The sequence below is a fragment of the Staphylococcus simulans genome, from assembly GCF_002994445.1.
Taxonomy (GTDB): Bacteria; Bacillota; Bacilli; order Staphylococcales; family Staphylococcaceae; genus Staphylococcus; species Staphylococcus simulans_B.
The window spans coordinates 173,015-218,838 of record NZ_MRZJ01000005.1 but is presented as its reverse complement, the minus strand read 5'-3'; the positions used below and the strand labels follow the sequence as shown (position 1 = coordinate 218,838).

At 38.1% G+C, this 45,824-nt stretch carries 36 protein-coding genes and 2 other annotated features (1 of these 38 cut by a window edge); of the genes, 16 read left to right on the top strand and 20 right to left on the bottom strand.

The window, feature by feature from the left end:
* The 8 genes from C7N65_RS08730 to C7N65_RS08695 form a co-directional block, all read right to left on the bottom strand.
* Positions 1 to 3,198: Ig-like domain-containing protein (locus C7N65_RS08730; protein WP_199790670.1), on the bottom strand; the 3,198-nt coding region annotated here is incomplete at its 3' end.
* A 128-nt stretch (positions 3,199 to 3,326) separates the two neighbouring features.
* The gene (locus C7N65_RS08725) at positions 3,327 to 3,908 is read right to left on the bottom strand and encodes a YSIRK-type signal peptide-containing protein (RefSeq protein ID WP_105994088.1); all 582 of its coding nucleotides are present in this window, start codon (positions 3,906 to 3,908) and stop codon (positions 3,327 to 3,329) included.
* A 306-nt stretch (positions 3,909 to 4,214) separates the two neighbouring features.
* Positions 4,215 to 4,718 carry a hypothetical protein gene (locus C7N65_RS08720; RefSeq protein ID WP_105994087.1) on the bottom strand — a complete coding sequence of 168 codons (504 nt, stop codon included), beginning with the start codon at positions 4,716 to 4,718 and terminating at the stop codon, positions 4,215 to 4,217.
* Positions 4,719 to 5,137: 419 nt separating this feature from the next.
* The gene (locus C7N65_RS08715) at positions 5,138 to 5,473 is read right to left on the bottom strand and encodes an SdpI family protein (RefSeq protein ID WP_105994086.1); all 336 of its coding nucleotides are present in this window, start codon (positions 5,471 to 5,473) and stop codon (positions 5,138 to 5,140) included.
* A 277-nt stretch (positions 5,474 to 5,750) separates the two neighbouring features.
* Positions 5,751 to 6,848 carry a redox-regulated ATPase YchF gene (ychF, locus tag C7N65_RS08710; RefSeq protein ID WP_105994085.1) on the bottom strand — a complete coding sequence of 366 codons (1,098 nt, stop codon included), beginning with the start codon at positions 6,846 to 6,848 and terminating at the stop codon, positions 5,751 to 5,753.
* Complete coding sequence (locus C7N65_RS08705; RefSeq protein WP_105994084.1) at positions 6,848 to 7,060, bottom strand: DUF951 domain-containing protein; 213 nt, start codon at positions 7,058 to 7,060, stop codon at positions 6,848 to 6,850. Before C7N65_RS08705 ends, ychF begins: the two co-directional genes overlap by 1 nt.
* A 29-nt stretch (positions 7,061 to 7,089) precedes the next feature.
* Positions 7,090 to 8,022: a mechanosensitive ion channel family protein gene (locus tag C7N65_RS08700; protein ID WP_105994083.1), complete on the bottom strand. Its 933-nt coding sequence runs from the start codon at positions 8,020 to 8,022 to the stop codon at positions 7,090 to 7,092.
* Positions 8,023 to 8,039: 17 nt separating this feature from the next.
* On the bottom strand, positions 8,040 to 8,852 hold the full coding sequence (locus tag C7N65_RS08695) for a ParB/RepB/Spo0J family partition protein (RefSeq protein WP_105994082.1): 813 nt from the start codon (positions 8,850 to 8,852) through the stop codon (positions 8,040 to 8,042).
* Positions 8,853 to 9,190: 338 nt separating this feature from the next.
* Positions 9,191 to 9,545: a binding site (T-box leader), on the top strand.
* A 118-nt stretch (positions 9,546 to 9,663) separates the two neighbouring features.
* Here C7N65_RS08695 and C7N65_RS08685 point away from each other — a divergent pair.
* The 4 genes from C7N65_RS08685 (at position 9,664) to C7N65_RS08670 (ending at position 15,759) form a co-directional block, all read left to right on the top strand.
* Complete coding sequence (locus C7N65_RS08685; protein WP_105994080.1) at positions 9,664 to 10,836, top strand: trans-sulfuration enzyme family protein; 1,173 nt, start codon at positions 9,664 to 9,666, stop codon at positions 10,834 to 10,836.
* On the top strand, positions 10,790 to 12,631 hold the full coding sequence (locus tag C7N65_RS08680) for a bifunctional homocysteine S-methyltransferase/methylenetetrahydrofolate reductase (RefSeq protein WP_105994079.1): 1,842 nt from the start codon (positions 10,790 to 10,792) through the stop codon (positions 12,629 to 12,631). Before C7N65_RS08685 ends, C7N65_RS08680 begins: the two co-directional genes overlap by 47 nt.
* Positions 12,628 to 14,871 (top strand): 5-methyltetrahydropteroyltriglutamate--homocysteine S-methyltransferase, encoded by a 2,244-nt coding sequence (metE, locus tag C7N65_RS08675; protein WP_105994078.1) that lies wholly within the window; start codon positions 12,628 to 12,630, stop codon positions 14,869 to 14,871. Before C7N65_RS08680 ends, metE begins: the two co-directional genes overlap by 4 nt.
* A gap of 138 nt (positions 14,872 to 15,009) precedes the next feature.
* Positions 15,010 to 15,759 (top strand): cyclase family protein, encoded by a 750-nt coding sequence (locus C7N65_RS08670; protein WP_105994077.1) that lies wholly within the window; start codon positions 15,010 to 15,012, stop codon positions 15,757 to 15,759.
* 426 nt (positions 15,760 to 16,185) lie between these two features.
* Here C7N65_RS08670 and C7N65_RS08665 read toward each other — a convergent pair whose 3' ends face one another.
* The 3 genes from C7N65_RS08665 to C7N65_RS08655 all read right to left on the bottom strand — a co-directional run bounded on the left by C7N65_RS08665 (position 16,186) and on the right by C7N65_RS08655 (position 19,393).
* The gene (locus C7N65_RS08665) at positions 16,186 to 17,346 is read right to left on the bottom strand and encodes an aminotransferase class I/II-fold pyridoxal phosphate-dependent enzyme (RefSeq protein WP_105994076.1); all 1,161 of its coding nucleotides are present in this window, start codon (positions 17,344 to 17,346) and stop codon (positions 16,186 to 16,188) included.
* A 183-nt stretch (positions 17,347 to 17,529) separates the two neighbouring features.
* Positions 17,530 to 18,483: a hypothetical protein gene (locus C7N65_RS08660; RefSeq protein WP_105994075.1), complete on the bottom strand. Its 954-nt coding sequence runs from the start codon at positions 18,481 to 18,483 to the stop codon at positions 17,530 to 17,532.
* Between the two features lie 13 nt (positions 18,484 to 18,496).
* Positions 18,497 to 19,393: a hypothetical protein gene (locus C7N65_RS08655; RefSeq protein ID WP_105994074.1), complete on the bottom strand. Its 897-nt coding sequence runs from the start codon at positions 19,391 to 19,393 to the stop codon at positions 18,497 to 18,499.
* A 219-nt stretch (positions 19,394 to 19,612) separates the two neighbouring features.
* Here C7N65_RS08655 and C7N65_RS08650 point away from each other — a divergent pair, with 219 nt between their 5' ends.
* From C7N65_RS08650 to C7N65_RS08640, 3 genes are all read left to right on the top strand, one after another.
* Positions 19,613 to 20,218, top strand: coding sequence for a TetR/AcrR family transcriptional regulator (locus C7N65_RS08650; RefSeq protein ID WP_105994073.1), 606 nt, complete (start codon positions 19,613 to 19,615; stop codon positions 20,216 to 20,218).
* A 254-nt stretch (positions 20,219 to 20,472) separates the two neighbouring features.
* Positions 20,473 to 21,174: an ABC transporter ATP-binding protein gene (locus C7N65_RS08645; protein ID WP_105994072.1), complete on the top strand. Its 702-nt coding sequence runs from the start codon at positions 20,473 to 20,475 to the stop codon at positions 21,172 to 21,174.
* 12 nt (positions 21,175 to 21,186) lie between these two features.
* Positions 21,187 to 23,961 carry an FtsX-like permease family protein gene (locus C7N65_RS08640; RefSeq protein ID WP_105994071.1) on the top strand — a complete coding sequence of 925 codons (2,775 nt, stop codon included), beginning with the start codon at positions 21,187 to 21,189 and terminating at the stop codon, positions 23,959 to 23,961.
* Between the two features lie 142 nt (positions 23,962 to 24,103).
* Here the strand turns inward: C7N65_RS08640 and noc are convergent, their stop codons facing one another.
* The 6 genes from noc to rpmH form a co-directional block, all read right to left on the bottom strand.
* A complete protein-coding gene (noc, locus tag C7N65_RS08635; protein ID WP_105994070.1) occupies positions 24,104 to 24,946 on the bottom strand; it encodes a nucleoid occlusion protein in 843 nt (280 codons plus the stop codon).
* A gap of 46 nt (positions 24,947 to 24,992) precedes the next feature.
* Positions 24,993 to 25,715: a 16S rRNA (guanine(527)-N(7))-methyltransferase RsmG gene (rsmG, locus tag C7N65_RS08630; RefSeq protein WP_105994069.1), complete on the bottom strand. Its 723-nt coding sequence runs from the start codon at positions 25,713 to 25,715 to the stop codon at positions 24,993 to 24,995.
* A complete protein-coding gene (gene mnmG, locus C7N65_RS08625) occupies positions 25,716 to 27,590 on the bottom strand; it encodes a tRNA uridine-5-carboxymethylaminomethyl(34) synthesis enzyme MnmG (protein WP_105994068.1) in 1,875 nt (624 codons plus the stop codon).
* Positions 27,591 to 27,606: 16 nt separating this feature from the next.
* A complete protein-coding gene (mnmE, locus tag C7N65_RS08620; RefSeq protein ID WP_199790673.1) occupies positions 27,607 to 28,986 on the bottom strand; it encodes a tRNA uridine-5-carboxymethylaminomethyl(34) synthesis GTPase MnmE in 1,380 nt (459 codons plus the stop codon).
* Between the two features lie 132 nt (positions 28,987 to 29,118).
* Positions 29,119 to 29,472 (bottom strand): ribonuclease P protein component, encoded by a 354-nt coding sequence (gene rnpA / locus C7N65_RS08615; protein WP_162912182.1) that lies wholly within the window; start codon positions 29,470 to 29,472, stop codon positions 29,119 to 29,121.
* A 147-nt stretch (positions 29,473 to 29,619) separates the two neighbouring features.
* Complete coding sequence (rpmH, locus tag C7N65_RS08610; RefSeq protein ID WP_000240855.1) at positions 29,620 to 29,757, bottom strand: 50S ribosomal protein L34; 138 nt, start codon at positions 29,755 to 29,757, stop codon at positions 29,620 to 29,622.
* 641 nt (positions 29,758 to 30,398) lie between these two features.
* Here rpmH and dnaA point away from each other — a divergent pair.
* The 6 genes from dnaA (at position 30,399) to gyrA (ending at position 39,527) form a co-directional block, all read left to right on the top strand.
* On the top strand, positions 30,399 to 31,763 hold the full coding sequence (gene dnaA, locus C7N65_RS08605; RefSeq protein WP_199790669.1) for a chromosomal replication initiator protein DnaA: 1,365 nt from the start codon (positions 30,399 to 30,401) through the stop codon (positions 31,761 to 31,763).
* Between the two features lie 256 nt (positions 31,764 to 32,019).
* Positions 32,020 to 33,156, top strand: a complete 1,137-nt coding sequence (dnaN, locus tag C7N65_RS08600; protein ID WP_105994065.1) for a DNA polymerase III subunit beta — start codon at positions 32,020 to 32,022, stop codon at positions 33,154 to 33,156.
* A 366-nt stretch (positions 33,157 to 33,522) separates the two neighbouring features.
* Positions 33,523 to 33,732, top strand: a complete 210-nt coding sequence (gene yaaA, locus C7N65_RS08595; RefSeq protein WP_199790672.1) for a S4 domain-containing protein YaaA — start codon at positions 33,523 to 33,525, stop codon at positions 33,730 to 33,732.
* Entirely contained in the window at positions 33,729 to 34,841 is a 1,113-nt protein-coding gene (recF, locus tag C7N65_RS08590) for a DNA replication/repair protein RecF (RefSeq protein ID WP_105994064.1), read from the top strand. Before yaaA ends, recF begins: the two co-directional genes overlap by 4 nt.
* Positions 34,842 to 34,853: 12 nt before the next feature.
* Positions 34,854 to 36,782 carry a DNA topoisomerase (ATP-hydrolyzing) subunit B gene (gyrB, locus tag C7N65_RS08585; protein WP_234019069.1) on the top strand — a complete coding sequence of 643 codons (1,929 nt, stop codon included), beginning with the start codon at positions 34,854 to 34,856 and terminating at the stop codon, positions 36,780 to 36,782.
* 60 nt (positions 36,783 to 36,842) lie between these two features.
* A complete protein-coding gene (gene gyrA / locus C7N65_RS08580; RefSeq protein WP_105994062.1) occupies positions 36,843 to 39,527 on the top strand; it encodes a DNA gyrase subunit A in 2,685 nt (894 codons plus the stop codon).
* 85 nt (positions 39,528 to 39,612) lie between these two features.
* Here the strand turns inward: gyrA and C7N65_RS08575 are convergent, their stop codons facing one another.
* Positions 39,613 to 40,437: an NAD(P)H-hydrate dehydratase gene (locus C7N65_RS08575; protein ID WP_105994096.1), complete on the bottom strand. Its 825-nt coding sequence runs from the start codon at positions 40,435 to 40,437 to the stop codon at positions 39,613 to 39,615.
* Positions 40,438 to 40,907: 470 nt separating this feature from the next.
* Here C7N65_RS08575 and hutH point away from each other — a divergent pair, with 470 nt between their 5' ends.
* Both hutH and serS read left to right on the top strand, forming a co-directional pair.
* Positions 40,908 to 42,422 carry a histidine ammonia-lyase gene (gene hutH / locus C7N65_RS08570; protein WP_105994061.1) on the top strand — a complete coding sequence of 505 codons (1,515 nt, stop codon included), beginning with the start codon at positions 40,908 to 40,910 and terminating at the stop codon, positions 42,420 to 42,422.
* Positions 42,423 to 42,504: 82 nt separating this feature from the next.
* Positions 42,505 to 42,714, top strand: a binding site (T-box leader).
* Between the two features lie 100 nt (positions 42,715 to 42,814).
* A complete protein-coding gene (gene serS, locus C7N65_RS08565; RefSeq protein WP_105994060.1) occupies positions 42,815 to 44,101 on the top strand; it encodes a serine--tRNA ligase in 1,287 nt (428 codons plus the stop codon).
* Positions 44,102 to 44,357: 256 nt separating this feature from the next.
* Here serS and C7N65_RS08560 read toward each other — a convergent pair whose 3' ends face one another.
* Both C7N65_RS08560 and C7N65_RS08555 read right to left on the bottom strand, forming a co-directional pair.
* On the bottom strand, positions 44,358 to 44,597 hold the full coding sequence (locus C7N65_RS08560; protein WP_105994059.1) for a hypothetical protein: 240 nt from the start codon (positions 44,595 to 44,597) through the stop codon (positions 44,358 to 44,360).
* A gap of 130 nt (positions 44,598 to 44,727) precedes the next feature.
* Positions 44,728 to 44,925: a hypothetical protein gene (locus C7N65_RS08555; RefSeq protein ID WP_105994058.1), complete on the bottom strand. Its 198-nt coding sequence runs from the start codon at positions 44,923 to 44,925 to the stop codon at positions 44,728 to 44,730.
* 217 nt (positions 44,926 to 45,142) lie between these two features.
* On the opposite strand from C7N65_RS08555, the gene C7N65_RS08550 reads away from it, so the two are divergent.
* Positions 45,143 to 45,824, top strand: the 5' portion of a protein-coding gene (locus tag C7N65_RS08550) for a DUF2232 domain-containing protein (RefSeq protein WP_199790671.1). 245 nt of this gene lie beyond the right edge of the window; 682 of the gene's 927 nt are visible here — the first part of the coding sequence; it begins with the start codon at positions 45,143 to 45,145; its stop codon lies beyond the right edge, outside the window.

Here is a 45,824-nt window from a genome sequence, read left to right as displayed (position 1 = left end):
CGCTGTTCCCGAAACTGCTTTTGTGCCTGCCTCTACTTTGTTAATTACAGGTGTCTGTGGCGCCGTTGTATCCACTACTGTTTGGGTTGCCTCTGTTGAATGATTTCCTGCTTTATCTGTTGAAATGGCTTTAATTGGAGCTTGATATGCGAATGGCTCACTGAATTCAGCTGTCCAACTACCTTGTGCATCTGTCACAACTTCTTTAGTTGTTCCATCTGCTAGTGTTAACTTCACAGTACTTGATGGTTCTGCTGTTCCTGTTACAGTATTTGTGCCTGCTTCTACTTTATTGATGACAGGTGTTTGTGGCGCTGTTGTATCTTCAACTACTTGTGTCGCTTCTTGTGATGCATTTCCAGCCTTATCAGTTGATACTGCTTTAATCGGTGCTTGATATACAAATGGCGTACTGAATTCTGCTGTCCAGTTTCCTTGTGCATCTGTCACAACTTCTTTTGTAGTTCCATCTGCCAATGTTAATTTCACTGTACTTGATGGTTCTGCTGTTCCTGTTACAGTATTTGTGCCTGCTTCTACTTTATTGATGACAGGTGTTTGCGGCGCTGTTGTATCTTCAACTACTTGTGTCGCTTCTTGTGATGCATTTCCAGCCTTATCAGTTGATACTGCTTTAATCGGTGCTTGATATACAAATGGCGTACTGAATTCTGCTGTCCAGTTACCTTGTGCATCTGTCACAACTTCTTTTGTAGTTCCATCTGCTAATGTTAACTTCACGGTACTTGATGGTTCTGCTGTTCCTGATACTGTGCTAGTGCCTGCTTCTACTTTATTAATAGTCGGCACTGTTGGGGTTGTTGTATCTAACGCCTTCACAGATACTGTTTCTGATACTGTACCGTGTTTTCCAGTAGCAAACACTTGTGTAACATCGTTATGTTCTACTGATGTTCCTTGTGGCAATTGTGTTGTCCACTGCCCATTTTCAGGTACCTCTACTTCTGCTTTTTGACCATTTTTAAATGTAACAGTTATCGTACTTCCCGCTTCTCCGGTACCGCTGATACTTGTGCTTCCAGCTTCAATCGGATTAACTACAGGTGTATCTACTCTATATGCTTCAACAAGCGGATTTAATATATTCATCAATTCTGCTTTAATATTCGGATCTGCATATTCTACGCCCTGGAATACTTTGAATAATTGACTGCGGTAATCTCTTTCTGGGTGTGCTTGAATAGCAGCAGCAACTTGTGCCACATCAGATTGGATTGCTTCGTCATAGCGGCGGTTGGCATCAGTTTGTGTTTCACCCTCGACAATGAAACCTTTATCTGTAAGTGTGTATGTCACTGTTTCTTGATCAGCAAGCGGCACTGTAACATTTTCTTTCGTTTCATTTCTAACTAAGACACGACGTGCAGCTGGTTCACGGTGATGCACAATTACTTTATCTCCATAGTCTAAATCAAATGTTTGTGTTTCAGATGATAGTCTTTGATTACCAATATAGGATTTATCTAATACGTTTGTACCGTCTGCTTTTTGAATAGTCATGTGTGCATACTCATCTGTAAAGTAAACATGCGGTTGTCCTGCATTTTGTTTGAATTCAATTTGTTTTGTGTCAGGGTTGTAGTTCGCTGACGCAAATTCAAAATTAGATAAACCTCTTAACGAAATAGTTTGCGTTACACTGTCTTGCACATCATCATTTTTAGGATAGTTTAAAACTGCTTGGTTTTCTCCGCTTTCTTTTACTACAATATATTCACTTTCAGGTAAAGCATATGTTGTAGATAATGGCGCTACGATTTTATATACACCAGCACGTACTTGAGGGAAGACTGCCTTGCCGTCTACAACTTCTGCACTCGCAACCTCTTGAGTACCTTCCATCAAGCTTACTTTGACATTGTCTGGTAAGGTTTGACCGTTAAGGTTCAGACTTACTTCTGCATCTGCACGCACACTAGTATCAGCTAAATCTGAAGATTTTACGAGTTCGTATGGTGTAGATAATCCTAGTTTTTGAGTTAAACGCTGTTGCTCTTCTGGATTGTTTATTAACAGTGATAAAGGATAAGTGTACGTGTTATTGTACGTATCTAATTGGTCTTTTTGTGTTTGCGGCAGATTGATTTTATATAAGTCAAAATATGCTGTACCGTTAATACCGTTATCAGCTAACCAATAAGTGTTGATCCATCTTGGTACATCTTGCGCAAAAGGTTTGCTCGCATTTGCCATATCCGCTTCTTCTTGTCGAATCCCTTTCCACAAATCAGTAAAGCCTTCAATTCCTGTTAAACGTACCATTTTCGTCATGAAATCAAGTCGTCCTCTAAAGCCTCCGTTCGCATAGCTTAAATCACCAGTGACTAATCTATCATTAAAGCCTTTTTGAACACCTTCTTGGTTACCTTCATACAGCCAACCATCATTAACACCCATAACTTCTGTTTGGTATTGGTTTGCTAGGATATTATTTTCTACTTCAATTAAATCCATTTTAGGATCATAAGTCATTGCGCCATCATAACCGTGACCCACTTCGTGAAGACCTAACCAGCCTTTTTCAAGGTAGCCAGACATTGAAGTGTTGTTAGAGCCCATGTTATTTGTAGAATAATAAGCTAATCCTGGGCCATGCGCATCCGCAATCGTAAAGTACTTTTGTCCTACGTTGTAATGTACAGAATTAATATCATCATTTAATCCGACCCATTTGTCATAGTGATTAATCACATCTTCGTAATAGCCGATCATGTCATCTAAGTCCGTAAAGCCCCATCTTCCAGGATTTTGACCCAGATTTGCGATTCTTTCACGGTCTTCTCTAGGAACTAAGAATGCAATTTTATCTCCATCTACATATCCGTAACTTGTATCACGCGCAGCCCAATCACTATCGAACGCTGCTTTGTCGCCGTTTTTGCGATAAGTAGGCAACGTCACACCTGCATTGTCTTGAACATAATATTCAACTACAGGTTGTTGATTCAATCCAGTAGGAATACGTACAAATGCGGCACTATCAATACCTGTAGAGATATTAGTCCAGCTGCCGTCACGCGAAACAGTTTTATTTCGAACTTGTAATCTATCATTCGTCATTAAATCTACACGCAAATCAGCTTCATTGCTGCCTTGTGCTTGGCGGATATAAAATTCTTTTCCAGCTGGTACAATCAATCCTAAGCTTTCTCGCGCTTGATAAATACCGCGCTGCATTTTAGCTGTTTTCGCAACATCTGATTTTGGATATACTGGAATCGATTTCGAATAAACTTGTTCCGTTACACCTTCTACATTGTCTACAGGATGTGCATTAGCAGCTGGTGCCGGTGCACTTGTATTTGTTATAGGTGGGCAGGATTTGAAGCAGTCATAGCACGTGTTGCTGTTTCAGGAGCTGGTGCTGTTTCTGTTTGAGGTGCTGTATTGTTAGTTTCCTCAGTTTTTGGTGCTGCATCTGTATTTGTTGAAACTTCTGGCGCTGTCGTTGTTTCATTTGCTGTTGGTGCCGCTGTTTCTGTCTTAACAGTATCAGTTGAAGCTTGAGGCTGAGGTGCTGAAACAGGTTCAGGTTTCGTATCGACTTGGCTTGTTTGATTATCAGTTGAAGGTTGTTGAATCGTTGAATCTGCTGTTTTCGTGGAATCGCTTACAGATTCTGTTGGTGCAGTGGATGCAGTACTTGCTTGTGTATTAAGTGGTTGTTCAGCACTTGCAGTGCTGTTGGGAGCTTGCGGCTGGTTGGTATCATTAACTGTGGATGTGTCAGAGGCAGGTGCTTCTGCAGCTTGTGCTTGCTGATCTAAAGAGACATAAACTAACGTCCCGAATAAAACAGAAGCAATCCCTGCGCTGAATTTTCTAATGTGGTACTTATTTCTTAATTTTTTGTCAAAAAACAAATCATTTCGGTGCTTTTTAGGCATCTAACATTTCACTTCTTTCCTTTGTAATTCTATAACACAATTCTATCATTATCTTTTTGGAAATTGTGAAAAACTTATTAATTTACACAACTTTCATAAAAAACTTTTATGACTTGTTCGACATTTTTGAAGACACAATCTATCGTTATTTCAGTGCATTACTCAATAATTTAAATAGCCTATCCGTGGATCAACGCCTTTACACACAGTTAATCCTGCATTCATAATGAGTTCTTAAACCTAAAAAAGAACGATGTAACCTTGTCGCAATACTGTTACATCGTTCTATTAAATTCCATTATTTAATTATAAAAACCAACTGATAAGATTAATAATAAGTTTTCCAACAACCAGTATGATGGTTGTTTTCCTTTTATTTTCACCTAAAAAGTAGAATGCAGCCGCAAAAACTCCTATATCTATTAACGGGGTAATATACTTAATAACATCTAACGGTAGTCCTATCAAATCGCTGAAAATCAGTGCAAAAACATTCGCAATGGTAAATCCAAGCAGCAACGACATATATAAACTTTTATTTTGATATGTATTACCGAGTTTAAAAACAAAAGCTAACAGTTTTAACAAAAAATACGTGACAAAGAAAGTAACTAGGCTAGATATAACTATTAAAATAACAATCAATAAGTTGATTTGTACATCTGACATATCCACACTGTCTTGAATACTGCCTAATTTTTGTGTAATGATGTGATCATTTGCAGAAATGACATAAAACACTAATATCGCTGATATGACATAAGGAAGCAATGCAAGCAAATCTAGTAGTTGTGATTTAATTCTATTCATTCAAATCCTCCGGTTCTATTTAAATCTCAATGGTTGAATCATTTAATCTAGACCTTTCAAAAAATTGTTATGTACCTCTTGCTTTTATAAGCAAACACCACTCACCACTTTTATAATATCACTCTTGAAATTAATGTTTTATATATTCCTTAAATAGTAACTATTAATTCTCATATGTCAGAAATGTGTATATACAAAAACACTTAGGTATCCCTAAGTGTTAGAGTTTAACTCGCTTTAAAGAATATTTATCAGCTATTAAATTTGAAATTTGTCAAAACATGCAGATATAGCCAAAGTATCATTCTCAGCATCTGAGAATTCTAACCGTATAGCAAACCTGTCTATTTTAAGACCCCCTTCTGCCGAGGGTGGTCTTAAATTACATACAAAAGTTTACCGCTTCATACCTTCTTTATTCAATCCAACTTGTTGTTAACATTGATATACAATACCACTAACAATCCTAATAATATAAAAGACTGAAGCAGCACTGAGATCATCATAACCTTATCATTATTTAAAAATAAGAAGGCAATATCAGCTAACAACCAAAAGAATGAGACCAACGCAGCGTACTTAAACATATTTATAGACTGCAAACTGAATTCTTTTTGAGCCAGCATCCAATTTTCTTTATTTTTCTTAGACTTTTTTGTTCGAAATCCCCAAAAAGGATTTATATCATCCGGCGGTATTTGTTGAAATAGCTTTCCTAATATTAAAAGAAAAATACTGCTTGGAAACAACACCATAATTAAAACGTCCTCTCTATATGTCAGTTCATTAGATGTTACACATTATATCTACTTCATATATACCATATTCCTTTAATCAAAGTACTTATTTCAAAGAAAATAAATTAAAATAATATTTTCTATCAATATCCATTCATTAGTACTGTATGAATTGTATACGTATAAAAATACTATCGCTTTACAGTGATAAAAGTGTGCACAAAAAAACACGCCCTCAACTCAGCATAATAATATGCCTTGTTAAATGCGTGTTTTTAGTTAGTTGTTTACTTAATTAAACGTTGAATCTGAAGTGTACAACGTCACCATCTTGCATGATGTAGTCTTTACCTTCTAAGCGCATTTTACCTGCTTCTTTAGCACCTTGTTCACCTTTGTTATCTACAAAGTCTTGGTAGCTAGTAACTTCGGCACGGATGAACCCGCGTTCAAAGTCAGTATGGATGATACCCGCACATTGTGGTGCAGTCATGCCTGTTTTGAATGTCCAAGCACGTACTTCTTGCACACCTGCAGTAAAGTATGTCGCAAGTCCTAATAAGTCGTATGTGCTGCGGATTAAACGATCTAAACCTGGTTCTTCAATACCTAAGTCTTCTAAGAACATTTCTTTATCTTCATCGTCTAATGTCGCGATTTCTTCTTCGATTTTCGCACTGATTACGATAACTTCTGAGCCTTCGTTATCAGCATATTCTTTAATTGTTTTAACTTTTTCGTTATCCGCTTCATTCACTTCATCTTCGCCAACATTCGCAATATAAATCATTGGTTTTGAAGTTAAGAGCTGTGCTTGTTTAACGTATTTTGCATCTTCTTCATTGAATTCTAAACTTCGGATCGGATCTCCTGCTTCTAATGCTTCTTTAATACGTTCTAAAATACGTACTTCGTTAACTGCGTCTTTGTCTTTTTGACGTGCCATTTTTTCAAGTCTCGGCAAACGTTTGTCGACTGATTCTAAATCCGCAAGTACTAATTCCATATTGATAACTTCGATATCATCTAATGGATCTACACGTCCAGATACGTGTGTCACGTTATCATCATCGAATGCACGCACGACTTGGCAGATTGCATCTACTTCACGAATGTGAGATAAGAATTTATTTCCTAATCCTTCACCTTTAGAGGCACCTTTAACAATCCCTGCGATGTCTGTGAATTCGAAAGTTGTAGGAATTACTTTTTTCGGATTAACGATGTCTGATAGTGCATCTAAACGTGAATCCGGTACTTCTACAATCCCAACGTTAGGATCAATCGTAGCGAATGGGTAGTTCGCCGCAAGTGCACCCGCTTTTGTTATTGCATTAAATAGTGTAGACTTCCCGACGTTTGGTAAGCCTACGATACCAGCTGTTAAAGCCATTAGTCATTCTCCTTCTTTTTCGTATCATTTGATACAAGTATTTTCTTTAATTTCTTATTAAACTCTGTACGAGGCATCATAATACTTCGATTGCAATGTTCGCATTTAATTCTAATATCTGCACCCATACGAATAATTTTAAATCGATTAGCGCCGCAAGCATGCGCCTTTTTCATCTCTACAATATCATTCAGACCATACTGAGCCACCATTTACAATCCTCCATCATTATGAATTCTTATCATTGAGGTTTCTGTCCATCAAACTGCATCATAATCGGAACAGGTGATTTAATTCCCTCTTGATTCAAGAAATTAGCAACCTCTTTACGCAAGATACGTGATCCTGGTACTGCATTATTCGGCGTTGTTTCAGCCGCAATTTTCAAGATGTATGCATTGCCTGTTAAATCCTCAATACCGAGAATTTCAGGTTTTGAGACGAAGACATAGTAGCTTGAATGTAATGTATCCAAGAACTCCTTAAGTTTGCTTTCTACCTTATCGACATCTTCATCCATTGCAATCGGCACTTCTATTAATGCCTTGCCGTTACTGATTGAGAAGTTGGTAATCTCTGACATCACGCTGTTTGGTAAAACTACTAATTCACCTGTATAAGCATGAATGCGTGTTGAACGCAGACCAATGGACTGAACTGTCCCTTCAGTAATAGGAGTCCCGTTCAAGTTAATTTTAACATAATCACCCACATCAAATTGGTTCTCGAAAATAATAAAGAAGCCAGTAATGATATCTTTTACAATTGTCTGTGCACCAAAGCCGATAGCTAAACCGACTACACCAGCTCCGGCTAAGAGACCTGTGACACTGATACCGAATTTTCCTAGTATCGTTGTCAGCACAATAAACCATACAACATAACGTACTACGTTTTTTAATAAGGCTGTCAGTGTGACAGAACGTTTTCTGCCATGCGGATTGCGGTTTTGCAGTTTAAAGAACTGATCAATTGATTTATTAACAAGGTTGATGATGATAATCGCAACTACAACGTAGATTACAATCATAATCAGCTTGTTCAAGATGTCAGCATAGGTGTCTGGTTTTGTCAGGGGTTCAATAAGTGAATTGAACACACCTCGTAATGTATTCCAAAAGGTATTCAAATGGTCGTCCTCCTGTCCTTTAACAACAAATATATATTTTACCATGAATACAACATAATTTCTTATGATTCACTATTTAATTGTTGTATTAAACGCATGAATTCCTCCTCTGACTTAAACTCAAAGGTAATTTGTCCTTTATTCTTTTTCGTAGTAATCGCGACTTTTGTGCCATAGTGTTCTTGAAGCAGTCGTTCTTGTCTTTGAATCATGCGCGGTTTCTTTTGACTGGCTGCTTGTGTTGTCTGCTTTGTATCAGATGTCATTTCAGACAAATATTGTTCTAGATAACGGACACTCCAAGATGATTTCATTGCTTGTTCAGCAACTTGTTTCATCAATGCCTCGTCTTTTAAAATCAATAAAGTTCTGCCGTGTGCACCTGATAACCGACCGTCTTCTACCCATTTTGCGATAGAATCAGGCAAGTTCAGCAATCGCAGCATATTGGCAATATAGGGGCGTGATTTGCCTAGACGCTGTGCGACGTCTTTTTGTGTCAAATGCAGATCATCCATCAGTTTACGGTAGCTTTTCGCTTCTTCTATTGCATTCAAATCTTCACGCTGCAAGTTCTCTATAATCGCCAGTTCCATCATCTCAGCATCTGTCATTGTTTTAACGATGGCTGGAATTTCAGTCTTCCCAGCTTTTTTAGAGGCTCTGAAACGCCGCTCTCCTACAACAATATGATAGCCTTGTACGGTTTTGCGCAAGATGATGGGCTGCAAAACACCGTGTTCACGAATTGAAGCCGCAAGATCATCTAGTTTCAAATCATCAAAATGTTTTCTAGGCTGATACGGATTCGGCCGTATTTTATCTAAAGCTACATTTTCAACCTTGTGTTCTTGCTCATTACTCGAGTCATGCACGTTTCAGTCACCTCGCTTTGTTTTAAATTGAACATTATTAGTCCAAATCCTTATTTTTGTTCCTCTCTTATTGTATGAAAAATAGCGCACGCAATAAAGCAATTTTTCTTGCGAATTCCAAAAACTAGCCCAAAGTATGAGGGTTAAAAATAAAAATTTTCAAAAAATTTTAAATTCCTTTATCCCTTGATACTCTAGGGGTTAACTCGGTTTTTATTTTCAGTATAAACCTACTATTCTGAAAATTCTGTTGACAAACGATTCAGAACCAATATACAATGTGGTCATCAACAAAAAACAAAACATTTTTCACCAAGAATGACAATTGAATATCGTTTCTAAACACGATAATAAGGAAAGTAGAACTTACACTGCTGGCACAGAGAGCTTCCGTCCGCTGAAAGGAGGCACAGAAAGAAAGTTTGAAAATGGCCTTGGAGTGGTGGTGTCGATATGAGGCATCAACGGGGGCGCCCGTTACAGCGCTACAGTATTAACATTTTTGCATAATGGCGTACTGGAATGACGCATAACGTTATTTAAAAAAATCTTGCAGCGACTGCTGACATATAGATAACGTACCACGGACTTCAGTATCGGCCATGAACAGATTTAGCGTACTGGAAGAGGTTGCTTTAGCAATAAAGCAGCGAATTAAGGTGGTACCGCGAAGCTCAAGCTTTCGTCCTTTACATCCGAATCTTTTTTCGGGTTTAAAGGACGGAAGCTTTTTTTCGTGGTCAGCTTCCCTCCTTAGTTCCAGACCTTCCGCAGCCAAAAGCAATCTCAATAACTAAAGGAGTGTATTTCAATGTCACTATCACCAGAAACAAATTTAATTAAGTACCATCAATTCCCGAATATTGCAGCAGCCAACCCGCCACTTTACGACTCATCGACTTTCCCGACAGCATTGATTGGTTCAGAGGTCCCTTACGATTACGCAAGATCAGGTCATCCGAACAGAGCATTGTTAGAAGAAAAGCTTGCAGCCTTAGAAGATGCCGAGTACGGAATCGCATACAACTCAGGAATCGGCGCAATTTCAGCAGTTTTCTTCTTACTGAAAGCCGGAGACCACTTAATTATTCCTAACGATGTATACGGCGGAACATATCGCCTATGCGAACATGTATTGCCAGGATTTAATATCGAGGTCACAGCTGTTGATACAACTAATCCATTAGAAGTGGAGCAAGCGATTCAAGACAATACGAAATTGATTCACCTTGAAACACCTTCTAACCCATTGTTTAAAGTGACAGATATCCAAGCGATTACAGAAATAGCGAAAGCACATGACGTACTCGTTTCAGTGGATAACACTTTCTTAACACCGTTATCGCAAAAGCCGCTGCATTTAGGTGCAGACATCGTCATCCACAGTGCAACGAAATTCTTAAGCGGCCACAGTGATTTAATCGCCGGTGCAGTAGTTACAAATAATGCGGAAGTTGCGGAATCATTGAGATTCTTGCAAAACACTTTAGGAAGCGGATTATCAGCTCAAGATAGTTGGACATTAACGAAACATCTTAAAACGCTTTATGTCCGCTGGAATCAATCAGTGAAAAACACTGAAAAAATCGTTGAATTCTTAAGAACACGCCCTGAAATTACTGACGTGTATTACCCAGGAAATGATGACATTAACCAACGCCAAGCTGAAAACGGCGGTGCAGTACTCGGCTTTAGATTAAGCGACCCTGATAAAGTGCCGACATTCGCTAAAGCCTTGAAAATTCCACAAATCGCAGTCAGCTTAGGCGGCATTCAAACCATCGTATCTCATCCAGCCACAATGTCGCATGCTTCTGTTCCAGAAGATGTGCGCAACGAACGCGGAATAACGTTCGATCTATTGAGACTGAGTGTGGGCTTAGAAGACCCAGACGAGTTGATAGCAGATTTTGAAGCAGCATTGGAGGAAGCATACTATGAGCCGATTTCTACAAACTTTGAGCAACAACGTATTAGTAGCTGACGGTGCAATAGGAACGATTCTCTACTCAGAAGGGATCGATACTTGTCCTGAAGCATATAACCTGACACACCCTAAGAAAATAGAACAAATTCATCGATCTTACATTGAAGCTGGTGCAGATGTGATTCAAACCAATACTTATGGTGCTAACTTCGAAAAACTTCAAGTTTTCGGATTGGAACACCAAGTGAAAGATATCATTCGTGCCGGCGTAAGAATAGCAAAGCAAGCAGCCAATGAAGACACTTTTATATTAGGAACTGTTGGAGGTTTTAAAGGTGTGAAACAAAATGAATTGTCGCTTTCGACAATCCTTTATCACACTGATATTCAAATTGAAACATTGATAGACGAGGGTGTCGACGCACTCCTCTTTGAAACTTACTATGATTTAAACGAACTCTTGCAAGTGATCAGAGCGACGAAGAAAAAGTATAACATTCCTGTTATCGCACAATTAACCGCTTCTAGCACCAACTACTTGCAAGACGGAACTGAAATTAACGAAGCATTAAAACAAGTGGAAGCTGAAGGTGCAGATGTCATCGGCTTAAACTGCCACCATGGCCCGCACCACATGCAGCAATCTTTCACACATATCGAGATTCCGCAGCACGCGATTCTCTCATGTTATCCGAATGCCAGCCTTCTTGATTTTGAAGACTCAGCCATTCATTACAGCGATAACGCCGCATACTTTGGAAAAATTGCGGAAACCTTAGTGAAAGAAGGCGTCCACTTAATCGGCGGGTGCTGCGGTACCACACCTGAACATATCCGCTTCATCAAACAAGCGGTGGAAGGTTTGAAGCCGGCTTTAGAAAAGAAAGTCATCCCGATCAGAAGAAAAAGCAATTATCCTTCTATCCCGGTGCAAAAAGACAATCTGACAACTAAAGTCAAAGCAGGCCCGACAGTTATTGTAGAACTTGATACACCGAAACACTTAGACACAACCAAATTCTTTGCCAATGTCAAAAAGTTAGACAAAGCGAAAATCGATGCGATTACTTTAGCAGACAACTCGCTAGCAACCGTACGTGTCAGCAACATCGCAGCTGCCAGTATCATTAAGCAGAATTACAATATTGAACCGCTCGTGCACATTACCTGCAGAGACAGAAATTTAATCGGTTTACAATCTCACTTGCTCGGCCTATCACTGCTCGGCATCAATGAGATACTCGCGATTACAGGTGACCCATCTAAAGTGGGGCATCTGCCAGGTGCATCGAATGTTTATGATGTAAATTCTAAAGGCTTAGCTGAACTTGCTGTACGTTTCAACGACGGCCTTAACATTGACGGCGGCGCATTGAAAACAAAAACCAACTTCAATATTGCCGGTGCATTCAATCCGAATGTCCGCAAGATGGAAGCAGCAATCAAACGGTTAGATAAGAAAGTCGACAGCGGTATGAATTACTTTATTACACAGCCTGTTTACACGGTCGAGCGTATTAAAGAAATCGCTGAAAAGACTGCACATCTCGATACACCGTTCTTTATCGGTATCATGCCGATCACAAGTTATCGAAACGCACAATTCTTACACAATGAAGTACCTGGCATTTCATTGCCAGATGAAGTATTAGAACAGTTTGAAGCGGTCAAAGACGATAAACAAAAAACCAAAGAATTAAGCTTGCGCATCTGCCGCAAACTTATTGATGAAGTGATACAACACTTTAACGGTCTTTATCTGATTACACCATTCGAACAAGTAGATTATTCACTCGAACTCTCAACTTATTTTAAAACTCAAACTGAAAAAAACCAGGAGGCAATAATATGACAATTAAAACAGCTAATATCGGATTCCCACGTTTAGGACGCAAAAGAGAATGGAAAAAAGCAATCGAAAGTTACTGGGCAGGTAAAACAAACTATGATGAATTAACAACAACTTTAAACGACTTGCACAAAGAAAACTTATTATTACAAAAACACTATAACATCGACAGTGTACCAGTTGGAGATTTCTCATTATATGACCACGTTTTAGACGTATCATTATTATTCAACATCATTCCAGAACGTTTCCAAGGCCAAGAAGTTAATGATGATTTATTATTCGATATCGCACGCGGTACTAAAGAAAACGTAGCAAGTGCTTTAATCAAATGGTTCAACACTAACTACCACTACATCGTACCTGAATGGGACAACGTAGAACCTAAATTAAACCGCAATGTCTTATTAGAACGTTTCGAATTTGCAAAACAATTAAATGTGAATGCACACCCAGTGATCTTAGGTCCTGTGACATTCGTTCAATTATCACGCGGCGGAGAACAATCATTTGAAGAAAAAATCGAAGCATTGCTTCCATTATACAAAGAAGTATTGCAATCACTTGTAGATGCAGGTGCTGAGTACATCCAAATCGATGAACCTGTATTAGTTACAGATAACGCAAAAGAATTACAAGACGTTACACGTCATGTCTATGACTACTTCGAAAAAGCTGGATTAGCTGACAAATTAGTCATACAAACTTACTTCGAACATGTTGATTTAGACTTCGTTAACACTTTACCTGTTAAAGGTTTCGGTTTAGACTTTGTTCATGACCGCGGCGAAAACTTAAAACAAATCAAAGAAGGCAAATTATCTAAAGATAAAGCTTTATATGCAGGTATTATCGACGGCCGCAACGTATGGGCTGCAGATATCGAAGCGAAAAAAGAATTAATCGAAACATTAGAAAACTATACAGATGAGTTAGTCATCCAACCTTCTTCTTCATTATTACACGTACCTGTTTCATTAGATGATGAAGAATTAGATGAATCTATCGAAGAAGGCTTAAGCTTTGCGACTGAAAAATTAGACGAATTAGACGCTTTAAAACGTGTTATCAACGATAACGACAGTGAAAAATACGATCAATTAAAAGCAGCTTACGAACGCTTCCAAAACCAAGCATTCAAAAACCTTGAATATGACTTTGACAGCGTACGTACACATCGTGAATCAGCATTCCCTGAACGTAAAAAAGTTCAAGATGCACGCTTAAAATTACCAGAATTACCAACAACAACAATCGGATCATTCCCGCAAACTAAAGAAGTTCGTAAAAAACGTGCAGACTGGAAAAACCACCGCATCAGCGATGAAGAATATAACCAATTCTTACGCGATGAAATCGCACGCTGGATTAAAATCCAAGAAGATATCGGCTTAGACGTATTCGTTCATGGTGAATTCGAACGTAACGACATGGTTGAGTTCTTCGGCGAAAGATTACAAGGCTTCTTAGTTACTAAATACGGTTGGGTTCAATCATATGGTTCTCGTGCGGTTAAACCACCAGTTATCTATGGAGACGTTAAATGGACTAAACCAATCACAGTGGAAGAAACAGCTTATGCTCAAAGCTTAACTGACCACCCTGTAAAAGGTATGTTGACTGGTCCAGTTACAATCTTAAACTGGTCATTCGAACGTGTAGACATTCCGCGTCATGAAGTTCAAGATCAAATCGCTTTAGCAATCAACGAAGAAGTATTGGCACTTGAAGATGCTGGTATTAAAATTATCCAAGTAGACGAACCAGCATTACGTGAAGGTTTACCATTACGCTCTGAGTTCCATGAAGAGTACTTAAGCCAAGCATTGCATTCATTCCGCTTAGCTACATCTTCAGTGGCGGATGCGACACAAATTCATACGCATATGTGCTATTCTCAATTCGGCGAAATCATCCATACAATCCACGACTTGGATGCAGATGTTATCTCAATCGAAACATCACGCAGCCATGGTGCTTTAATCAAAGACTTCGAGGATGTAACGTATGATTTAGGTATCGGATTAGGTGTATATGATATTCACAGTCCGCGTATCCCGACTGAAGAAGAAATCACAGTTGCGATTAACCGTGGTTTACAAGAAATCGACCGTTCATTATTCTGGGTTAACCCAGACTGCGGCTTGAAAACACGTAATGAAGATCAAGTAAAAGAAGCATTAACAGTTTTAGTTTCAGCAGTTAAAAAATTAAGAAATAAAGAAGGACAAGAAACAGCGTAATACAAGTTTCAACTTTATAGGCAAAGGCTTGCTAGTGGGAGAGCAGTCTCAAGTACCACTAGTCAGCCATCCTATAAAATAACCGCCATACATTTCAAAAAGCACCAAAAACAAATCAGTCAGTAAGAGGTGTTCAAGATGAGTTATCCTTTATGGGATCAGCTGAAAAGTTTGAAAGAAAATGAATGGGTGGATTTAACACATACATTCGATTCAGACAGTCCACATTTCAGCGCATTAGAAGCAGCATACATTGATACGATCAGTACAGTTAAAGAAAATGGTTATTTTGTACAAAGATGGAGTGTTGCCACACAATATGGTACACACATTGATGCCCCCATCCACTTTGTAGAAAACAGAAGATATTTGCATGAATTAGATTTAAAAGAATTAGTATTGCCATTAATTGTTCTCGACTATTCTAAAGAAGTTGCGGAAAATCCCGATTTCCGTTTAACTAAGCAGCATTTATTAGAATGGGAGCAAGCAAACGGCCGTATTGAACCAGATACATTCGTCGCATTCCGCAGTGATTGGTCACACCGTTGGCCGAATGTGGAACAATTTGAGAATAAAGATGCAGAAGGCAATCCCCACGCACCCGGATGGTCACTTGATGCATTGCAATTCTTATTAGAAGAACGCGGCGTACGTTCAGTAGGCCATGAAACATTCGATACAGACGCTTCAGTCGATGTCGCAAAACACGGCGATTTAATCGGCGAACGTTATGTATTGGGACAAGATACGTTCCAAATTGAGTTATTAACCAATTTAGACCGACTCCCACAAAGAGGCGCAGTCATTTATACCATCAGTCCAAAACCGGCAGATGCACCAGGATTCCCGGTCCGTGCATTTGCGATTACACCAAACAAGCAGTAATGGACCGCGATCATCCATTACGTGCTGCCATTATTAAATTTTAAAAACGACTCCTTAAAAGTTATGAGTAAATACAATAAAAAGTTGGCTACGTTGCCCTGGGTCCTCAGGAATTGGGGCAATGAATCGCCACTGTTCTTAAACCCGATAAGAACATTTCTTTTCATAATCCATACTATTTCTAACCCGATATGAAATAGTAAAATTAAAAACCGCCTATTTCCCGATATTAGGCAAATTATACTCCTTTTTTACTACTAAAAAACAAGAGGTACTGAATATAAAGCCGCATTTCCCACCACCCCGTGAGTGCACAGTCTTTATATTCAGTACCTTATTTTGATGCAAAAAATCACCGCTCGCAGATAATAGCCTGCAAGCGGTGATTGAATGATTGGTATTATTTAATTGAAAGCAAATACTTATTTAAGCTTTATACATATCACTTAAAGATTTTAACCGCTTCGCAGCTTCATCCAACTGTGCATCATCTAATGCAAGAGAGACACGTACGTAATTACGGCCATTTTCCCCAAACGGAATACCTGGAGCAACTAAAATAGATTGATCTTGAAGCAAGAATTCCACAAATTGTTCTCCATCATAACCTTCTGGTGTCGCTAGCCATAAGAAGATACCGCCAGTCATCGGTTCATAAGGAATATTGCCTTCATCTAAGATTTCAGTGAAACGGTCGCGACGTGCTCTAAAGACTTCACTTTGTTTATCTAAGAAATAATCATAGTTATTAAGCGCAAACGTTGCCGCATCTTGTAAAGCACCAAACATACCTGCATGATGATGTGTATGATATTTCTTAAGTGCCGCAATCACGTCTTTATTACCGACCGCAAAGCCTACACGATAGCCTGACATGTTATAGCCTTTAGACAACGAATACACTTCAATTGCGACGTCTTTACCGCCTTCTGTCTGCAAGATACTCGGATTTTTATGATCAAAGCCGAATGCCGCATAGGCAAAGTCATGTACAATCTTCGTTTGCGTACCTCTGAACTTTTGAACCACATCTTCAAACACATCTTGTGTCACTGTAGAGCCTGTAGGGTTATTAGGGTAAGTTAAATACACTAACTTAGTCTGACCTAAGACATCCTCTGGTACTTTATCAAAATCAGGTTGATAGTATGGCGGTTCAAGTTCTAAGGCATAAGGTTTCGCATCCGCAAATAAGACCCCTGCTAAGTAGTCAGTATAACCAGGATCTGGCAGTAAGACATAATCTTCAGGATTCACAATACAGTTAGGCAGACCGACTAACCCGTTTTTAGTACCATATAAGATACAAACTTCATCATCTTTGTCTAATTCAACACCGTATTGGCGATGATAGAAATCCACAATCGCTTGTTTGAATGTGTCTTTCCCTTGGAATGCGACATACTTTTGGTTTTCTGGTACACGCAGTGCTTTCGCAAATTCATCCACGATACCTTCAGGTGTTTCCCCGTCAGGAATGCCTACAGCCATGTTGATGAGGGGAAGCGGTCCATGTTCTATTTTTCTCCCCATTGTTTTTCCAAAGTAACTGTCCGGAATTTTTGATAATCTTCTTGAAATGACCAAATTACGTCCCTCCTTAAATAATGAAAAAGCTATACGTTACCCCTAAAGGAACATATAGCATAACTATGTATTTCTCACAGTATTGGTAATTGTTTATCACCTCTATTATTGTAAAAATTCTGACATTTGTCAAATCTCTAATAAAAGACTTCTCATGCTTATACACAAGAAGTCTGATAGGTTTTATTCTCTTTCTCCGTCAGCGTCATACTTTTCTACTGAACCATCTGAATTTACGATATAAGATCCTGCTAAATCACCGGATTTATCTAATATAGAGAAGCCCCAGCTGCCATCTCCGCGTTTTTCAGGCTCTTTAAACGTATACGTGCTTGTATCTAAAGTATGGCCTTCATACTCTTCAACTTTATCAATCACATTCGCACGTGTGACTGGTTCATCTGATGAACTTGAATCAGATGATGTACTTTCTGAAGTGTTATCAGTAACAGACGGCGAAAGCACTGGACCAGAGCCACTTGATGAATCCTCAATTTGAATCATATGCGATACTTCCGTTAACTTCGGATTGTTTTTGTGTTTTTCATACAAACTTTTTAGGTTGTATACTTTACCGTAATCAAATAATTCTTGATAATTCAGACTTGTACCTTTCTCTGCCACAATCGCGACTTTTGAACCATCCAGTACAAACTTAACATGGAAAGGCCCTTTTCCTGTTTCAGTCTCGTAAATATCTGTACCCGAAGGCTGTCCTTGTACTTGACCCTCTGCTACTCGGCGCAGATTCAAAGTTTGAATATTAATCTGATTAGATTCTGATACGCCTTTTTGTGTATAAGACTGATTTAATAATTCATCCGCTGAAACTGTGGTTTCAGACGTTCCTGGTTCAAATAAAGCTAAAGCGATTTTATCCTCATTCGTTAAACTGTCATAGCTTTTAAAATCATCTGATTTTGAATGAGACGTTTCTTCGCTTTGTTCATGGTGCTGCTGTGTTGTTTGATTATTATCAGCATCCGATTGATTCGACTCAGAGTGCTCAGATGATGATTGATTTGAATCTTGTTGTGTCGATTCAGTGGATTTTGATGCTTTTTCTTCCTCTTGTCCGCAACCTGCAAGTAACAATGTCAGCACAGCCGAAGCCGCAAAAATTGATTTTAATTTCATATTAATGTTCTCCTTATTCTCGCTCTCCGTCAGCGTCATACTTTTCTACTGAACCATCTGAATTCACGATATAAGATCCTGCTAAATCACCGGATTTATCCAAAATAGAGAAGCCCCAGCGGCCGTCTCCCATTTGTTCAGGTTCTTTATACGTATACGTGCTTGTATCTAAAGTATGTCCTTCATATTCCTCAACTTTATCAATCACATTGTCACGTGTGACTGTTTCTCCTGAATCTGAATTTGAATCTTCTGATGAAGGTTGCGGATTATTTGCGGTTCTTGGTGCTTCACTTATTTTGATCAGGTTTGCGACTTTTTCAAACTCATGATTATGTCCATATTTTTGATAGAGATCTTTAAGATTATAAGTTACCGCATAAGGTTCATTCACTAATTTTTGATAGGAACTTTCCGACTGTGCACCTGAAATAATGACTTGATCAGTACTTACCGCAAAAATCGTTACGCCATTTGAATTAGAAGGGCTTGCTACATAAACAGTTGTATCATTAGGTACATCAGAAACTTGTGATGAATCCGCTTTATGCAATTGATAGCTATCAATCGGGCGCTGTTCATCTGAGCCTGGTCCTAAAAATCGATAAGAATGATTTAATAATTCATTGGCTGTAATTGCGATTGGTTTATCTGTAGGTTCACAGAGTGCTAATGCAACTTTTTCATTATTTGATAATTGAGAGACATCTTTTTCTTGTTGATGGTTGTGACTGCCTTTGTTTGAATTTTGTTCTGATTGCGTTTGATTGTTATCTTGTTTTGTTTGTTCGTTACTTGTTTGTGTTTGTTTCGTATTGTCTTGTTTTGCTTGATTATTACTTTGATTGCCGCAGCCTGCTAGTAATAACGTCGTTGCTGTGAGTGTTGTTACGAAGATTCTTAGTTTCATCTGTCATTCCCTCCGATATTATGTGTAGAATTAACCCTATTATATGAAGTGAGAAGGACATATGTTGTCTGTTACATAATTAATCCATATTAATATACGAGATAATCTTAACTTTGTTGATTCTTCTTTAAAAAGATTTATTAGTAACATTCATTGCAATTATATTTGATGTATCGTATATTTTAATAGATACATTGTCTATTAAAAGGATGTGAAATAATGGATAAACGTCAAATACGGACGAATCAATATTTAAAACAAGGTCTCACACAATTACTGAACCAAACTGCATACGCTAAAATTACCATTCAACAATTAGCAGATGCCTCAAATATCAATCGCAGTACCTTTTATTTACATTATAAAAGCAAAGATGATTTTTTAAACTCTGTGATAGAAGAAACCATTGGCGAAATGATTGATTATGTCAAACAACCTCCTCAAAGCGAGCGTGCCATCTTCAATACAGATTTTAAAGTATCCTTTACACGCATCTTAGAATATATTGAACAGAACTTTGAATTTGTTAAAGTGTTGATCACAAATATGAATAATACGTACTTCAGATCACTCCTGGTCGAGAAGGTGCGAGAGGAGATATATTATCCGTTATTAGAAAAAAATAACGTGACCATCGATTTTAAAAAGGACATTATTTTAAATCATACAATTTATGGACATATAGGTGTCATTGAAAGTTGGTTTAATAGTCCAATGCATTATAGCTCCCATTATATTGCAGATGTGCTCTTTGATATTGCGAGCCATCCCTCTAGCGAACTCTTAGGCATTGAATCTGAACTAGAAGATAAAAATACAATTTAATCACAACGCAGACCAAAAACTGTGACCTCTTAGCAAGGTTCATAGTTTTTTTATTTGATATTTATCTCGCCTTTCATCTATTATCTCAAAACTAATCTACACTTGTTTTAGTTTCGTTTATTAACGTTGTTTCCGCCAAAAAATGAGTGAGAAATTCTCATTATGATGTGCTATCTTATTTAATAGACAGAGAGTCTATTAGATAAGAACGACTCAAATTAACTAAATTAAACTGAATTAAAAGGAGCGTTACGATGGCATATATTGAATTAGAACATTACTCAAAAATATTTGGAAGCGGCGACCAAGAAGTACGCGCAAATGACGATATTTCATTCACATTAGAAAAAGGACAATTAATGGTAATAGTAGGTGCATCAGGTGCTGGTAAATCCACATTACTTAATACATTAGGCGGCATGGATACCGCAACAGAAGGTAAAGTCATTATTAATGGCACAGACATTGCGAAATTCACAGAAAAACAATTAACCACTTATCGACGTAATGCGATTGGTTTTGTCTTCCAGTTCTATAACTTAATACCTAACTTAACAACATTAGAAAATGTAGAACTTGCTTCAGAACTTTCTAAAAAAGCATTAGATGCTAAAGACACACTTAAACGTGTCGGTTTAGAAAAGCGACAAAATAACTTCCCTTCTCAACTATCTGGTGGAGAACAACAACGTGCTTCTATTGCACGTGCAGTAGCTAAAAACCCTGATTTATTACTATGTGATGAACCAACAGGCGCATTAGACTATAAAACTGGTAAAACTATTTTACAAGTATTACAAGATTTGAGTCATAAAGACGGTAAAACCGTGATTATTGTGACACATAATGCAGCTTTAAAAGACATGGCGGATCATGTAATTGAAATTTTCGACGGTAAAATCAAAGAAGATTATATTAACGAACATCCTCAACCGATTTCAGAGATAGAGTACTAGGAGGTAAGTTGGATGAAAATGTTAAGAAAAACCATTTTACAAGAATTTAAATCTTCTTTTCCTCGTTTTATTTCAATCGCCATTTTACTTGCATTAGGTGCGTTTGTATTAATTGGTTTGAAAGTAACTGGCAGTGATATGCGTCTTTCTGGTAATGACTACTTTAAAGAACACAAAATGGCCGATGCACAAATCACATCTCCGGTTGGTTTTAATAAAGAGGATAAAGATTACATTGATCACATGAAGCACGTAGATAAAACGGAATATAGTGTTTATAAAGACGCAGTCGTATCAAATTCTAAGAAAACCATCCGTTTAAATGAAAAAACATCCAAACTTTCTATCTATAAAACGATAGAGGGGCATTTGCCTAAAAACTCAGATGAAATTGCGCTTAGTAATGAAGATAAAGGCAAGTATAAATTAGGCCAATACATTCACTTAGAAGATAGTAAAGGTGATCAAGAAGTAGCTGGTTTAAAACATCACAAATATAAAGTTGTGGGCTTTGTGACTTCTAGTGATTACATGCAAAAACGTGACTTAGGTGTGACAAATGTTGGTAAAGGACAAATTGATACCTTTGCGGTATTAGATAAAAGTGGATTCAGTGATACGACACCAAATGTCGCTAAAATTGCTTATGACAATTTAAAAGGCGCAAGTTATTCTCATCAATTTGAACAACAATTACAAAAAGATGTCGATCAAAATGAACCTGGCTTAACGAAGTGGGCAGAAAAACGTCAAACAGAAATTAAAGATGATAAAAAAGCGCAAATCAAAGACGGCAGAGAAAAATTAAAACAACAAGAAGCAAAAATTGATGAAAAGAAAGCAACGCTTAGTCAATCTAAGCAACAATTAGATGACAACGAAGCTCAATTAAAACAAGCGAAACAACAACTCGACCAAATGCCAGCAGGTCCACAAAAAAATCAAATGGTACAACAACAACAAGCTCAAGAAAAAGCATTGAATGCTAAAAAAGAAGAATGGCAAAAGAATTCTAATGATTTAAAAGATGCACAAGAAAAAGCTGCATCTAAAAAAGAAACATTAGACACACAAAGTCAAAAAATCAATGAGATGGGTGATTTAGAATATCAAATACAATCACGTAGTGACTATAACCAAGGTTATAACCAATACGGAGAATCTGCTAAACGTATCGATATTCTTTCAAATACATTCCCAATCATTTTCTTCGCAGTTGCTATTTTAGTGACATTTACAACAATGTCTCGTATGGCTGAAGAAAAACGTACATCTATGGGTGTCTTACGTGCACTTGGTTATACGAAATTCGACTCAATGAAACTGTTTTTAATCTATGGTACAAGTGCCGCATTATTAGGCACAATCATTGGTAGTATCTTTGGTACTGGTTTCTTACCAAGAAGAATCTATCAAGCATATGCCGCAAACTTATCCGTACCACCTATTCAGACACCGCCTTCATGGTTATGGATAATCATTAGTCTGATATTCGCATTACTATGTACGGTTGCACCATCTATGTATATCGCATGGCAATCGCTAAAAGAAAATCCTAAATATCTTTTAATACCAAAACCACCAAAAGCAGGTTCTAAAGTATTATTAGAACGCATTCCATTTATTTGGAAACGTTTATCATTCAATCATAAAGTAACCATTCGTAACTTACTGAGATATAAAAGCAGAATGTTCATGACAATCATTGGTATTTTAGGATGTACCGCTTTATTGATTACTGGATTTGGGATGAAAGATTCACTTAACGGTATTATTGATAACCAATATAAGAAAATCATTCACTATGATGTAATTGGTGTGTATAACCCAAATGCCAGTCAAAAAGAAAAAGAGGATTATCAACAAGCAGTTGATCATCTTAAAGGCGTTAAAAAACAAGGAACTGTTTATTTCGAAACAGTCACAACAAAACCAAAAGGACTTGTGGATAACCAACAAGTGACAATGATGGTACCTAAAGACAGTCAATCATTCAATGACTTTGTGACGTTACGCAATCCAGACAATGGTAAAGCAATGCATCTTAAAAAAGATGGTGTGGCTATCACACAAAAACTCGCGAAATTAGGTCATTATAAAGTCGGAGATCATATTGATATTAAAGATAAAGCGGGTAAGAAACACAAAGTAAGAATTGGCCAAATCATTCAAATGTATGCTGGACATGACATCATTATGGATAGCAGTTATTACAACAAAACATTTGATAAAAAAGTAACTTACAACGCAAAAATCATTAACTTGAAAGATCGTTCTAATCAAAACATTAATAAAGTATCGAGAGACTTAAATAGTCAAGATGCTGCGATGACAGCTGTTCAATCTAACCAATCTAAAACATCAATCAATACCATCTTAGATGGACTAGATAAAATCGTATTAATCATTGTCGTTGCTTCATCAGCATTGTCGTTTGTCGTACTCTTTACACTAACCAACATCAATGTTTCAGAACGTACACGTGAACTCGCAACATTACGAGTCCTTGGTTTCTATAAACGAGAAACAATCATGTATATATATCGCGAAACGATTATCTTAACGATTGTCGGCATCTTATTCGGATTTATTGGAGGCTATGGTTTACATCACTATATTATGAGTACATTACCACCAAATAATGCGATGGCTGACTTAACATTACTATGGTCAAACTTTGCGATTTCAACTGGTTTGACACTCATCTTCTCATTCATTGTAATGTTGATTATGATGCGTAAAATCAGCAGTATAGATATGTTAGGTGCTCTGAATTCAGTAGATTAACAATCAAGACTGACAGGTGTCTAAAAATGATATCTATGATCCTTTAAAAAAATAATTTCATATGTAACTAAATAAAAAGCAGGAGACACTTCCTTATAGGTTGTGTCTCCTGCTTTTAAGTTTGTAAATTAAATTATCTATTTTAACGTTTATAGACTCTTATTTTAATTTCTAAATAGTCTTCGTGGTCGCGTTCTTTTTGTTCTACGCGAAGTCCGCTTTTCTCTATTTTTTCAAAACTGCTTTGAAGTGCTTCTTTTGCTGGTGTGAGGTCTTTTGTGAATTGGAAGTTTTGTGCTTTGACTTTTTCAGGTCCGACTTTGGCTTTCACTCTGGCCTCTGTTTGTTTCACATTGAGTTTTTGGTCGATAATGATTTGAACCATTTCTTCTTGTTCTTCATGTGATAAGCTCAGCAATGCACGTGCGTGACGTTCTGTTATTTTACCTTCTGCAAGTTTAGAAAGCACTTTTGGAGCAAGTTTTAATAAACGTAGTTTGTTTGCGATAAAACTTTGGCTTTTACCCACACTTTGTGCGAGTTCGCTTTGTGTTGTATCTCCAAGTTCTAATAACTTTTGATACGCTTCCGCTTCTTCAACTGCCGATAGATTTTCACGTTGAATATTTTCAATCAACGCAACGACTGCCGTTTCTTCATCTGTCATCTCGCGAATAATAACATCCGCGTATGCCATATGAATACTGCTCATAGCACGAAAACGACGTTCACCTGCAATGATTTCATACATGCCCTCTTCAATCGGTCGTACCACAATCGGTTGAAGCAATCCATGTTCTTGAATGGATTCCGCAAGTTCATCAATCTTCGTCTGATCAAAAACTTGTCTTGGTTGATAGCGGTTAGGCACAATCTTCTCAATTTGAATAGATTCAACATGATTATTGCGATCTTCTTCAGTATAGCCTGTCATATCTTCATCTTTGTTTGTTAAACCGAATAGTTTAGAAAAAGGCTTTTTCATTCCGCAATCTCTCCCTCTAAATATAATTATATACTAATATTTATTTTTATTTTAGTAAAGGAGATTTATTAGGCGTACCCGCTTTTCTAGGATACTTTTTAGGTGTTTTACTGCGCTTTTCGATGATAATCATTTGGCGTTCTCCTGCATCATCCGGCAGTTCAAAGGTTTCTACCGCTTCGACTCTTCCTCCAAACACACCAATCGCAAATCGTGCTTCTTCAAGTTCCTCTTCGCCTTTTGAAGATTTCATTGCCACAAAGTGTCCGCCTGTCTTAACCAGCGGCAAGCATAACTCGCTGAGTACTGTTAAACGTGCAACGGCACGGGCTGTCACAATATCATAAGACTCCCGGTTGTCTCCGCGTGTATTGCCGAAGTTTTCAGCACGCTCATGGACAAAGCTCACACCTGTTAATTCTAAAGCATCCGCAAGATGATTTAAGAATTGAATACGTTTGTTAAGCGAATCCACAATTGTTACTTTCAACTGCGGAAAGACAATTTTTAGCGGGATACTTGGGAACCCTGCACCTGCGCCTACATCACAGATGCTGAGTTCTTTTGTCATATCCATATAAAATGCGGCTGTGATGGAATCATAAAAGTGCTTCAAGTACACTTCTTCTTCATCCGTGATACTTGTTAAGTTCATCTTTTCGTTCCATTCAACCAGCATTTTGTAATAAGTTTGAAACTGTTGTTTTTGTTGGTCGTTCAAAGTAATACCATGTGATTCTAGCTTATCAGCCAACCATTCAACACTCATTTATTTCACCCTTTCAAGCTTACCTTGTTCAAGATAAATCAGTAAAATTGAAATATCAGCAGGGTTAACGCCTGAAATACGTGACGCTTGTGCAATGTTTAATGGTTTAACTTCTGCTAATTTTTCACGTGCTTCGCTCGCTAAGCTGTCAACTTTACTATAGTCCAAGTCGTGTGGAATTTTCTTTTGTTCCATACGTTTTACTTTTTCGACTTGTTGTAATGATTTATTGATATAACCTTCATATTTCGTTTGAATTTCTACTTGTTCTTCTACCGCTGCTGGAATTTGATGTTCTTCCTCTAAAATATCAAGAATCGCTTGATAATCCATTTCCGGACGACGCAGTAATTCAATTGCTAAGATACCGTCTTTTAATGGTGAACCGCCATGAGCTTTAATTACTTCTTGCGTATGTTCATTAGGTTTAATACGAATGTTAGATAAACGGTCGATTTCTGCTTGGATTTGATCACGTTTTTCGTTGAAACGCGCATAACGTTCATCAGAAATCAATCCTAATTCATGACCTAAGTCCGTTAAACGCAAGTCAGCATTATCATGACGTAATAATAAGCGGTATTCTGCACGAGATGTTAATAAACGGTAAGGTTCGTTTGTTCCTTTGGTAATCAAGTCATCGATTAATACACCGATATAAGCATCTGAACGGCTTAATACTTTTTCACCTGTGCCGAGCACTCTGCCCGCAGCATTGATTCCGGCCATTAAGCCTTGGCCAGCCGCTTCTTCATACCCAGACGTACCATTGATTTGGCCTGCTGTGTATAAGTTTTTGATTTTCTTAGTTTCAAGTGTCGGCCATAATTGTGTCGGTACTAACGCATCGTATTCGATAGCGTAACCTGCACGCATCATGTCTGCTTTTTCTAAACCAGGAATCGTTTGAAGCATTTCACGCTGAACATGTTCCGGCAAGCTTGTAGACAATCCTTGAACATAAACTTCGTTTGTGTCGCGGCCTTCTGGTTCTAAGAATAATTGATGGCGCGGTTTATCATTGAAACGCACATATTTATCTTCGATAGATGGGCAATAACGCGGGCCTGTACCTTTGATCATACCTGAGTACATCGCAGATAAATGCAAGTTGTCATCAATCACTTGGTGTGTTTTATCATTTGTATAAGTCAGCCAGCATGGCAGCTGGTCTAAAATAAACTCAGTTGTTTCAAAGCTGAATGCACGTCCTACATCATCACCTGGTTGGATTTCTGTTTTGTCATAATCAATTGTTTTAGAGTTCACACGCGGCGGTGTGCCTGTTTTGAAACGTACAACTTCAAAACCTAGCTCACGCAAGTTATCAGCAAGTGTAATAGATGGTAATTGGTGGTTAGGACCGCTTGAATACTTCAAGTTGCCTAAAATAATTTCACCGCGTAAGAATGTACCTGTTGTGACGATGACTGCTTGAGAGCGGTATTCTGTACCAATATTTGTACGAACACCTTTAATTTCGTCACCTTCAATGATTAATTCATCTACCATTCCTTGCATAATGTGCAAGTTCTCTTCATCTTCTAATACACGTTTCATTTCACGTTGATACAATGCTTTGTCTGCTTGTGCTCTTAATGCACGTACTGCAGGACCTTTACCTGTATTCAACATACGCATTTGAATATGCGTTCTATCTATTGTCTTAGCCATTTGACCGCCTAATGCGTCGATTTCACGAACGACAATCCCTTTAGCGGGACCCCCTACTGACGGGTTGCATGGCATAAATCCAACATTATCTAAGTTAATTGTCAGCATCAGTGTATTCGCACCGCGGCGCGCTGAAGCGAGACCTGCTTCGATACCCGCATGTCCAGCACCGATGACAATTACATCATAATCCAAAGCCATAGTTTATCCTCCTTAATTATTTTCCGAGACAGAATTGACTGAATAACTGATCGATCAATTCATCACTTGCGGATTCTCCGATAATTTCACCTAAAATTTCCCAAGTTCTTGTTAAGTCTATTTGTACCATATCCATTGGTATTCCGGCTTCTGCCGCATCTATTGCATCTTGTATTGAATTTCTTGCTTGTTTTAATAATGAGATATGTCTTGAGTTAGAAACATATGTCATATCTTGGTTTTGAACCTCTCCGCCGAAGAATAGGTCGCGGATTTGTTCTTCGAGCTGATCAATGCCCTCTTGTTTCAGCATTGATGTTTCAATGACTGGCATATCGCCGACCATTTCATGCACTTCATCTAAATCAAGGTGCTGCTCGAGGTCCGTCTTATTCACAATGACAATTGCATCTTCATTCTTGATAACTTCATATAACTTGCGGTCTTCTTCAGTCAACGCTTCGTTATAGTTTAAGACGAACAAAATCAAATCAGCCTCGCTGAGTGCTTTGCGTGAACGCTCAACACCGATTTTTTCTACGATGTCTTCAGTCTCGCGGATACCTGCAGTGTCTACTAAGCGCAACGGTACACCGCGGACGTTCACATACTCTTCTAAGACGTCTCGCGTCGTACCCGCAACTTCAGTGACAATCGCTTTATTATCTTGAATTAAGTTATTAAGCATAGAAGACTTGCCGACGTTCGGTTTACCTACAATTACAGTAGAAAGACCTTCTCTCATGATTTTACCCTGTGTGCCTGTCGCTAAAAGACGATCGATTTCAGCTTTGATTGCTTCAGACTGCTTTAATAAGAATTCTGTTGTCGCATCTTCGACATCATCATATTCAGGATAATCGATATTCACTTCAACTTGCGCTAAAATTTCCAAAATCGATTGACGTTGGCGTTTAATCATATCGCTTAAGCGTCCTTCGATTTGATTCATCGCAACTTTAGACGCCCGGTCAGTCTTAGAACGGATGAAATCCATCACTGCTTCAGCTTGAGACAAATCAATACGGCCGTTTAAGAATGCACGCTTTGTGTATTCCCCTGGTTCAGCCATTCTTGCCCCATACGTCATTGTCAGTTCTAAGACACGGTTGATAGTAAGTATCCCGCCATGACAGTTAATCTCTACGATATCTTCTCTTGTAAATGTTTTTGGTGCACGCAGCACGGATACCATCACTTCTTCAACGACTTCATTCGTTTCAGGATCGATAATATGCCCATAATTAATTGTATGCGAATCTACTTCAGCTAATGGTTTCTTTCCTTTATACAGCCGATCTGTAATTTCAACAGCTTGGCTTCCCGACAAACGGACAATACCGATTGCACCTTCTCCCATCGGAGTAGAAATACTAGTAATTGTATCTAAATCCAACATGCTGCTTCGCCTCCTCTACTTAAATTTCTAACTCTATAATTGTAATGACTTTTATTGTAAATTGCCACATATGTGTTCAAATTCTATGAAGTTAGTCTTACGTTTGTCTGACCTAAGACTTCGGATAGTCTATTTTATTCTCTTATTGAATAGTTTTGCAATTTTCAGCACGTGTTCTAAGCTTTTTTGAATTTCTAGTACAGTCATATCTTTTGCAGGTTGTCTTGCAATTACAATAATCTTTTTCGCAATAATATCATTCTTATGTACTTTAAAATTTTCTCTGATTGAACGTTTGATACGATTGCGTGTCACTGCATTGCCGAGTTTCTTAGAAACACTAATCCCTAATTTAAAATGAGTCAAGTTTTCGTCAGGCATGACATAAATGACAAATTGGCGATTTGCGACTGACTTCCCTTTTCTGTAAATCGCTTGAAAATCGCTGTTCCTTTTAATGCGGTATGCTTTTTCCACTTCCATCACTCACTTATTTTTCTTTTCTTGCTGCTCCCCTACCCTACTTTATATCTTACGCATCTAGTGTAGAGAATCGGGGTATCAATTTCCAACCTGCGGATCTTTTACCTGCTTTAAAGCAAAAAAAAGACCACTGATAGGTCAGTGATCTTATGCTGATAAAACTTTACGGCCTTTACGACGACGACGCGCTAATACTTTACGGCCATTTTTAGTGCTCATGCGTTTTCTGAAACCATGAACTTTACTGTGTTTACGTTTATTTGGTTGATAAGTACGTTTTACCATGTAAAAACACCTCCATATCGAATCATTTCATTCATTTATAGTCGCTTTCTCATATTCAACATCATGAGATTCTTGGAAAAGATCTGCATCTACAGCCTTATCTGCTATAACCGAGATATTACAGTCTTATACCAAGTTACTCCGTAGTCTTTTCTACGGTGTCTGCGAAAGGATGAGCTCCTATCAAATGCTCACCTTACTTAGTTCAATTAATCAATATCTTAGTCATAATTCAAGCAACTACTAAATTATAACAAATTCAACCTTATAAAGCAAGTACATTTTATATGTATGTTATCTGAAAAGTTATCCACTTATTCACAGAGGAACAGTGACATTCTGTGGATAAATATGTTACCATACACAGACTCCTGCACATAAAAGTAACATATCCACATAGGTTTGACAGGTAGATTTGTTAATAAGTATAATGATGTGGATAAGTCTTATAAAGTTTGATAGACCTAAGGTTTACAGCTTTCATTTATCAACATTTTATCTGTGCACAACTCAAAATTCAATAAAGTTATCCACCGATTGTGATTAACTTGTGGATAATTACCAACATCCTGTGTATTAAGTTATCCACGGGATGTGATTTTGTGAATAAGTCTAAAAAATTTAAGAAAGATGGAGTTTATATGTCAAAAAAAGAAATTTGGGGAAAAGTTCTTGAATTAGCTAAAGACGAATTGACAGAAGTAAGTTATAACACTTGGTTTGAGCCGCCAAAAACAGAATTGGTAGGTATTGAAGATTCTGAGGCCATTATTTTAGTGAATGATGGATTTATCAAAGAATTTTTGAAAAAACAATATACCGGTATTGTTGAAAAATTATTCGAAAATGCGATTGGGACACCGCTTAAACCAAGATTTGTCATTCAAAATGATCTGACAGCTGATGCACAACTTAAAACTGATGTGAAAGAACAAAATAATGAAAAAGAAGCCGAAATACCAAGCTTCCAAAACAGCAGCGAAGACCAATTCAATGCACATAATACATTTGAAACTTTCGTTATCGGACCTGGGAACCGCTTCCCGCACGCAGCAAGTTTGGCAGTAGCGGAAGCCCCCGCAAAAGCTTATAACCCGCTGTTCATCTATGGAGGCGTTGGTTTAGGAAAGACACATTTAATGCACGCAATCGGGCATTACGTCTTGCAAAATAATAAAGATGCGAAAGTCATCTATACATCCAGCGAGAAGTTTACAAATGAATTCATTAAATCAATCCGAGATAATGAAACAGAAAGATTCAGAGAAAAATACAGAAATATCGATGTGCTGCTGATTGACGATATTCAATTCATCCAAAACAAAGAGCAGACACAAGAAGAATTCTTCCATACTTTCAATGAATTACATCAAGCTGAAAAACAAATTGTCATCTCAAGCGACCGACCTCCTAAAGAAATTTCAAAATTAGAAGATCGTTTGCGCTCTCGTTTCGAATGGGGCTTGATCGTTGATATCACGCCGCCTGATTATGAAACACGTATGGCAATTCTGCAGAAAAAGTTAGAAGAAGAAGATGTCGATATTCCGTTAGAATCTTTAACTTATATCGCAAATCAAATCCAATCCAACATCCGTGAATTAGAAGGTGCCTTAACTCGTGTTATCGCCTATTCCAGATTACAAGGCGAACCGATTACAACTGAACTCACTGCAGAAGCACTTAAAGATATTATTCAAACACCGAAATCTAAGAAAATAACAATCCAGGATATTCAAAAAGTGGTTGGACAATATTACAACGTGCGACTTGAAGATTTTATTGCGAAAAAACGTACAAAATCCATCGCCTATCCGCGTCAAATCGCAATGTACCTATCTCGTGAACTGACTGATTTTTCACTTCCGAAAATCGGAGAAGAATTCGGCGGCCGCGATCATACAACAGTGATTCATGCGCACAGAACTATTCGTGAAGATATGGAAAAAGATACGTTATTCAAGCAAGAAGTCGAAAATCTGGAAAAAGAAATTCGAAATCAGTAAACATTTTAGAAATTTACTAGCAGATCAGGGTAAAATTAAGTGAGACAACCGAGCTGTTATACTACAGAGATAAAAAGGTGATTGTGGACAATGTGCAGAAGTTGTACACATCATACACAGATTATCCACATGTGTATAACTTTTCATAGCAAGGTTTTTACAGGGTTATCCACTTATCCACAGCCCCTACTACTATTACTACGGTTTTAAAACCTATATAATTAATTTATAAACGACTGGAAGGAGTTTAAAATTTATGATGGAATTCACGATTAAAAGAGACTATTTCATAAATCAATTAAATGACACGCTAAAAGCAATTTCACCAAGAACAACATTGCCTATCTTAACTGGTATCAAAATCGATGCGAAAGAAGAAGGTATCATTTTGACTGGTTCAGATTCAGAGATTTCAATTGAAATTTCAATCCCTAAAGAAGTCGACGGAGAAGAGATTGTCACAATTTCAGAAACAGGATCAGTCGTACTTCCTGGTCGTTTCTTTGTAGATATTATTAAAAAATTACCAGGCAAAGATGTTAAGTTATCAACAAACGAACAGTTCCAAACTTTAATTACATCAGGTCATTCAGAGTTTAACTTAAGTGGCTTAGACCCAGATCAATATCCATTGCTGCCGCAAGTTTCTCAAGATGATGCAATTCAATTACCAATCAAAGTCTTAAAAAATGTTATCGCGCAAACAAACTTCGCAGTGTCCACCTCAGAAACACGGCCAGTTTTAACTGGTGTGAACTGGTTGATTCAAGATAATGAATTAATATGCACTGCGACAGACTCGCACCGTTTAGCTGTAAGAAAATTAAAATTAGAAGATGAGGACATCGAAAATAAAAATGTCATCATTCCTGGTAAAGCTTTAGCTGAATTAAACAAAATCGTAACGGACTCAGAAGATGACATCAATATCTTCTTTGCTTCAAACCAAGTGTTATTTAAAGTCGGACACATTAATTTCATTTCAAGATTGCTTGAAGGACATTATCCTGATACTTCTCGCTTGTTCCCTGAAAACTATGAAACAAAAATCGAAATGAGCAACAGCGACTTCTATCACGCAATTGATCGTGCTTCATTGCTTGCACGAGAAGGCGGCAATAATGTCATCAAACTAAGCACAGGCAATCAAGAAGTTGAACTTTCTTCTACATCACCTGAAATCGGTACGGTTAAAGAAGATGTAGACGCAAATAATGTTGAAGGCAGCAGCTTGAAGATTTCATTCAACTCTAAATACATGATGGACGCATTAAAAGCAATCGATAACGACGAAGTTGAAGTAGAATTCTTCGGTACTATGAAACCTTTCACTTTAAAACCTAAAGATGACGATTCAGTAGTTCAATTAATTCTTCCAATCAGAACTTACTAATCCGAAAATAAACAGTGACATTCACGTAAAAAACGGAAATCCTTTTTGCAGGGTTTCCGTTTTTTCGTGTTGAAAATGAAAGATGGAGTTTAAATCAATTTTAAAGGCTCTCAGATGTCACACAGTGAACTTTAAAAATGATTTGGATAAAAATATCGAGATAACAAATTTTTTCAATGTCACCTTTTAAAATGCAAAAAATGAGCAATAGAGAGGTAAAAAAATCACCTTTTTGAAAAACAGCTGAAATTTTATTGAGATAAGCCTAGAAATCAACCTGTAACACATGAAATTTATTACAAAAAAAGGTATAATATATTAATGACCTTACAAAGAAATGGAGTGAGTGTGTTGACTGAAAAAATCATGGTTGAAGGTGACATTACTTTAGGACAATTCCTGAAAACCGAAGGCATTATCGAATCAGGCGGACAGGCAAAATGGTTTTTAAAAGATTTCGAAGTTTTCTTGAACGGCGAAAGAGAAACGCGTCGAGGAAAGAAACTTGAAGATGGCGATCAAATTGAAATACCTGAAGTGGGTTCTTTTGTAATAGCACATCAAGGTGACCAATGAAATTAAATGCACTCCAGCTTGAAAATTACCGCAATTACGAAGCAGTCGCATTAGATTGCCATCCTGATGTAAACATTTTGATTGGTGAAAATGCGCAAGGCAAAACCAATTTATTAGAATCTATTTACACACTTGCATTAGCTAAAAGTCATCGAACAGCTAATGATAAAGAGCTTATTCGTTTTGGTGCTGAGTATGCTAAAATAGAGGGTGAGCTGAGTTATAGACATGGCAAGATGCCGCTTACGATGTTTATAACTAAAAAAGGCAAAAAGGTTAAAGTCAACCACTTGGAACAACATCGTCTGACACAGTATATCGGACACTTGAATGTTGTTCTTTTTGCCCCAGAGGACCTGAATATCGTCAAAGGATCTCCGCAAGTCAGACGCCGCTTTATCGATATGGAGCTGGGTCAGATGTCTGCGGTGTACCTCAACGACTTATCACAGTACCAGCGTATTTTGAAACAAAAAAATAATTATTTAAAGCAATTGCAAACGAAACAAAAGACGGATCGTACCATGATTGAAGTCTTGAACCAGCAATTTGCGCAATATGCTTTGAAAGTGACACTTAAACGTGCCCATTTCATTGCAGAACTGGAAACACTCGCACAACCGATTCATGCCAGTATTACTGACGACAAAGAAGCTTTAGAGGTCAATTACCGTCCAAGCTTGAAACTGTCTGATACTGAGGATGAAGCAGCGTTGTTCGAAGAGGTACTTCAACTGCTGGCAGATAATATGGACAGAGAGATAGAACGCGGTGTGGCACTCTACGGCCCGCATCGTGATGATTTAGGTTTCAACGTAAATGGGATGGACGCACAAACGTATGGTTCGCAAGGACAGCAGCGTACATCTGCATTATCAATCAAGCTGGCTGAGATTGAATTGATCAACAAAGAAGTCGGCGAATACCCTATCTTATTGCTTGATGATGTGCTGAGTGAATTAGATGACTCCCGTCAGACTCACCTGCTGAGTACAATTCAAGATAAGGTACAGACCTTTGTGACAACAACGTCTGTAGAAGGTATTGATCATGAAATTATGAAACATGCAAAACTTTACCGAATAAACCAAGGTGAAATTATCAAGTGATAGAAAGTGAAGGTGGAAGCATTGTCAGATGTGAACAACACGGAAGATTATGGTGCTGGACAAATACAGGTATTAGAAGGGCTTGAAGCCGTTCGTAAACGTCCGGGTATGTATATCGGATCTACTTCAGAAAGAGGTCTGCACCATCTCGTATGGGAAATTGTAGATAATAGTATTGACGAAGCATTAGCTGGCTATGCTGATAGAATCGATGTCGTTATCGAAAAAGACAACTGGATTCGCGTAGAAGATAACGGTCGCGGTATTCCAGTAGATATTCAAGAAAAAATGGGCCGTCCTGCAGTTGAAGTTATTTTAACTGTCTTGCATGCCGGAGGTAAATTCGGCGGCGGCGGATATAAAGTATCAGGCGGTTTGCATGGTGTAGGCTCTTCTGTAGTTAACGCACTTTCAGAAACTTTAGAAGTTTACGTACACCGTAATGATAAAGTGTACAACCAAGCTTATAAACGTGGTATTCCGCAATACGATTTGAAAGTTGTTGGAGAAGCGGAAGGTACAGGTACAGTGATCCGTTTTAAAGCGGACCCTGAGATTTTCACTGAAACAACTGAGTATCAGTATGAAATCCTTCAAAAACGTATTCGTGAATTAGCTTTCTTAAACAAAGGCATTCAAATCACATTACGCGATGAACGCGAAGAAGAGGTAAGAGAAGATTCTTATCACTATGAAGGCGGTATTAAATCTTACGTTGAATTAATCAACGAAAACAAAGAACCGTTATTTGATGAGCCTGTTTATCTTCATGACCGCAAAGATGACGTAGAAGTCGAAATCGCATTGCAGTACAACAAAGGCTTTGCGACAAATTTATTATCTTATGCCAACAACATTCATACGTATGAAGGCGGTACGCACGAAGATGGATTCAAACGTGCGTTGACACGCGTATTGAACAGCTATGGTACAAAACAAGGCATTATCAAAGAGGATAAAGAGCGTTTATCTGGTGAAGATACACGTGAAGGTTTAACAGCAATTGTATCTATCAAACACAGTAATCCTCAATTCGAAGGACAAACGAAAACAAAATTGGGCAACACGGAAGTACGCCAGATTGTAGACAGACTCTTCACAGAAGATATGGAGCGTTTCTTGATGGAAAACCCTCAAGTGGCTCGTATTATCGTGGAGAAAGGTATTATGGCTTCTCGTGCCCGTATCGCAGCTAAAAAAGCCCGTGAAGTGACACGCAGAAAATCAGCACTTGAAGTGTCCAGCTTACCTGGTAAATTAGCAGACTGTTCAAGCAAGAACCCGGACGAAAGTGAAATCTTCTTAGTCGAAGGTGACTCTGCCGGAGGGTCTACAAAATTAGGCCGTGACTCTAGAACACAAGCGATTCTGCCATTACGAGGCAAGATTTTGAACGTTGAAAAATCACGCTTAGACAGAATCTTAAACAATAACGAAATCCGTGCCATGATTACAGCATTCGGTACAGGTATCGGCGGAGAATTCGATATTACGAAAGCACGTTATCATAAAATCGTTATTATGACAGATGCCGATGTGGACGGTGCGCATATCAGAACGTTGTTATTAACATTCTTCTACCGTTTCATGCGTCCGTTGATTGAAGCGGGTTATGTATATATTGCACAACCGCCGTTATTCAAATTAACGCAAGGCAAACAAAAGTATTATGTCTTTAACGAACGTGAATTAGAAAAATTAAAATCAGAATTGAAACCGACACCGAAATGGTCAATTTCTCGTTACAAAGGTTTAGGGGAAATGGATGCCGATCAATTATGGGAAACTACAATGAACCCTGAACACCGCTCAATGCTTCAAGTAACATTGGATGATGCGATTGAAGCGGATATGACATTCGAAATGCTGATGGGCGATGTCGTTGAAAACCGCCGTCAATTTATCGAAGACAATGCAGTCTATGCAAACTTGGATTTCTAATCTTAAAAGTATGTATCACTGCAACAGCTACGGAATTAATAACTTAAGGAGGCAATCTTGATGGCTGAATATCCTGAATCAAGAATAATTGAACGAAATATTAGTAACGAGATGCGTGAATCGTTCTTAGACTATGCGATGAGTGTTATCGTATCTCGTGCTTTGCCAGACGTCAGAGATGGTTTGAAACCGGTACATCGTCGTATATTATACGGTTTGAACGAACAAGGAATGACGCCTGATAAACCGTATAAGAAATCCGCACGTATCGTAGGTGACGTAATGGGTAAATACCACCCTCACGGGGACTCATCTATCTATGAGGCTATGGTGCGTATGGCTCAGGATTTCAGCTATCGTTATCCTCTTGTTGACGGTCAAGGCAACTTTGGTTCAATGGATGGCGATGGTGCAGCTGCAATGCGTTATACCGAAGCACGTATGACGAAACTTTCTACAGAACTATTAAGAGATATCAATAAAGATACAATCAACTTCATTGATAACTATGACGGGACAGAAAGAGAGCCGGAAGTCTTACCGGCACGTTTCCCGAACCTCTTAGTGAATGGTGCTTCAGGGATTGCAGTAGGTATGGCGACAAACATTCCGCCGCACAATATGACAGAGGTCATCAATGGTATTTTAAGCCTAAGCCACAATCCTGATATTACAATTGCGGAATTGATGGAAGATATTACAGGTCCTGACTTCCCGACTGCAGGTTTAATCCTAGGCAAGAGCGGTATTCGCCGTGCATATGAAACAGGACGCGGTTCGATTCAAATGCGTGCACGTGCTGAAATCGAAGAACGCGGCGGCGGTCGCCAACGTATCGTTGTGACTGAAATCCCGTTCCAAGTCAATAAAGCACGTATGATTGAAAAGATAGCAGAATTAGCGCGTGACAAACGAATAGACGGCATTACAGACTTGCGTGACGAAACAAGTTTGCGTACAGGTGTCAGAGTAGTTATTGATATTCGTAAAGATGCCAACGCAAGTGTTATCTTGAATAACTTATATAAACAAACACCGCTGCAAACTTCATTTGGTGTGAATATGATTGCATTAATCAACGGCAGACCGAAATTAATCAATCTTAAAGAAGCGCTAGTTGAATACTTAGAACACCAAAAAATAGTTGTACGCAGACGTACAGAATACAATTTGAAAAAAGCTGAAGATCGTGCACATATCTTAGAAGGTTTAAGAATTGCCTTAGACCATATCGATGAGATTATTACGACAATCCGTGAATCAGAAACAGATAAAGTCGCAATGGAACGTTTGCAAGAACGCTTCGAACTTTCTGAACGCCAAGCACAAGCGATCTTGGACATGCGTTTAAGACGTTTAACAGGTTTAGAAAGAGACAAAATCGAATCTGAATATAACGATTTGATTGCTTATATCGAAGAGTTGAGAGAAATCCTTGCGGACGAAGAAAAATTACTTCAATTAGTACGTGATGAATTAATCGATGTCAAAGAACGCTTCGGTGATGAACGTCGTACTGAAATTCAACTTGGCGGTCTTGATCAAATCGAAGATGAAGACTTGATTCCAGAAGAACAAATCGTTATTACATTGAGTCATAACAACTACATCAAACGTTTACCAGTTTCAACGTACCGTTCGCAAAATCGCGGCGGACGCGGTATACAAGGTATGAACATGTTGGATGAAGACTTTGTGAGTCAGATTGTTACGATGAGTACGCACGACCATGTATTGTTCTTTACAAACCAAGGCCGTGTCTACAAACTTAAAGGTTATGAGGTGCCGGAACTCTCACGTCAGTCTAAAGGTATCCCTGTAATCAACGCAATTGAGTTAGAAAATGATGAATCCATCAGTACGATGATTGCGGTGAAAGACCTAGAAAAAGAAGATGCTTACCTTGTTTTTGCAACGAAAAACGGTATTGTGAAACGTTCATCATTAAGCAACTTCTCGCACATTAACAGAAACGGTAAAATCGCAATCAACTTCAGAGATGAAGACGAACTTGTTGCGGTACGTCTAACAGACGGCACAAAAGATGTATTATTAGGTACTTCTCGTGCATCGCTCATCCGCTTCAGAGAATCACTCTTAAGACCACTCGGCCGTACAGCAGCAGGCGTAAAAGGTATTTCATTACGTGAAGGCGACTTTGTTGTGGGACTTGCAGTTGCGAATGGTGATAGTGAAGATGAAGTGCTCGTAGTCACTGAAAATGGTTACGGTAAACGTACACCGCTTGGTGAATACCGTCTTTCTAATCGCGGCGGTAAAGGTATTAAAACAGCGACAATCACAGAGAAAAACGGTGATATCGTTTGTATCACTACTGTAACTGGCGAAGAAGACTTGATGATTGTGACAGATCATGGTGTCATTATCAGAATCGATGTCAGCGATATTTCTCAAAACGGACGTTCAGCACAAGGTGTCAGATTGATTCGTCTAGGCGAAGATCAATTTGTATCTACTGTCGCAAAAGTTCAAGAAGAACCAGAAGATGAATTAGAAGGTACTTCAGACAGCGGTGCACTTCCTGGAGAAGACGAACCGACACCGACAGTCGAAGAACAAGTGATTGAATCAGACGATGACGACCGTACAATTCATACAGAAGTTGTCGATGAAACTGAAGATGAAGACGGCGAAAGAAAAGAAGTAAGACAAGACTTTATGGATCGCGTGAATGAAGATATTGAAAATGCGGATTCAGAAGATGAAGATAACGAAGAAGAATAATTTAAATGAATAGATAAAGTAAAAGCTTTCTGCAAAACCCATCGGTTAAGCAGAAAGCTTTTTTATTATTATAAATGAATTAAGTTTAATCTTCTTTTTCTTCTAAACGTTTCATCGCATATGGAATTTCCGCAATTAAGTTTGATGGCGGTACTACATACATTTCTTTAGATAGATACTCGCCAACATAACTGTGTACATAAGTACCTGCTTTAACCGCATAGTCGAAATCATCGAATTGGCCGATGAAGCTAGTAATGATACCAGAAAGTGTATCACCCATGCCGCCTGTCGCCATCGCAGGTGTGCCGATATCTAATTTATAAGTTTTATCTTTTAAATAGATTTCAGTGCCATGCTGCTTTAAGACTACCGCTGTGCCGATTTGATCAACTGCTTCGCGATTACGTTCATAAGTTTGTTCTTCAATCGGAATACCGCTCAATCTTTCCCATTCCATTTGATGAGGTGTGAAGACGATATTACGGCAGTCCGGAATCTCTACTTTCAATTTACTCATAATAGAAATTGCATCTCCGTCAATAATCAAGTTTTGATGCGGTTGAATATTTTGGAGTAAGAATGTCATTGCGTTATTACCTTTGAAATCTCTGCCTAGTCCAGGTCCGATTAAAATACTATCTGAGATTTCTATCATTTTCGTTAACATTTTTGTATCGTTGATATCAATAACCATTGCTTCTGGACAGCGTGAATGCAGTGCCGCATGGTTAGTGGGATGCGTTGCGACTGTAATCAGTCCGCTTCCGCTGTATACACATGCACGAGCAGCCATAATAATTGCGCCGCCTAAATTCGCATTACCGCCGATTAAAAGAATCTTGCCGTAGTCCCCTTTATGGGTTTCATCTTGTCTTTTTGGAATAGTAACATCTGTTAAAATTTCCACCATAATCCCTCCATATTCCCTATCAATTTTGAATCTTAAGCTTCATAAATGGAGCTTTAGGTTTCTCGATGTGTTGATGGTTGCTTATAAAATTTAAGCACATCTCAATCCAATGAGATGAGCCTGTTAGTCCATATTTTTTACTAATTTCTTAATGCATTAGAATATACTATACCTATCGAATGGGTAAGTCAATACATATAATTTAAGTATTTATTAACATTCGGTAAGCATGCGTCATGACAAGGATAAGCAGCTTTCTATCATCTGCATTTCTGCTCATAGTATCGGCTTTACGATTATGTTCAACTCATGAAACGTTATGAAGAAGTCAGGTGCTGTATTTTAGCTTGTTAAAATAGTGACGTATTAACACGCTACGGCTTTCGCTAAAGCTATTGTCCTACCCAAAATGTAAGCGTATACTTGTGATAATTGTATACATTTATTTTACTGAGGGGGTAATTCAATTGACATTAGAATTAAACGGAGCATCGCTCACAATTGAAGATATCAAGACATTTTTACACCAGCAAGATAAGGTAGCAATCTCAGCTGAAGCAATGGAACGTGTAAAGCAGAGCCGTGCTATTGTGGAGGAAATCATTAAAAATAAAGAAACGATTTATGGTATTACAACAGGGTTCGGCTTATTCAGCGATGTCTTAATCGACCCTGAGCAATACAATCAATTACAAGTGAACTTGATTCGTTCCCATGCTTGCGGAACAGGGGATCCATTTTCGCATGATGTAGCATTAGTGATGATGGTATTACGTCTGAACACTATGTTAAAAGGGCATTCAGGTGTAACAACTGACTTAGTGGATCAATTGATTTATTTCATCAATGAACGTATTATTCCGATTATTCCGCAACAAGGTTCGTTAGGTGCATCAGGTGATTTAGCACCGTTATCTCACCTTGCATTAGCATTAATCGGAGAAGGCAAAGTCTTTTATCAGCAAGAAGAAAGAGACAGCAAAGATGTACTTGAAATGCTAGGACGACAACCATTAGAGCTTTCCGCAAAAGAAGGATTAGCTTTGATAAATGGGACGCAAGCAATGACAGCACAAGGTGTCATCAGCTGTATTGAAGCGGAAAGTCTGGCATATCAATCTGAATGGATTGCGGCACTGACACATCAAGCATTAAACGGCATTACAGATGCTTATCGTCCAGAAGTACACGATGTGCGCAACTTCCCAGAACAAAGTGCAGTAGCGGATCGTATGCTGTATTGGTTAGAAGATTCTCAGTTAACTACACATCAAGGTGAAATCCGAGTTCAAGATGCTTATACATTACGCTGTATTCCGCAAGTCCATGGTGCCAGCTTTGAAACATTGAAGTTTGTGAAACAACAATTGGAACGTGAAATGAATGCGGCTAATGATAATCCGTTAATCTTCCATGAAGATGATGAAACATTAGTGATTTCAGGCGGCAACTTCCATGGTCAGCCTGTTGCTTATGCATTAGATTTCTTAAAAGTAGCAGTCAGCGAATTAGGCAATATCGCAGAACGCCGCTTAGAACGCTTAGTTAATCCGCAATTAAACGGTGGTTTGCCTGCTTTCTTAAGTCCTGAACCTGGATTGCAAAGCGGTGCGATGATTATGCAATATGCGGCTGCAAGTTTAGTTTCAGAAAATAAAACATTAGCACATCCGGCAAGTGTTGATTCCATTCCTTCATCAGCTAACCAAGAAGATCATGTTTCAATGGGTACAATCGGATCAAGACATGGTTATCAAATTGTGGATAATACGCGCAGAGTGCTTTCAATCGAATTGATTATTGCGCTGCAAGCAGTGGAACTGAAAGGCATCGATCAATTATCGCCGCGTTCACGTGAAAAATATGAGACATTAAGAAACATTACGCCTTCTATTACAGAAGACCGTCAATTCCATCAAGATATCACACAAGTTTCGCGTTATTTACAGCAAGCTGCGTATACTGATGCAGAATGCAAATAACATGAATTTTTCTTGAATTCAGAAAAATTTTATATTTGAGTTGCAATTTAAAATAGTATTTGCTATAGTGAAGTTAAGTTAATAAAACATTGTTCGCAGGATAAGTAGTCCTAAGTAATAATTTCAGAGAGCTTATGGTTGGTGTGAATAAGCAATTAAGGCTTAGCGGTGAATCTACCTGCATATGAGTGAACAACCGGTTTTAACCGTTATTTTAGTGAGAGTGCAGTGTGCATCAATTTTTGATACATACTGTTAAATAGGGTGGCAACACGTATACCACGTCCCTTGTAGGGACGTGGTATTTTTTTATCTTTTTTTAAAGCTACTCTAAAATATTATTAATTTTTATTATTATACCCCTACACATATTTCGAAAGGATGACTTAAACATGTTAGATATTAAATTGTTTAGAAATGAAACTGATCGCTTAAAAGAGAAAGTAAGATTACGTAATATGGATCCTAAAATCGTGGATGAAGTATTAGAACTTGATGGCAAACGTCGTGAATTAATCGGTAAAGCAGAAGAAATGAAAGCTGAACGTAACCGAGTAAGCGGTGAAATCGCTGAGAAAAAACGCAACAAAGAAAATGCGGATGACGCTATTAAAGAAATGAGAGAACTTGGCGATAAAATCAAAGATATTGATACTGAATTACATGAAGTGGATGATGCGTTGAATTATAGATTATCTACAATCCCTAATATCATGCATGATGATGTACCTGAAGGCGAAACTGATGAAGATAATATTGAAGTTAAAAAATGGGGTACACCACGCGAATTCGACTTCGAAGCAAAAGCACACTGGGATTTAGTCGAAGAATTAGGTATGGCTGATTTCGAACGTGCTGCACGCGTATCTGGTGCACGTTTCGTCTTCTTAACAAATGAAGGTGCGCAATTAGAACGTGCGTTAATGAACTACATGTTAACAAAACATACAACTCAGCACGGCTATACTGAAATGATGGTACCTCAACTTGTAAATGCAAATGCAATGTATGGTACAGGTCAACTTCCAAAATTCGAAGAAGACTTATTCAAAATTGAAAAAGAAGGCTTCTACATGATTCCAACAGCAGAAGTACCTTTAACTAACTTCTACCGCGAAGAAGTTTTACCTGCAGATAAATTACCAGGTAAATTCACTGCACAGTCAGCATGCTTCAGAAGCGAAGCGGGTTCTGCCGGACGTGATACACGTGGTTTAATCCGTTTGCACCAATTCGATAAAGTTGAGTTGGTACGCTTTGAAAAACCTGAAGATTCTTGGGATGCATTAGAACAGTTAACAAGCAACGCAGAAGCAATCTTAGAAGAACTTGAATTACCATATCGTCGTGTCATCTTATGTACAGGCGACTTAGGATTCAGTTCAAGTAAAACATATGACTTAGAAGTTTGGCTTCCAAGTTATGATGACTACAAAGAAATCAGCTCATGCTCTAACATGACAGATTTCCAAGCACGTCGTGCTAACATTCGTTTCAAACGCGACAAAGATGCTAAACCTGAATTAGTTCATACATTGAACGGAAGCGGATTAGCAGTAGGTCGTACATTTGCAGCGATTGTTGAAAATTATCAAAATGCGGATGGTTCAATCACGATTCCAAAAGCATTAGTACCATTTATGGGCGGAAAAGAAAAAATCGGCCCAGCAACAAAATAAATGGGATCATCGAGTAGTTGGAAAATGAATTAAGATGATCCAACCTCGTTCCAATATATATATTTACCTACCACATGGACGCTATGCCTTACCAACATAGCGTCCGTTTTTTTATTTCCCGAACAATTATTTCCTGATAAAAAACAAAAAACCGACTACCCTCTAAGGATAATCGATTGAAATAGAATAGTTTAAAAATACTGTAATGAAAGGGTTTGTTAGACATCTAGGTGTCTAACTTCAGACAAACGGAAGTCTACCCTTTTACCTTTTGTTTTTGAGCTTCTGAACGCTGTGAAGTATCGACATATAGAAATGCGATCAATGCCATAATGCTCAGTGTAACGAATGCAAAACCTAATGGAATCAGAAAATTTCCAGCGTTTAAAAAGACAAACCCAGTGATACTCATTCTAATCAAGGCATGCAATACGAAACATAATATGCTTGTGAAAAACAGCGCAAGGCTGCTTCCTGCTAAGAAAACTTTCTGCATATTCCGCTGCTCCTTCTTAATATAAAATCTTCTTGGACATACTCATTATATCGTGGTTTGCAACATATTTCGATAGCGTTTTCGTGAATTAATATAAATTTAACAAATTTTTGTCCTTGCACAGAGTATATTAAGCGCCTGTCATCAATTGAATGATACCGAAAATCAAAATAATAAGTGCGGCAATTGCGGTTAAACTCAGAGAAAGTACTGTTATTTTCTGGCTTCTGTATCTTTTTTCTTTCTTCAATTCTCGAACTGAAAGGATAACTGAAACGACTAACAAAATTAGTACAATGACATATGTAATGATTGCACCGGCTGACATATAACGCCTCCTTTAAAAATATAATAAATATGTATTTTATTAATTTATACCTCATTTAAAAGCAAAAGAAACATTAGGAAATTCTATGTCTCAGTTATGAAAATAAATAGTGAGAATCAAAGAAGACCGACAGGCTTAAAAACATATAGGATACCAGTGATATCAAGTAGGTGATTCTTGCCAACTATGTTAAAATAATTCTTATAGTTACTAAAGTATAGGAGTGGCGAATTTGTTTGCAAAAATAGACCTGAAGGCGACGCTTCTAGCGACATTAGCTTTGCTGATAGTTGCTGCAGTCACCTATTTTTTACCGGTTGCCGGAATCATATTATTCTTCGTTGCAACGGTGCCTGGGATAATTCTATGGCATAAGTCTATTATGTCATTCGGTGTTGCCGCGTTGATTACAGTTGTATTGGCTGTTCTTTTCGGAAGTCAATTGGTACTAAGCTATATCATCTTTATCTTGATTTTAAGCTTAGTTGTAGGCCAACTATTGAAAGAACGTACTTCCAAAGAACGTATACTCTATATCGCGACTACATATATGAGTATTATTTCATTAGCAGCGTTTATGCTGCTTCAAGTCTTTGAAAAGCTGCCGCTTTCACAAGTACTTGTGAAGCCATTAAAAGATCAGTTATATCACGCAATGGCAATGAGCGGGTTGGACGCTTCTTCACGCGGTGTATTTGAAGAAGGCTTTAGACAATTAGCAGTCCAATTACCAAGTTATGCTATCATTATCATTTTTATCATGATTTTGATTAACTTAATTGTTACGTTCCCGATATTACGTAAGTTCAAAATAGCAACCCCAGTATTTAAACCGCTGTATGCTTGGCATTTTAAACGTGTGATTGCATATATCTACTTTGTAGTACTGTTGTGTGTCA

Coding starts and splice junctions, on each gene's coding strand:
- C7N65_RS08725 (WP_105994088.1), bottom strand. CDS start 3,908: ATGCCTAAAAAGCACCGAAATGATTTGTTTTTTGACAAAAAATTAAGA.
- C7N65_RS08720 (WP_105994087.1), bottom strand. CDS start 4,718: ATGAATAGAATTAAATCACAACTACTAGATTTGCTTGCATTGCTTCCT.
- C7N65_RS08715 (WP_105994086.1), bottom strand. CDS start 5,473: ATGGTGTTGTTTCCAAGCAGTATTTTTCTTTTAATATTAGGAAAGCTA.
- ychF (WP_105994085.1), bottom strand. CDS start 6,848: ATGGCTTTAACAGCTGGTATCGTAGGCTTACCAAACGTCGGGAAGTCT.
- C7N65_RS08705 (WP_105994084.1), bottom strand. CDS start 7,060: ATGGTGGCTCAGTATGGTCTGAATGATATTGTAGAGATGAAAAAGGCG.
- C7N65_RS08700 (WP_105994083.1), bottom strand. CDS start 8,022: ATGGTAAAATATATATTTGTTGTTAAAGGACAGGAGGACGACCATTTG.
- C7N65_RS08685 (WP_105994080.1), top strand. CDS start 9,664: ATGTCACTATCACCAGAAACAAATTTAATTAAGTACCATCAATTCCCG.
- C7N65_RS08680 (WP_105994079.1), top strand. CDS start 10,790: ATGAGCCGATTTCTACAAACTTTGAGCAACAACGTATTAGTAGCTGAC.
- metE (WP_105994078.1), top strand. CDS start 12,628: ATGACAATTAAAACAGCTAATATCGGATTCCCACGTTTAGGACGCAAA.
- C7N65_RS08670 (WP_105994077.1), top strand. CDS start 15,010: ATGAGTTATCCTTTATGGGATCAGCTGAAAAGTTTGAAAGAAAATGAA.
- C7N65_RS08660 (WP_105994075.1), bottom strand. CDS start 18,483: ATGAAATTAAAATCAATTTTTGCGGCTTCGGCTGTGCTGACATTGTTA.
- C7N65_RS08655 (WP_105994074.1), bottom strand. CDS start 19,393: ATGAAACTAAGAATCTTCGTAACAACACTCACAGCAACGACGTTATTA.
- C7N65_RS08650 (WP_105994073.1), top strand. CDS start 19,613: ATGGATAAACGTCAAATACGGACGAATCAATATTTAAAACAAGGTCTC.
- C7N65_RS08645 (WP_105994072.1), top strand. CDS start 20,473: ATGGCATATATTGAATTAGAACATTACTCAAAAATATTTGGAAGCGGC.
- C7N65_RS08640 (WP_105994071.1), top strand. CDS start 21,187: ATGAAAATGTTAAGAAAAACCATTTTACAAGAATTTAAATCTTCTTTT.
- noc (WP_105994070.1), bottom strand. CDS start 24,946: ATGAAAAAGCCTTTTTCTAAACTATTCGGTTTAACAAACAAAGATGAA.
- rsmG (WP_105994069.1), bottom strand. CDS start 25,715: ATGAGTGTTGAATGGTTGGCTGATAAGCTAGAATCACATGGTATTACT.
- mnmG (WP_105994068.1), bottom strand. CDS start 27,590: ATGGCTTTGGATTATGATGTAATTGTCATCGGTGCTGGACATGCGGGT.
- rnpA (WP_162912182.1), bottom strand. CDS start 29,472: ATGGAAGTGGAAAAAGCATACCGCATTAAAAGGAACAGCGATTTTCAA.
- rpmH (WP_000240855.1), bottom strand. CDS start 29,757: ATGGTAAAACGTACTTATCAACCAAATAAACGTAAACACAGTAAAGTT.
- dnaA (WP_199790669.1), top strand. CDS start 30,399: ATGTCAAAAAAAGAAATTTGGGGAAAAGTTCTTGAATTAGCTAAAGAC.
- dnaN (WP_105994065.1), top strand. CDS start 32,020: ATGATGGAATTCACGATTAAAAGAGACTATTTCATAAATCAATTAAAT.
- yaaA (WP_199790672.1), top strand. CDS start 33,523: ATGGTTGAAGGTGACATTACTTTAGGACAATTCCTGAAAACCGAAGGC.
- recF (WP_105994064.1), top strand. CDS start 33,729: ATGAAATTAAATGCACTCCAGCTTGAAAATTACCGCAATTACGAAGCA.
- gyrA (WP_105994062.1), top strand. CDS start 36,843: ATGGCTGAATATCCTGAATCAAGAATAATTGAACGAAATATTAGTAAC.
- serS (WP_105994060.1), top strand. CDS start 42,815: ATGTTAGATATTAAATTGTTTAGAAATGAAACTGATCGCTTAAAAGAG.
- C7N65_RS08560 (WP_105994059.1), bottom strand. CDS start 44,597: ATGCAGAAAGTTTTCTTAGCAGGAAGCAGCCTTGCGCTGTTTTTCACA.
- C7N65_RS08555 (WP_105994058.1), bottom strand. CDS start 44,925: ATGTCAGCCGGTGCAATCATTACATATGTCATTGTACTAATTTTGTTA.